Source organism: Kitasatospora sp. NPDC056731, from assembly GCF_040687675.1.
Taxonomy (GTDB): domain Bacteria; phylum Actinomycetota; class Actinomycetes; order Streptomycetales; family Streptomycetaceae; genus Kitasatospora.
Genome location: NZ_JBFBNR010000015.1, coordinates 115,344 through 170,402, shown reverse-complemented (window position 1 = coordinate 170,402; position 55,059 = coordinate 115,344). Strand labels below are relative to the sequence as shown.

52 protein-coding genes, 2 pseudogenes and 1 riboswitch (2 of these 55 running past the window's edge) are annotated in these 55,059 nt (G+C 72.7%); of the genes and pseudogenes, 23 read left to right on the top strand and 31 right to left on the bottom strand.

Annotated features, from left to right (window positions below; genetic code table 11):
- A protein-coding gene (locus tag AB0R04_RS18330; RefSeq protein WP_363372337.1) for an NADPH-dependent FMN reductase crosses the window boundary here: on the top strand, positions 1-535 show its 3' portion. 11 nt of this gene lie to the left of the window's left edge; 535 of the gene's 546 nt are visible here — the last part of the coding sequence; its start codon lies beyond the left edge, outside the window; its stop codon occupies positions 533-535.
- A 76-nt stretch (positions 536-611) separates the two neighbouring features.
- On the opposite strand, the gene AB0R04_RS18325 is transcribed toward AB0R04_RS18330, so the two are convergent.
- Positions 612-1,244, bottom strand: coding sequence for a MarC family protein (locus tag AB0R04_RS18325; protein WP_363372335.1), 633 nt, complete (start codon positions 1,242-1,244; stop codon positions 612-614).
- A gap of 200 nt (positions 1,245-1,444) precedes the next feature.
- Here AB0R04_RS18325 and AB0R04_RS18320 point away from each other — a divergent pair, with 200 nt between their 5' ends.
- The 3 genes from AB0R04_RS18320 to AB0R04_RS18310 all read left to right on the top strand — a co-directional run bounded on the left by AB0R04_RS18320 (position 1,445) and on the right by AB0R04_RS18310 (position 4,983).
- Positions 1,445-2,005, top strand: a complete 561-nt coding sequence (locus AB0R04_RS18320) for a DoxX family membrane protein (protein WP_063347410.1) — start codon at positions 1,445-1,447, stop codon at positions 2,003-2,005.
- A gap of 164 nt (positions 2,006-2,169) precedes the next feature.
- Complete coding sequence (locus AB0R04_RS18315; RefSeq protein WP_363372332.1) at positions 2,170-2,805, top strand: hypothetical protein; 636 nt, start codon at positions 2,170-2,172, stop codon at positions 2,803-2,805.
- 348 nt (positions 2,806-3,153) lie between these two features.
- Positions 3,154-4,983 (top strand): glycosyl hydrolase family 18 protein, encoded by a 1,830-nt coding sequence (locus AB0R04_RS18310; RefSeq protein WP_079135560.1) that lies wholly within the window; start codon positions 3,154-3,156, stop codon positions 4,981-4,983.
- A 158-nt stretch (positions 4,984-5,141) separates the two neighbouring features.
- Here the strand turns inward: AB0R04_RS18310 and AB0R04_RS18305 are convergent, their stop codons facing one another.
- Positions 5,142-5,702 carry a MarR family transcriptional regulator gene (locus AB0R04_RS18305; RefSeq protein WP_363372330.1) on the bottom strand — a complete coding sequence of 187 codons (561 nt, stop codon included), beginning with the start codon at positions 5,700-5,702 and terminating at the stop codon, positions 5,142-5,144.
- A 148-nt stretch (positions 5,703-5,850) separates the two neighbouring features.
- Between AB0R04_RS18305 and AB0R04_RS18300 the strand changes: the two genes are divergently transcribed.
- From AB0R04_RS18300 to AB0R04_RS18285, 4 genes are all read left to right on the top strand, one after another.
- On the top strand, positions 5,851-7,155 hold the full coding sequence (locus tag AB0R04_RS18300) for an MFS transporter (RefSeq protein WP_363372327.1): 1,305 nt from the start codon (positions 5,851-5,853) through the stop codon (positions 7,153-7,155).
- 231 nt (positions 7,156-7,386) lie between these two features.
- Positions 7,387-9,003, top strand: a complete 1,617-nt coding sequence (locus AB0R04_RS18295) for a phospholipid carrier-dependent glycosyltransferase (RefSeq protein ID WP_363372324.1) — start codon at positions 7,387-7,389, stop codon at positions 9,001-9,003.
- Positions 9,004-9,053: 50 nt separating this feature from the next.
- Positions 9,054-9,770, top strand: coding sequence for an ABC transporter permease (locus tag AB0R04_RS18290; RefSeq protein ID WP_363372396.1), 717 nt, complete (start codon positions 9,054-9,056; stop codon positions 9,768-9,770).
- A gap of 286 nt (positions 9,771-10,056) precedes the next feature.
- The gene (locus AB0R04_RS18285; protein ID WP_063351072.1) at positions 10,057-10,647 is read left to right on the top strand and encodes a TMEM165/GDT1 family protein; all 591 of its coding nucleotides are present in this window, start codon (positions 10,057-10,059) and stop codon (positions 10,645-10,647) included.
- Positions 10,648-10,657: 10 nt separating this feature from the next.
- On the opposite strand, the gene AB0R04_RS18280 is transcribed toward AB0R04_RS18285, so the two are convergent.
- The gene (locus AB0R04_RS18280) at positions 10,658-11,797 is read right to left on the bottom strand and encodes a peptidoglycan-binding protein (protein ID WP_363372321.1); all 1,140 of its coding nucleotides are present in this window, start codon (positions 11,795-11,797) and stop codon (positions 10,658-10,660) included.
- Positions 11,798-12,176: 379 nt separating this feature from the next.
- On the opposite strand from AB0R04_RS18280, the gene AB0R04_RS18275 reads away from it, so the two are divergent.
- Positions 12,177-14,249, top strand: a complete 2,073-nt coding sequence (locus AB0R04_RS18275; RefSeq protein ID WP_363372319.1) for an MFS transporter — start codon at positions 12,177-12,179, stop codon at positions 14,247-14,249.
- A gap of 160 nt (positions 14,250-14,409) precedes the next feature.
- Here AB0R04_RS18275 and AB0R04_RS18270 read toward each other — a convergent pair whose 3' ends face one another.
- Together AB0R04_RS18270 and AB0R04_RS18265 are read right to left on the bottom strand one after the other, a co-directional pair.
- Positions 14,410-15,396 carry a S41 family peptidase gene (locus tag AB0R04_RS18270; protein WP_363372317.1) on the bottom strand — a complete coding sequence of 329 codons (987 nt, stop codon included), beginning with the start codon at positions 15,394-15,396 and terminating at the stop codon, positions 14,410-14,412.
- A gap of 40 nt (positions 15,397-15,436) precedes the next feature.
- Complete coding sequence (locus tag AB0R04_RS18265) at positions 15,437-15,973, bottom strand: MarR family winged helix-turn-helix transcriptional regulator (RefSeq protein ID WP_363372314.1); 537 nt, start codon at positions 15,971-15,973, stop codon at positions 15,437-15,439.
- A 63-nt stretch (positions 15,974-16,036) separates the two neighbouring features.
- Between AB0R04_RS18265 and AB0R04_RS18260 the strand changes: the two genes are divergently transcribed.
- Positions 16,037-16,447, top strand: a complete 411-nt coding sequence (locus AB0R04_RS18260) for a cupin (RefSeq protein WP_363372313.1) — start codon at positions 16,037-16,039, stop codon at positions 16,445-16,447.
- Between the two features lie 74 nt (positions 16,448-16,521).
- Here AB0R04_RS18260 and AB0R04_RS18255 read toward each other — a convergent pair whose 3' ends face one another.
- Positions 16,522-16,710 (bottom strand): hypothetical protein, encoded by a 189-nt coding sequence (locus AB0R04_RS18255; protein WP_363372311.1) that lies wholly within the window; start codon positions 16,708-16,710, stop codon positions 16,522-16,524.
- 378 nt (positions 16,711-17,088) lie between these two features.
- Positions 17,089-17,433: pseudogene (locus tag AB0R04_RS18250) on the bottom strand (DUF397 domain-containing protein); the annotation flags it as partial.
- Between the two features lie 241 nt (positions 17,434-17,674).
- On the opposite strand from AB0R04_RS18250, the gene AB0R04_RS18245 reads away from it, so the two are divergent.
- Complete coding sequence (locus tag AB0R04_RS18245) at positions 17,675-18,163, top strand: hypothetical protein (protein WP_363372308.1); 489 nt, start codon at positions 17,675-17,677, stop codon at positions 18,161-18,163.
- A 135-nt stretch (positions 18,164-18,298) separates the two neighbouring features.
- Here AB0R04_RS18245 and AB0R04_RS18240 read toward each other — a convergent pair whose 3' ends face one another.
- Positions 18,299-18,787 (bottom strand): recombinase family protein, encoded by a 489-nt coding sequence (locus tag AB0R04_RS18240; RefSeq protein ID WP_363372306.1) that lies wholly within the window; start codon positions 18,785-18,787, stop codon positions 18,299-18,301.
- A gap of 197 nt (positions 18,788-18,984) precedes the next feature.
- Complete coding sequence (locus AB0R04_RS18235) at positions 18,985-19,803, bottom strand: recombinase family protein (RefSeq protein ID WP_363372304.1); 819 nt, start codon at positions 19,801-19,803, stop codon at positions 18,985-18,987.
- A gap of 51 nt (positions 19,804-19,854) precedes the next feature.
- Here AB0R04_RS18235 and AB0R04_RS18230 point away from each other — a divergent pair, with 51 nt between their 5' ends.
- Positions 19,855-20,184, top strand: a complete 330-nt coding sequence (locus AB0R04_RS18230; RefSeq protein WP_363372301.1) for an antibiotic biosynthesis monooxygenase — start codon at positions 19,855-19,857, stop codon at positions 20,182-20,184.
- Positions 20,185-20,261: 77 nt separating this feature from the next.
- Here AB0R04_RS18230 and AB0R04_RS18225 read toward each other — a convergent pair whose 3' ends face one another.
- Entirely contained in the window at positions 20,262-20,975 is a 714-nt protein-coding gene (locus tag AB0R04_RS18225) for a creatininase family protein (protein WP_363372298.1), read from the bottom strand.
- Between the two features lie 17 nt (positions 20,976-20,992).
- Positions 20,993-21,955 carry a hypothetical protein gene (locus AB0R04_RS18220; RefSeq protein WP_363372295.1) on the bottom strand — a complete coding sequence of 321 codons (963 nt, stop codon included), beginning with the start codon at positions 21,953-21,955 and terminating at the stop codon, positions 20,993-20,995.
- A 75-nt stretch (positions 21,956-22,030) separates the two neighbouring features.
- Here AB0R04_RS18220 and AB0R04_RS18215 point away from each other — a divergent pair, with 75 nt between their 5' ends.
- The 4 genes from AB0R04_RS18215 to AB0R04_RS18200 all read left to right on the top strand — a co-directional run bounded on the left by AB0R04_RS18215 (position 22,031) and on the right by AB0R04_RS18200 (position 25,559).
- Positions 22,031-22,240 carry a hypothetical protein gene (locus AB0R04_RS18215; RefSeq protein WP_363372294.1) on the top strand — a complete coding sequence of 70 codons (210 nt, stop codon included), beginning with the start codon at positions 22,031-22,033 and terminating at the stop codon, positions 22,238-22,240.
- Positions 22,241-22,435: 195 nt separating this feature from the next.
- Complete coding sequence (locus AB0R04_RS18210; RefSeq protein WP_363372291.1) at positions 22,436-22,909, top strand: ATP-binding protein; 474 nt, start codon at positions 22,436-22,438, stop codon at positions 22,907-22,909.
- Positions 22,910-23,208: 299 nt separating this feature from the next.
- Entirely contained in the window at positions 23,209-23,397 is a 189-nt protein-coding gene (locus AB0R04_RS18205) for a hypothetical protein (RefSeq protein WP_363372288.1), read from the top strand.
- A gap of 1,199 nt (positions 23,398-24,596) precedes the next feature.
- Positions 24,597-25,559 carry a hypothetical protein gene (locus AB0R04_RS18200; RefSeq protein ID WP_363372286.1) on the top strand — a complete coding sequence of 321 codons (963 nt, stop codon included), beginning with the start codon at positions 24,597-24,599 and terminating at the stop codon, positions 25,557-25,559.
- Between the two features lie 650 nt (positions 25,560-26,209).
- Here AB0R04_RS18200 and AB0R04_RS18195 read toward each other — a convergent pair.
- The gene (locus AB0R04_RS18195; RefSeq protein WP_363372283.1) at positions 26,210-26,857 is read right to left on the bottom strand and encodes a M15 family metallopeptidase; all 648 of its coding nucleotides are present in this window, start codon (positions 26,855-26,857) and stop codon (positions 26,210-26,212) included.
- Positions 26,858-26,956: 99 nt separating this feature from the next.
- A complete protein-coding gene (locus AB0R04_RS18190) occupies positions 26,957-28,132 on the bottom strand; it encodes a macrolide family glycosyltransferase (RefSeq protein ID WP_363372282.1) in 1,176 nt (391 codons plus the stop codon).
- 369 nt (positions 28,133-28,501) lie between these two features.
- On the opposite strand from AB0R04_RS18190, the gene AB0R04_RS18185 reads away from it, so the two are divergent.
- Positions 28,502-28,831 carry a hypothetical protein gene (locus tag AB0R04_RS18185; protein WP_363372280.1) on the top strand — a complete coding sequence of 110 codons (330 nt, stop codon included), beginning with the start codon at positions 28,502-28,504 and terminating at the stop codon, positions 28,829-28,831.
- Positions 28,832-28,961: 130 nt separating this feature from the next.
- Here the strand turns inward: AB0R04_RS18185 and AB0R04_RS18180 are convergent, their stop codons facing one another.
- A complete protein-coding gene (locus AB0R04_RS18180) occupies positions 28,962-29,447 on the bottom strand; it encodes an NUDIX hydrolase (protein ID WP_363372277.1) in 486 nt (161 codons plus the stop codon).
- Positions 29,448-29,556: 109 nt separating this feature from the next.
- On the opposite strand from AB0R04_RS18180, the gene AB0R04_RS18175 reads away from it, so the two are divergent.
- Entirely contained in the window at positions 29,557-30,771 is a 1,215-nt protein-coding gene (locus tag AB0R04_RS18175) for a helix-turn-helix transcriptional regulator (RefSeq protein ID WP_363372275.1), read from the top strand.
- A 205-nt stretch (positions 30,772-30,976) separates the two neighbouring features.
- Here the strand turns inward: AB0R04_RS18175 and AB0R04_RS18170 are convergent, their stop codons facing one another.
- Positions 30,977-31,594, bottom strand: a complete 618-nt coding sequence (locus AB0R04_RS18170) for a flavoprotein (RefSeq protein ID WP_363372273.1) — start codon at positions 31,592-31,594, stop codon at positions 30,977-30,979.
- Positions 31,591-31,851, bottom strand: a pseudogene (locus AB0R04_RS18165) (transcriptional regulator); the annotation flags it as partial. The gene AB0R04_RS18170 and the pseudogene AB0R04_RS18165, both read right to left, overlap by 4 nt.
- 544 nt (positions 31,852-32,395) lie before the next feature.
- On the opposite strand from AB0R04_RS18165, the gene AB0R04_RS18160 reads away from it, so the two are divergent.
- On the top strand, positions 32,396-33,223 hold the full coding sequence (locus AB0R04_RS18160; RefSeq protein ID WP_363372270.1) for a helix-turn-helix domain-containing protein: 828 nt from the start codon (positions 32,396-32,398) through the stop codon (positions 33,221-33,223).
- Positions 33,224-33,250: 27 nt separating this feature from the next.
- Here the strand turns inward: AB0R04_RS18160 and AB0R04_RS18155 are convergent, their stop codons facing one another.
- The 6 genes from AB0R04_RS18155 to AB0R04_RS18130 all read right to left on the bottom strand — a co-directional run bounded on the left by AB0R04_RS18155 (position 33,251) and on the right by AB0R04_RS18130 (position 39,644).
- Positions 33,251-34,084 carry an ECF transporter S component gene (locus tag AB0R04_RS18155; RefSeq protein WP_363372267.1) on the bottom strand — a complete coding sequence of 278 codons (834 nt, stop codon included), beginning with the start codon at positions 34,082-34,084 and terminating at the stop codon, positions 33,251-33,253.
- The gene (locus AB0R04_RS18150; RefSeq protein ID WP_363372265.1) at positions 34,081-35,691 is read right to left on the bottom strand and encodes an ATP-binding cassette domain-containing protein; all 1,611 of its coding nucleotides are present in this window, start codon (positions 35,689-35,691) and stop codon (positions 34,081-34,083) included. Before AB0R04_RS18150 ends, AB0R04_RS18155 begins: the two co-directional genes overlap by 4 nt.
- On the bottom strand, positions 35,688-36,791 hold the full coding sequence (locus tag AB0R04_RS18145; RefSeq protein ID WP_363372263.1) for a CbiQ family ECF transporter T component: 1,104 nt from the start codon (positions 36,789-36,791) through the stop codon (positions 35,688-35,690). The genes AB0R04_RS18150 and AB0R04_RS18145 overlap by 4 nt, the downstream gene beginning before the upstream one ends.
- A 53-nt stretch (positions 36,792-36,844) precedes the next feature.
- On the bottom strand, positions 36,845-37,543 hold the full coding sequence (locus AB0R04_RS18140) for an SCO2322 family protein (RefSeq protein ID WP_363372260.1): 699 nt from the start codon (positions 37,541-37,543) through the stop codon (positions 36,845-36,847).
- A complete protein-coding gene (locus tag AB0R04_RS18135) occupies positions 37,540-38,784 on the bottom strand; it encodes a prenyltransferase/squalene oxidase repeat-containing protein (RefSeq protein WP_363372257.1) in 1,245 nt (414 codons plus the stop codon). The genes AB0R04_RS18140 and AB0R04_RS18135 overlap by 4 nt, the downstream gene beginning before the upstream one ends.
- 117 nt (positions 38,785-38,901) lie before the next feature.
- A riboswitch (cobalamin riboswitch) is annotated at positions 38,902-38,977 on the bottom strand.
- Positions 38,978-39,080: 103 nt separating this feature from the next.
- Complete coding sequence (locus tag AB0R04_RS18130; RefSeq protein ID WP_244293606.1) at positions 39,081-39,644, bottom strand: TetR family transcriptional regulator; 564 nt, start codon at positions 39,642-39,644, stop codon at positions 39,081-39,083.
- 320 nt (positions 39,645-39,964) lie between these two features.
- On the opposite strand from AB0R04_RS18130, the gene AB0R04_RS18125 reads away from it, so the two are divergent.
- The 3 genes from AB0R04_RS18125 to AB0R04_RS18115 all read left to right on the top strand — a co-directional run bounded on the left by AB0R04_RS18125 (position 39,965) and on the right by AB0R04_RS18115 (position 43,206).
- Complete coding sequence (locus AB0R04_RS18125; RefSeq protein ID WP_363372255.1) at positions 39,965-41,275, top strand: glycosyltransferase family 4 protein; 1,311 nt, start codon at positions 39,965-39,967, stop codon at positions 41,273-41,275.
- A 123-nt stretch (positions 41,276-41,398) separates the two neighbouring features.
- The gene (locus AB0R04_RS18120; protein ID WP_363372252.1) at positions 41,399-42,148 is read left to right on the top strand and encodes a methyltransferase domain-containing protein; all 750 of its coding nucleotides are present in this window, start codon (positions 41,399-41,401) and stop codon (positions 42,146-42,148) included.
- Positions 42,145-43,206, top strand: a complete 1,062-nt coding sequence (locus AB0R04_RS18115) for a prenyltransferase (RefSeq protein ID WP_363372249.1) — start codon at positions 42,145-42,147, stop codon at positions 43,204-43,206. Before AB0R04_RS18120 ends, AB0R04_RS18115 begins: the two co-directional genes overlap by 4 nt.
- Positions 43,207-43,336: 130 nt before the next feature.
- Here the strand turns inward: AB0R04_RS18115 and AB0R04_RS18110 are convergent, their stop codons facing one another.
- The 4 genes from AB0R04_RS18110 to AB0R04_RS18095 all read right to left on the bottom strand — a co-directional run bounded on the left by AB0R04_RS18110 (position 43,337) and on the right by AB0R04_RS18095 (position 47,425).
- On the bottom strand, positions 43,337-44,257 hold the full coding sequence (locus tag AB0R04_RS18110) for a hypothetical protein (protein ID WP_363372247.1): 921 nt from the start codon (positions 44,255-44,257) through the stop codon (positions 43,337-43,339).
- A gap of 195 nt (positions 44,258-44,452) precedes the next feature.
- The gene (locus AB0R04_RS18105) at positions 44,453-45,430 is read right to left on the bottom strand and encodes an N-acetylmuramoyl-L-alanine amidase (RefSeq protein ID WP_363372245.1); all 978 of its coding nucleotides are present in this window, start codon (positions 45,428-45,430) and stop codon (positions 44,453-44,455) included.
- A gap of 7 nt (positions 45,431-45,437) precedes the next feature.
- Positions 45,438-46,583 (bottom strand): hypothetical protein, encoded by a 1,146-nt coding sequence (locus tag AB0R04_RS18100; RefSeq protein WP_363372243.1) that lies wholly within the window; start codon positions 46,581-46,583, stop codon positions 45,438-45,440.
- Between the two features lie 185 nt (positions 46,584-46,768).
- Positions 46,769-47,425: a class I SAM-dependent methyltransferase gene (locus tag AB0R04_RS18095; protein WP_363372242.1), complete on the bottom strand. Its 657-nt coding sequence runs from the start codon at positions 47,423-47,425 to the stop codon at positions 46,769-46,771.
- Between the two features lie 176 nt (positions 47,426-47,601).
- On the opposite strand from AB0R04_RS18095, the gene AB0R04_RS18090 reads away from it, so the two are divergent.
- On the top strand, positions 47,602-48,693 hold the full coding sequence (locus AB0R04_RS18090; RefSeq protein ID WP_363372240.1) for an alcohol dehydrogenase catalytic domain-containing protein: 1,092 nt from the start codon (positions 47,602-47,604) through the stop codon (positions 48,691-48,693).
- A gap of 135 nt (positions 48,694-48,828) precedes the next feature.
- Here AB0R04_RS18090 and AB0R04_RS18085 read toward each other — a convergent pair whose 3' ends face one another.
- The 5 genes from AB0R04_RS18085 to AB0R04_RS18065 all read right to left on the bottom strand — a co-directional run.
- On the bottom strand, positions 48,829-49,002 hold the full coding sequence (locus AB0R04_RS18085) for a hypothetical protein (protein WP_363372238.1): 174 nt from the start codon (positions 49,000-49,002) through the stop codon (positions 48,829-48,831).
- A 167-nt stretch (positions 49,003-49,169) separates the two neighbouring features.
- Entirely contained in the window at positions 49,170-50,996 is a 1,827-nt protein-coding gene (locus AB0R04_RS18080; RefSeq protein WP_363372236.1) for an ABC transporter ATP-binding protein, read from the bottom strand.
- Between the two features lie 59 nt (positions 50,997-51,055).
- The gene (locus tag AB0R04_RS18075; protein WP_363372233.1) at positions 51,056-52,711 is read right to left on the bottom strand and encodes an ABC transporter ATP-binding protein; all 1,656 of its coding nucleotides are present in this window, start codon (positions 52,709-52,711) and stop codon (positions 51,056-51,058) included.
- A 123-nt stretch (positions 52,712-52,834) separates the two neighbouring features.
- A complete protein-coding gene (locus AB0R04_RS18070; protein ID WP_159398410.1) occupies positions 52,835-52,978 on the bottom strand; it encodes a VenA family class IV lanthipeptide in 144 nt (47 codons plus the stop codon).
- 261 nt (positions 52,979-53,239) lie between these two features.
- Positions 53,240-55,059, bottom strand: the 3' portion of a protein-coding gene (locus tag AB0R04_RS18065) for an alpha/beta fold hydrolase (protein WP_363372230.1). The gene runs 178 nt beyond the window's last position; only the last 1,820 of its 1,998 coding nucleotides appear in the window; its start codon lies off the right edge, out of view — the gene reads right to left on this strand; it ends in the stop codon at positions 53,240-53,242.

The window sequence follows — 55,059 nt, the reverse complement described above, 5'->3', positions numbered from 1 at the left end:
GCGTCACATCCTGCTGCTGCCCGGGAGCCTGCGGGCCGGTTCCACCAACGAGACCGTGCTGCGCACCGCCGCCGCCGTGGCCGCCGCCACCCCGGGCCTGCGGGCCACCTACTACGCGGGGCTGGCTGGCCTGCCGCACTTCAACCCGGACCACGACACCGACCCGCTGCCCGAGCCGGTGGCCGCCCTGCGCGCCGCCGTCGAGGCCGCCGACGCGCTGCTGGTCTGCACCCCCGAGTACGCCGGGACGCTGCCCGGCTCCTTCAAGAACCTGCTGGACTGGACGGTCGGCGGGACGGAGGTCTCGGACAAGCCCGCCGGATGGATCAACGCGGCCGGCCCGGGCCGGGGTCAGGGCGCGGAGGCCACCCTGCGCACCGTCCTCGGCTACACCGGCGCGGCCGTGGTGGACGGGGCCTGCGTCCGCATCCCGCTGGACCGCGGGGCGGTCGGCCCGGACGGGCTGGTCGCCGATCCGCTGGTGCGGGAGCGGATCGGCGAGGTGCTGGCCCGGCTGGCGGCCGCCGCGGTCTGACCGGCCGCGGTCTGACCGGCCGCGGTCTGACCGGCCGCGGCCTGGCGGGCGGCGGCCTGGCGGGCGGTGGCCGGGCTCAGTGCCCTTCGGGCAGGTGCACCCCGAGCCCGGCCAGGCCGGTCAGGAACAGCTCCACGCCGACCGCCGCGAGCAGCAGCCCGAGCAGCCGGGAGAGCACCTCCAGCGAGGTGCGGTGGGTGCGCTGCATCAGCGGCGCGAGCAGGGCCACGCAGACGTAGTTGATCACCACGACCGCGAGGTAGGCCCCGCCGATGGTGGCCTTCCAGCCCCAGTCGTTGCGGGCGAGCGAGGCGACCAGCACGGCGGTGACCGCGAGCGGGCTGGCGATGTACGGCAGCAGCAGTTCGCGGATGCCGTCCACCATCGGGTTCGGCAGGTGGTCGCCGTCCTCGCTCTCGCCGCCGAGGTGGACGCCGAAGACCAGCGCGACCGCGTAGATGAAGAAGATCGCCCCGCCGGCGAGCTGCAGCGACTGGTCGCTGATGTGGAAGAGCGTGGTGACCTCGTCCGCGGTGAAGCCGAGCACCAGGCCGATCACCGCCGAGATGATCGTGCTCCACGCCGCCAGCCGCCGCAGTTCCCGGGTGCTCCGGGTGGAGGCCAGCCGGGCGAAGGCCAGCAGGACCTTGGGCGGGCCGACCACGGCGAAGAAGGTGATGAAGGCGCTGCTCAGATTGAAGACGAACATGCGCCAAGCATGACCGCGGCGGCTGGTGCGGCCGCTCCGCCACGCCACGCCCCGCGGTCGGGCGTGGCGTGAATCTCGTCGGGGGGCGGTTCATTCCCGGTCGCCGACGAATTCGCCCGGATGGCCGTCCCGGCTCGAACGGGTGCGCGCTCTCGGCTCCCATGGAAGTCGGATCACCTGCCCGGGAGCGAGGATGCGACATGTGTCTGAACCGTAAGGACCTGGGCCTGCTGGCCCTGCGCGGCGCGGTCGGCGGGGTGCTGATCGCGCACGGCACCCAGAAGCTGTTCGGCTGGTTCGGCGGCGGCGGCCTGGAGGGCACCGCCCAGGCGATGGAGCACATGGGCTTCCACCCCGGCCGGCAGAGCGCCATCGCGGCGGGCGCCGGTGAGGCGGGCGGCGGCGTGCTGCTGGTCGCCGGGCTGGCCACCGGGGCGGCCGGCGCGGTGGTGGCCGGGACGATGGCCGGCGCGGTGGCGGTGCACGCCCCCGGGGGCTTCTTCGCGACCTCCGGCGGCTACGAGTACCCGGCCTTCCTCGGCGCGGCCGGGCTGGCGCTCGGCCTGGCCGGTCCGGGGCGGTACTCGCTGGACCACCTGACCTGCCACGTCCTCGACCGGCCGTGGATGGGCCTGGCGGCCTTCGCGGGGTCCGTCGCCGGGGCGTACGGCGTGGTGGCGCGGCGCCGGCACGTGGTGCGGCTGCGCGAGGAGCGGGCCGCGATGGAGGCGGACGCGCAGGAGGGTTCGGGGCTGTCCTGACGCGCCGGCGGCCCCAGGTCCTGTCCGGGGGCGGCCCGCGCCAGCCTTGCTCGGCCGGGTCACCCGGAGGCACCAGTCCTGCTGGCGGCCCCCGGGCGGCCCTCGGAGGGTGGGCGGGGAGGCGTGCCGGGCAGCCCGGCGCCGAGGCAGAAACGAGGGACCGCATGGACCGCCTGGACCGCATGGACCGCCAGCCGCTCACCCGGATCGGTTCGAGGCCGCGGGTCACCGCACAGCACCTGGACGCGCCGCCGGTGCGCCGCCAACGCCGGGCGGTGGCCGGGGTGTTGGCCGCCACCATGGTCGCCGCGGTGGCGCTGGCGGGCTGCTCCTCCGGAAAGAGCGCGAGCAGCGTGGCCACCTCGGCCTCCGCCGCGATCGAGCGGGGCGCCTCGGCCGCCGCGTCCGCCGCCTCGGCGCTGGCCTCGGTGGCGGGCGGGGCGGGGGCGGTGATCGCCTCGGCGGAGGCGCGGGCCTCGGCGGCGGTGTCGGCGGCCTCCTCGGCGGTCGCCGGGATCAAGGGCGGGCTGGACGCCAAGGGGGACGTGGCCGTCGGGGCGGTGAGCACCGGCTCGGACGGCAGGGCGCAGGTGGAGCTGACCGTCACCAACCACGGGCAGCAGTCGTACCGGTACGTGATCCAGGTCGACTTCACCGACGACTCCGGCTCGGTGCAGGACGCGACCGCGGTGACGGTCCAGGACGTGGCGGCCGGCCGGAGCGCCCAGGCCACCGCGCGCAGCAACCGGGACCTCTCGGGCAGCCTGAAGGCCGTGGTGGCGAACGCGCTGCGCTACTGACTTCCCGCTACTGGCTCCCCGCTACTGGCCCGCAGGTCAGCGAGGGTATCGGGCGGGGGCCGAACCTTAAGCGCGGCTCAAGGCCCAACGGGACCCCTTGACGGGGGAGTTGGTCTAGTCCATTTTTATTGCCCAGGTGCAGGGAGCCCCTGAACCGGCGTCAACGGCCTCGTGCCGCGGGCGCCGGTTCGGCACATCCCGGTGTCCGTCCAGGCCCGATCCCGCTGATCCCGCTCGATTCCCCGCACGATTCCCCGCACTGAGCTGTCATGTCCCGGTCGCCCGACCCCACCTCGGGCGCATCCCCACGGGACGACGCAAACCCCCACAACCAGGAGTCACGCACCCATGCTGCGTTCACGCATTGAAAGGGCCGGGACCCCGGCTCCGACGGGCGGCCGTCGACGCCGCCCGAAGAGCCTGGCCGCCGTCGCGGCCGGCACCGCGGCCTCCGTGCTGCTCGGCGCGGGCCTCGCGCTGACCGGCGGCGCCGCGGCCAATGCCGCGACCACCAACACCACCGGCGCGGCCGCCACCAGCGGCGGCATCAAGGTCGCCTACTACGACCAGTGGTCGGTCTACGCCAACGCGTACTACCCGAAGACGATCCAGGACACCGGCGTGGCCGGGAAGCTCGACTACCTGATCTACGACTTCGGGAACATCCACCCGACCGACCTGGGCTGTTTCGAGGCGACCAAGGCCGCCGACACGAACGACAACAACCCCAACGCGGGTGACGGCGCGGCCGACGCGTTCGCCGACTACCAGAAGAGCTTCGGCGCGGACATCTCGGTCGACGGCGTCGGCGACGTCTGGAACCAGCCGATCGCGGGCAACTTCAACCAGCTGAAGAAGCTGAAGGCGAAGAACCCCAACCTCAAGATCCTGCTCTCGCTGGGTGGTTGGACCTACTCCAAGTACTTCTCGCCGGCGGCCGCCACGGACGCCTCGCGCAAGCACCTGGTCTCGTCCTGCCTCGACATGTTCATCAAGGGCAACCTCCCGAGCGACGCCGGCTACGGCGGCCCGGGCACCGGCGCCGGTGTCTTCGACGGCATCGACATCGACTGGGAGTACCCGGGCGGCGGCGGCCACACCGGCAACATCTCCAGCCCGGCCGACAAGCAGAACTTCACGGCGCTGCTGAAGGAGTTCCGCACCCAGCTGGACGCCCAGGGCAAGGCCGACAACAAGACCTACGCCCTGTCGGCGGCGGTCGGCGCCGGCCAGGACAAGATCATGAACGTCGAGACCGACAAGATCGGTCAGTACCTCACCTTCCTCGACGTCATGACCTACGACATGCACGGCGGCTGGGACGCCCAGGGGCCGACCAACCACCAGGCCGCGCTCTACGCGGGCCCGAACGACCCGTCGACCCCGGTCAAGCCGGGCCACGGCAAGTACTCGATCGACAACGCCATCAAGGCGTGGACGGTCGGCGACGCGGACTACGGGATCCCCGGCGGCTTCCCCGCGAACAAGATCAACATGGGTGTGCCGTTCTACTACCGCGGCTGGACCGGCGTCCAGAACAACGGCAAGAACGGCCTGTTCCAGCCCGCCGCCAGCCCGGCGACCGGCGCGGCGATGTCCGGCAACGTCCCCGGTATCCAGATGTACAAGGAGCTCGCGGGCTTCGTCGACAACCCGTCCAAGACCTTCTGGGACGACGACGCCAAGGCCACGTACTTCTACGACGGCAACACCTTCTGGAGCGGTGAGGACACCCGGTCGATCCAGGCCAAGCTCGACTACGCGCACTGCAACGGCCTCGGCGGCTCCTTCGCCTTCTCGCTGTACGACCTGGGCACCAAGACCGGCCTGTTCGACACGATGGTGAACGCCACCAACGGCTCCGCCGCCGGTTGCCCGGCCCCGCCGACCGGCACCCCGAGCAGCACGGCGACCCCGACCCAGACCCCGACCGGCACGCCCACGGGCACGCCGACCGGCACCCCCACGGGTACCCCGACCGGTACCCCCACCGGCACCCCGACCTCGCCGGCCGGCTGCCCGGCCGCCCCGAGCTGGGACGCCAACACCACCTACGCGGCCGGCGGCACCAAGGTCTCGTGGAAGGGCCACTACTACACCAACAAGTGGTGGACCAAGGGCGACGACCCGAGCCAGGGCGGCCAGTGGGGCGTCTGGACCGACAACGGCGCCTGCTGACCCCTCGGGCGGCATGAGCTGAGGGCCTGACGGACCCTCGCAGCACCTGAACCAAGCAGTCCGGCCCGCCGGGGGAGCACCCCCGGCGGGCCGGACTCGTTGCGTTTCGGGGGCGCGATCCGGGCGTGCAATCCGGGAGTGCAACCCTGGCGCGCGGCTCAGGCCGGGTCGGCGGTGCGCCCGAGCGCGTCCGGCCGGCTCTCCTCGATCCGCCGCAGCATCCGCGCCAGGATCGCGGACAGCACGGTCCGCTCCTCGCCCGTGACGTCCTGGAGCAGTTCCTCCTCGAACACCGCCGCCATCCGCATCGACTCCAGCCACTTGTCGCGGCCGTTGTCGGTGAGTTCGATGATCACCCGGACCCGGTTGGTCTCGTCGCGCTCCCGGGTGACGAGGTCCTCGGCCACCATCCGGTCGATCCGGTGCGTCATCGCGGCCGGGGTGAGCCCGAGCCGCTTGGCCAGCTCGCCCGGTCCGAGCTGGTACGGGCTGCCGGAGACCACCAGCGCCTTGAGTACCTCCCACTCGGCGGCCGTGATTCCCAGCACAGTCAGCTGCCGGTCGTAGGCCACGCCCATCCGTCGGGCGACCCGGGACAGGGTCTGCACGATGGTCTCCACCTGGGGGTCCACGGTGGGGAATTCCCGCTGGTAGACGGCCACCTGCTCGGCGATGCCCAGCTCCCTGGCGGTGGCAGGCGCGGGCTTGTCCGTAGTCATGCGGACCAGTGTCGCACGGAGGCGTGCATCCCCTTAAGCCTTTGACTCGACACTCTTCCGGTGCTAAGACTTTATCTTGTCAAACTTTAGCTCTGAAATCTTCTGGACCTTAAGAGTATCCAGTTGAATCCAGGAAGGGATGTGCACGGTGACCGGCACGGTGAAGCAGCAGAGGCGGCAGCGACGCGGGGCGGGCGGCCCGCTGCGCCGCGTCCAGATCGGCAACGCGCTCAGCGCGTTCGGCAGCGGCTTCACGATGCCGTACATGTTCGTGTACGTGGACCAGGTGCGCGGGCTGGGTTCGCTGGCGGCCGGGATGGTGTTCACCGTCTTCGCGCTGGCGGCGCTCGCCGTCCTCCCGTTCACCGGTCGCGGCATCGACAGGTACGGGCCCCGCCCGGTCCTGCTGGCCGGCACGGCGCTCGCCGCCACCGGCGCGTTCGCCTTCGGCCACGCCACCGGCACCCCGGCCCTGCTGGTCTCCTCCTTCCTGTTCGGCGCGGGTGTCACCACCTGTCAGCCGGCGCTCGCCACGATGATCGTCCGCTGCTCGACGGCCGCGACCCGCTCGCACGCCTTCGCGCTCCAGTTCACCCTGGTCAACCTGGGCATGGGCATCGGCGCCCTGGTCGGCGGCCAGATCGTGAACGTCGCCGACCCGGCCAGCCTCACCCGGCTGTTCACCATCGAGGCGGCGACCTTCCTCGGCCTGGCCCTGGTCACCGGCACCGCCCGGATGCCGGCCAACCCGCTGATCCCCCTCCAGGAGAAGAGCGACGGCCCGACCGGCCTGCGCGCGCTGGTCGCCGACAAGGCGATGCTGCGGCTCTGCGCGCTCGCCGGGCTGATCTTCTTCACCTGCTACGGCCAGTTCGAGTCCGGCGTCGCGGCCTTCGCCACCGACACCGTCGGCACGCCGCCCTCCACCCTGGGCTTCGCGATCGGCGCCAACGCGCTGACCATCGTCGTCCTGCAGATGTTCATGGTGCGGATCACCGCGCGCCGCCGCCGCACCACCGCGATGGCCGCGGCCGGCGTGGTCTGGCTCGGCGCCTGGGCGATGGCCCTGGTGGCCGGCCTGATCCGGACCGAGACCATGGCCGCCACGGTCGCGATCGTCTCGATCTACGCCCTGTTCGGCGTCGGCGAGTCGCTGCTCGCGCCCACCATGGGCCCGATCGTCGCCGACCTCGCCCCGGCCCGGCTGCTGGGCACCTACAACTCCGGGTACGCCCTGGTGAAGCAGATCGCCATCGCGGTCGGCCCGGCCGTCGGCGTGCTGCTGGTCGGCTCCGGCACCTGGCCGCTCTACCTCGCGGCCATGGCGGGCTCCACGCTGCTGGTCGTCGTCCTGGCGCTGCGGCTGCGCCCGTACCTCACGCCGGAGCAGGACAACGCGGCCCCGGCCGTGGTCCGCACCACGGTCGTCCGGGAGCTGCAGACGGCGGCGTGACCGCCGACGGGGGCTGTGGGCGGCCGCGTGACCGCCGACAAGGAGTTGCGGACGGCGGCGCGACCGCCGATCGAACAGGCGTGCCGACGGGCGCCGACCGGGTCACCTGGTCGGCGCCCGTCGCGCTTGGCTTCGCGACCACCGCCACATAGTGTCAGTGGCTGTTGGCCGCCCGGCCCGGTCGGTACAGGAGACCCGGCCGGCACAGGAGACAGGCGAATCGGCGAGGCAATGACGCAAGCGGCGCTCACGCACCCCCCGGCGGTCCAGGCCCCGGCCCCCGCCGCCCCGGCACCGGTCCGGGGCCGGCTGCTCCGCCTGTCGGCCGACTGGTCCGGCTGGCTCGGGCCGATCGGCGTCGCGCTCTTCGCCGGCCTGCTGCGGTTCTGGAACCTCGGCTACCCCAACGCCTTCGTCTTCGACGAGACGTACTACCCCAAGGACGCCTGGTCGCTGCTGCGGCAGGGTTACGAGGGCAGCTGGCCGGACCACGCCAACACCGACGTCCTGGCCGTCCCGCAGCACATCCCGCTCACCTCCGCGCCCGAGTTCATCGCCCACCCGCCGCTCGGCAAATGGGTGATGGCGATCGGCGAGCAGCTGTTCGGCCTGCACCCCTTCGGCTGGCGGTTCATGACCGCCCTGCTCGGCACCGTCACCGTGCTGATGCTCGCCCGGATCGGCCGCCGGCTCTTCGGCTCCACCCTGATCGGCTGCACCGCGGCCCTGCTGATGGCCGTCGACGGCCTCCAACTGGTGATGAGCCGGGTCGGGCTGCTCGACGGCATCCAGATGTTCTTCGTGCTCGCCGCCTTCGGCAGCCTCCTGATCGACCGCGACCACGTCCGCGCCCGGCTGGCCGGCGTCACCGACGGCGACCGCGCCCGGCTCGGCCTGCGCCCCTGGCGGATCGCCGCCGGGGTGCTCCTCGGCGCCGCCTGCGCCGTCAAGTGGAACGGCGCGATGATCCTCGCGGCCTTCGGCCTGCTGACCGTCCTGTGGGACCAGTCCGGCCGCCGCGGGGCCGGCGCCCGCCGCCCCTGGCGCTCGATGCTGCGCCGCGACGCCGTCCCCGCCTTCCTCGCCATGGTCGGCTCCGCCTTGGTGGTGTACGTCGGCGCCTGGGCCGGCTGGCTCGCCAGCGGCGGCAACGGCGAGGGCGGGTACGACCGGCACTGGGCCGACGGCCGCCCCGGCCTGTCCCTGGACGCCTTCCTCGGCGTCCCGCTGCCGCAGGTGTCGATGAGCTGGGTGCCCGCGCCGCTGCGCAGCCTGTGGCACTACCACTCGCAGATGTACGACTTCAACACCGGGCTGAGCACCCCGCACACCTACCAGTCCAACCCCTTCAGCTGGCTGGTCGTCGGCCGCCCCGTCTCCATGTACTGGGAGCAGGTCCCGAACGGGCAGCACGGCTGCACCGCCACCGGCGGCTGCGCGTCCCAGATCCTCGGCCTCGGCACCCCGCTGCTCTGGTGGACGGCCTGCTTCGCCCTGGTCTACCTGCTGTGGCGCTGGTTCTTCCGCCGGGACTGGCGCTCGGGCGCCGTGCTGTGCGCCGTCGCCGGGATCTACCTGCCCTGGTTCCAGTACCAGGAGCGGACCGTCTTCTCCTTCTACATGGTCGTCCTGGTGCCGTTCCTGTGCCTGGCCGTCGCGCAGATGCTCGGGGCGATCCTCGGCCCGGCCGGGTGCAGCCCCGAACGCCGCCGGATCGGCGCGGCCGGCGCCGGGCTGATCGTGCTCGCCATCGTCGCCTGCTTCGCCTTCTTCTACCCGCTGTACACGGCGGAGGTGATCCCGATGACGTCCTGGCAGGACCGGATGTGGTTCACCAGCTGGATCTGACGCCGGTGCGCCTGTCCGCCGCGGGCGGTCAGCTGCTGCCCGTCACCCCGATGCTCGGGGTGGTCACCGCCGTCCTGCTGCTGGCCGCCGTCGCGGTGGCTGGCCGGGGCCTGCTCGGCCACGGGCACGCGGTGCTGCGGGCCGGACTGCGCGCGGTGGTGCAACTGGCCGCCGTCGCCGCGGTGATCAGCTGGGTGGTCGGCTCGCTCTGGTGGTCGGCGCTGTTCGTGCTGCTGATGTTCACCGTCGCGGTGCGCACCGCCGGGCGGCGGATGACCCCCGGCCCCGACTGGGTCTGGGCGGCCGCGCCGATCGGCGCCGGCGTGCTGCCGGTGCTCGCCCTGCTGCTGGCCGTCGGACTGCTGCCGGCCAAGGGCCTGTCCGTCATCCCCGTCGCCGGCATCCTGATCGGCGGCGCGCTCACCGCCACCTCGCTGGCCGGGCGGCGCGCCCTCGACGAACTGCGGCAGCGCCGCGGCGAGGTGGAGGCGGCCCTGGCGCTCGGCTTCGAGGACCGCGACGCCCGGCTGGAGATCTGCCGCACCGCCGCCGCGACCTCGCTGGTGCCCGCCCTCGACCAGACCCGGACGGTCGGCCTGGTCACCCTCCCCGGCGCCTTCGTCGGCATGCTGCTCGGCGGCGCCTCGCCCGTCCAGGCGGGGGCGGTGCAGTTGTTCGTGCTGGTCGGGCTGCTGGCGGTGGAGTCGGTGGCGATCGTGGTGGTGCTGGAGCTGGTCGGCCGGGGGCTGGTGAGCGCGGGCTGGTGAGCGCGGGGGCGTCGGATCGGGTCGGGTGCCGGACGGGGGCGGGTACTGGGCCGCCTTGGGTACTGGACGCGGTCGGGTACCCTTGAGCACGTTGAAGGGGAGTAGCCCTCCACCGGACCGTCGACATACTGGCCCTCACGGGCCCGGCGCCCGGGGCACCCGATCCTCCGGGGTCGGTGCCGGCGAGACCTTCGGCCGCAGTGCTGTGACCATGACCAGTGCTGTCGGGCCGAAGCGTCCCCTGACGGACCTGCGGAGGCCGGGCAGCCCGACCGAGGGACCCTTTCTGATGAGTTTGACCGTGGCCGCGCTGACGTTCGGCATCATCTTCCTGGCCGAACTGCCGGACAAGACCGCGCTGGCCAGCCTCGTACTCGGCACCAAGTACCGTGCCAGCTACGTCTTCGCGGGTGTCGCCGCGGCGATGGGCGTTCAGGTCGTCCTCGCCCTCGCCGCCGGGCACCTGCTCTCGCTGCTGCCGCACCGCTGGGTCGAGGGCGTCACCGGCGTGCTGTTCCTGGCCGGTGCGGCCATGCTGCTCTTCCACGGCGGGGGCGACGACGAGGAGGGGCACGCCGCCAAGGAGCCGTCCTCGAACAGCTTCTGGAAGGTGGCCGGGGCCAGCTTCTTGGTCGTCGCGGTCGCCGAGTTCGGCGACCTGACCCAGATCATGACCGCCAACCTGGCCGCCAAGTACGCCGATCCGCTGGCCGTCGGCCTCGGCGCCTGGCTGGCGCTGTGCGCGGTGGGCGGGCTCGCCATCGTGGGCGGGCAGAAGCTGCTCAAGTACGTGCCGATGAAGCTGATCATCAGGGTCGCGGCGGCGATCATGGTGGTGCTGGCGGGCATCAGCATCTTCGGGGCGATCACCGGCTGACCTCGCTCGGTCAGCAGGTGGTGCGCTTGTCCAGGGCGGCGCGGGTGTTGGGGCCGTAGACGCCCTTCTTGTCGCCCTGGACTCCCTGAATGCGCTGGAAGTAGCTGACGTAGCTCGCGGTTTCGCCGTCGTAGCTGCCAGTCACCGGGACGTCCATCCAGCACAGGGCGACGCTCAGCTTCGACTGCATGGTGGAGACCTCGGGGCCGGACATCCCGATCTGCAGGACTTGGGAGGTCGGCGTCGCCGTCGCGGACGGGGTCGGCGTCGGGGTCGGCGTGGGCGTCGCGGTGGTCGGGGTGGGCGTGGGTGTCGGGGGCGGGGTCGGGACGGAAGCCGGGGCCGGGGGAGCGGCGACCGGGGCCTGGGTGGTCGGGGTCGGCGCCGGGGTGGCCGTCTTCGTCGGGCTCGGCTTGCGGGTGGGGGACGACGTCGGGCTCGGCGCCTCGCTGGTCGGCGGCGGCGTGGCCGGGTCCGTCGGCGCCGGGGCGGTCGGCTCCACCGGCGCGGGCGCCAGGGTGGTGGGCAGCGGCTGCGCCTGCCGGGTCGTCGGGGCGGGCGAGGGCGTCACCGCGTACGCGATGCCGATGGTGAGCGCGACCAGGCCGGCGCCCACCCCGGCCAGCAGCAGCTTGTGCCGGGCCAGCGGGTTCTGCGCGGCCTGCTCGGCGGCTCTACGCGCGGCCCGGCCGCCGACGGGCTCCGGCTCGGGCCCGGGCGCCGCGTGGTCGAAGGGGAAGACCCCGAGGTCGCCGCCGGGCACGGCCTGCGGGGCCGTCGCCGCCGCGTACGCGCCCGGCCCGGAGGCGGGCACCGGCGGCAGCACGGTGGTGGCGTAGGCGTCGGCGTCCGGCCCCAGCGGGGGAACGACGGGCGGGGGAGCGAGGGGTGAGGGCGCGGCCGGGTGGACGGGGGCCGGCTGCCCCGGGGCGACCGGCGGCAGGACGGTGGTCGCGAACGGGTCGACGGCGGGGACGTCCGCCACGGGCTCCTCGGCGACCTGGCCGACCGCCTGCGGCACGTACGGGCGGACCAGTGGCGGGCCTTCGAGGTGCGGGAGGACGGCCGTCTCGGTGAGGCTCGGGTCCGGGACGCAGCCGCACCCGGTGGAGCGTGCGGTGCCGCACGTCGGGCAGTGCTGGTCCGGCATCGGCCGGTCCTCCTCGGTTCTCGGGCGGTCTGCGTGCCCCGGGGCGGTTCCCGGCTCACGATCGCGCCTGATTATGCAGGACGTCCCGGAGGGGGGACAGGGGCGTCCGGACCCGGGCGGGGGTGTTGTGCCGGTTGGTGGCGGTTGTTTCCCGAGGAACGGTCGGGGAGCGGCGGATGTCCCCGGTGCCGGCGGTCGGGTCGGTGCGGTGGGTGTGGTCGGGTCGGTGCGGTGCGTCCTGGGTCAGCGGGCCCGGAGGCTACGTTCGGCTCAACCCGAGGGAGCAAACCGGGGCATTTCTGACAGCATGGTGAGCTGGGAGTGATCATCCGCACGGGCCCGCCGTCTCGGCCGGGGCCCGCGACCCTACGGAGCCGCCATGACGGACTCGCGCGCCGCGTCCGACCGCAGCCCGGCGTACGAGCCCGGCCCGCCGGAGGTCACCGTCCCCAACCTCTGGGTGCCGATCGGCGCCCTGCTGCTGGCGATGCTGCTCGCCGCCCTCGACCAGACCATCGTCTCCACCGCGCTGCCCACCATCGTCAGCGACCTCGGCGGCCTGGACCACATCTCCTGGGTGGTCACCGCCTACCTGCTGGCCTCCACCGCCGCCACCCCGCTCTGGGGCAAGCTCGGCGACATGTACGGCCGGAAGCGCTTCTTCCAGGCCTCCATCGTGATCTTCCTGCTCGGCTCCGTACTCTGCGGCATCGCCCAGAACATGGGCGAACTCATCGCCTTCCGCGCCCTGCAGGGCCTGGGCGGCGGCGGGCTGATCGTGCTCACCCAGGCCATCGTCGGCGACCTCGTCTCCCCCCGGGACCGCGGCAAGTACCAGGGCCTATTCGGCGCCGTCTTCGGCGTGACCAGTGTCCTCGGGCCGCTGCTCGGCGGACTGTTCGTCGACAACCTCAGCTGGCGCTGGGTCTTCTACATCAACCTGCCGATCGGCATCGTCGCCCTGGTGGTGATCGCCGCCGTCCTGCCCGGGCAGGAGACCAGGCGCCAGCACCGGATCGACTACCTCGGCACCGTGCTGATCGCCGCCGTCGCCACCTGCCTGGTGCTGATGACCTCCCTCGGCGGCACCACCTGGGGCTGGACCTCCTGGCAGATCGTCGGGCTCGGCGTGCTCGGCCTGGTGCTGCTGCTCGCCTTCGTCCTGGTCGAGCGGACGGCCAGCGAACCGGTGCTGCCGCTGCGGCTGTTCCGCTCCCGGACGTTCAGCCTGGTCGCGGTGATCTCCTTCGTGGTCGGCTTCGCGATGTTCGGCGCCCTCACCTACCTGCCGACCTTCCTCCAGGTCGTCAAGCAGGTCTCGCCCACCCTGTCCGGCATCCACATGCTGCCGATGGTGCTCGGCATGCTGCTCACCTCGATCGGCTCCGGCCAGATCGTCGCCCGCACCGGCCACTACCGGATCTTCCCGATCGCCGGGACGGCCGTCACCACCGTCGGCCTGCTGCTGCTCTCCCGGCTCGACGAGCACAGCAGCACCACCGAGATGAGCCTCTACTTCCTGGTCTTCGGCCTCGGGCTGGGCCTGGTCATGCAGGTACTGGTGCTGATCGTGCAGAACTCCGTCGGCTACCAGGACCTCGGCGTCGCCACCGCCGGCGCCACCTTCTTCCGCTCCATCGGCGCCTCCTTCGGCGTCTCCATCTTCGGCAGCCTGTTCGCCAGCGGGCTGCGCGACCGGCTCGCCGACGCCCTCACCGGCCTGCCGCTGCCGCCCGGCTTCCACCCCGAGGCCGTCACCTCCGACCCGCGGGTGATCACCCGGCTGCCCGCCGTCGTCCAGGAAGCCGTCTACCACGCGTACGCCGAGTCGATCACCCGGGTGTTCCTGTATGCGGTGCCCGTCGCGGTGGTCGCCTTCGTGCTGTCGCTGTTCCTGCACGAACAGAAGCTGCGCTCCACCGTCACCGCACCCGACCTGAGCGAATCCATCGGCCTCAACCCCGTCCAACGCTCGTCGCTGGACGAGATCGCCCGCGCGCTCTCGGTGCTGAGCACCCGCGAGGCCCGGCGCGACCTCTTCCGGCGGATCACCGAGGGGGCCGGGCTGGACCTCCAACCCGCCTCCAGCTGGCTGCTGTTGCAGATGCACCACCACGGCTCGGTCGAGCCGGCCGAACTCGCCGAGCGGCGGATCATCCCGATCGCCGTCATCGAGAGCGCCGTCCGGGAAGTCGAGGGCCGCGGCCTTGCCGCCCGCAGCGGCGGGCTGCCGCTACGGCTCACCGAACCGGGGGCGGAGGCGGCCGTCAAGCTGGTCGCCGCCCGGCGCTCGCAACTCGCCGACCTGCTCGGCGACTGGGACGAGCAGCAGTACGCCGACCTCGCCGACCTGCTCACCCGCCTCAGCTCCACCCTCTGCGCCGACCGGCGCGACCGCCCCGACCGAGCGGCCCACGAGCCGCCGTACCGGGGGGAGGGGCGGTCGTTCTAGGGCGTGTTTCATCATTCGCGTCGGATCAGCGCGCGGTGTTGGGCGCCCGGCTGGGCGTGCCGGCGAAGCGTCCTCGTACTGGGCGTACTTGGACGTTTCGCCGGTGCGGTCAGGCGGGATGCCCGGCGTCGCGCGCCCGGCGGGAATGATGAAACACGCCCTAGCCCGCCTTGCAGGGGGTCTGGTTGGAGAGCCAGGCGACGGCGGCGGCGAGCGCGGGGTCGTCGTCCTTGCGGGGGTCGGCTGTTTCGACCGGCTCGTCCGGCTCGATCGGGCCCTCGTGGACCCGGCCGGTGCGGTCGGCCTCGGCGGCGCCGGTGAGCAGCAGGACGGCGCCGTCCGACAGCCGGTGGGCGGCGTTGCCGGTGGGCACCCCGTAGGTGGGCTGGCCGAAGCTGCGGGTGGCCGGGCGGCCGATGAAGGCGATGGCGACCGCCTCGCCCGCGCTGCCGGTCGCGCGGCCGGTGAGGACGGCGACGGGCGTATCGGGCGTCTTGTCGTCGTGGGTGGCGGGGGAAGCCTGCGGGGCGTCGTCCAGGTACGGCACGCCGTCGCGGACCGACCAGGTGCTGCGGGTGCCGTCCGCGGTGACGAAGGCGCCCAGCGGGCCGTCGCCGAGGATCGGCGCCGCGACGGCCAGTGGGGCCCACATCCCGCCCCCGGTCTCGCCCCGCAGGTCCACCACCCAGCCGCAGGCGCTCACTTCGGCGACGGCGGCGCGGCCGCGGGTGACGTACCCGGCGTAGGTGTGCTCCGATCCGTTCACCGCCGGGAGGGTCAACTGGGCGATGCGGCCGGTGAGTTGCCGGGTGGTCGGGGCGTTCACGGCCTCCGGGTCGGCGTCGACCTTCGCCGCCTGGTCGGGCGGGTAGAAACGGCTGTGGTGGTCGTCGAGGGCGGTGACGGCGGCCCTGATCGCGGTGTGGGTGTCGGCCGGGGTGCGGGCCGTGGCCGCCTGGGCGAAGGCCTGGGTGCGGAGCTTCGGCCAGTCCACCTTCGCGGTGTTGAGGGACTTCTGCTGGATGAGGTCCAGGGCCTCCGAGAGGTAGCCGCGGGCCTCGGGGGACATGTGCTCGGGGGCTGGTGAGGAGCACGCCGCGAGCACCAGTACGGCTACCGCGGCGACCACCCGTCCCAGTTGTCTCATCCGCCGTCCCCTCATGACTCGTACCACTCCTGATTCTTCCTCACGGACCGCCGAACCAGCGAGGGGTGTCGAGGCGGAACGGGTCGCCGGGGGCGAGCAGGCGCAGGGCCGTCTCCACCTCGCGCAGGCGCTCCTCGCCCAGGGTGGCGGACCACTCGGCGCGCAGCTCGTCGAAGATCCGGGCCGACCGGACCAGGCAGTCCACCCCGCGGGCGGTCAGTCGGACGACCTTGCGGCGGGCGTCGGCCGGGTCGCCGCCGCGTTCGACGTAGCCGAGCTGCTCCAGGTTCTCGATGGTCTTGCCGGCGGCCTGCTTGGAGACGCCGAGCCGGCGGCCGAGTTCGACGGCGGTGGTGCCGTGCGGTCCGATCGCCTGGAAGACGAAGCCGTGCATGGGGCGCAGGTCGGGGTGACCCTCGCGGGCGATGCGCTCGTGCAGCTCGTCGATGATCGTCCGGAAGGCGAGCAGCAGGCGCAGTGGCAACTCGAAGCCGGGCGGGGCGGGTTCGCTTGTGGGGGTGCCGGTGGGGGTGCCGGTGGGGGTGCTGGTGGGTGTGCTCGCGGGCTCGCTTGACATCAGTAGACAACCTCATTGACCATATAGACAACGCCATTGACCATCTTAGGGGGTTCCCTCGCCATGCCCGTGATCCGCCACGCCGACGCCCGCCGCACCGAGACGCCGAACGCCGTCATGACCACCTACGCCTCACCCACCCAGGGCTCAACCGCCCTCGCCCTGTGGCAGGTTGACATGACGGCCGGCAAGAGCGGCCCGCTCCACGCCATGGACGTCGAACAGATCTGGACGCTGCTCACCGGCACCGCCACCGTCACCCTCCCCGACGGCCCGGTTCCCCTCACCGCCGGCGACACCCTCGTCCTCCCCGCCGACCTCGCCCGCCAGATCACCACCGCCGACGGCTTCACCGCCATCGTCGCCAGCCCGTCCCCCGCCCACGCCTACAACCCCGACGCCGTCACCCCCGAAGGCGCCTGCGGCCTCGCCCCCCGCGACGCCGAGCGCCTCCTCCCGCCGTGGATCGCCTGACCCGCGAAGCGGTCCGGGCATGGGTGCGGGGACGGTCGAGGATTTGCCTCGGCCGTCCCCGCCCGGCTTCGCCGCTACTGCCGGTCGTCGGTGTCGTCATGCAGGTCGTCCAGGCTCTGCTGGCCCTGCTGTTGGCCCTGTTGCTGGGTCTGGGCGGCCTTCTGCTGGGCGTCGTCCCCCTTCGGGGGCTTGTTGCCGAGGCGAGACTTCGCCTCCTCCTCCAACTGCTCGGCCTTGTCCCGGAACTTGTCGCCGATACCCATGGCTGTGCCCCATTCGGTTGGATTTCGGGTTCTCCAACCAGGCTTGCACGCCCCCTCTCCGCCTGCACTTCGGGCCAGTTGCCACGGAGCGTCACGATCGACAGACCCCGGATCGCCCGACCCGCGCGGTGTGAGGAGTAGGAGACTGCTGACCGCAGACAGTCACCGGACCGGCAGCCGCACCCGCGGCCCCGGCGGAGCAGAAGGAGCGGCATGTCCGTCGTCAAGATCAACGGATGTGTCAAGCCACTCACATGAGCGCTGACCGGCCGTCGCGGGAAGTACCGCAGGACGGCGAAGCCCCGTCCATGCGCCACGGGCGACGACTTGTGGACGGGGCCGTTTCGGGGTCATGCGGGCGTGGACTGCCCGCCGTTGCTACCCGGGTGGTCGTTCGGACCGTGCCTCCTCGGCCGGTAGGGCCGATTCTTGGGCGTGTACCGGTACGGGTCCGGTTGATCCGGGTAGACGGTCGCCCACTGGTCGCACCGGAAGCAGAAGCCTTGGCCTGTCTCCGGGTCGAACGCGATGGGCTGACCACACAGCGGACAGTCCACAGCTCTCCTGCGCGCTCAGGTCGAACTCCCCGCACTTGATGGCGCCGGTGAAGTCCGTCCATGCCTCCGGGGTCATGGTGACCACCTCGCCGGGCCGCTCGCTGTCGCGCAAGGCGACGACGCCGGGGATGTTGGTGGCCACCTGCGGGCAAGGGTGCCTTTGCTTGGCATACCTGGATCGAACTTTCCTAGTCCGAAGCCCAGTTGGCGGATCTGGGGCCTGGAAACGGCGTCACACCCAGCGCGCGTGCGCGATGCTGGGGCCGGGATCGCCGAGTGGCCAGGCCGGGAACTTTCAGAGCGCCCCGCCAGTCAGGCGATCCCTCCAGAGGGTGATGGTTTGGTAACCCTAAGTCATGGGAAGGTCCACCGCGCGTCGGCATCGAGCCGGCCAGTGAGGAGACGCCATGTCCGAGACCACGCCCAACGCCAAGGGCCCCGCCAAGGTGCAGCTGTCGCCCGAGCAGATGGCAAACCTCGGGCTGACTTCCACCCCCGAGACGGTGGCGCCCAAGGAACCGACGCTGATCCCGGCATCCGAGGTCAAGCCCGAGGATGCCGCGACCCTGTCGATCGAGTACCGCGACGGTCGGCCCGTGATCGTCGTGAGCGATGGGAAGTACGTCCCGTCCGAGCTTCCCATCGTGAACAGTTCTGGCGCGGTATACACGGCCCGATTCGCCTGGGTGGACGGCCATGCGGTCCTCCACACGCCCGACCCGAGCCCCGCCCCGGTGTCAGCCCCGGCGCCCAATCGGCTCCAAGAGCCTCAGTGGGTCGCGCTAGGCGATAGTTACACGGCGGGTGTGTTCGTGGGCAACCCGACTTCATCGCACGGGGCGCCGGACTTCCTCGCCGTCGACAGGTACGAAGCAGACGACTTCACTCAGCGCTGACAGTTGCCCGCCGCCCCGGTACGGACCTCTCACAGCCCGTGCCGGGGCGTCGTGCTGTCTGGAACGGCGGACGCTGGAGACCGCAAAGAGCCGCCCGCCCGCAGCGGGCAGACGGCTCTTCGGTAGGCGCAGCGGCTACGATTCGGCGTTCTCAAGGTGGCGGTACAGCGTCGCCCGGCTGATCCCGAGGGCCTTCGCGATGCTGCTCACGCTCTCCTCCTTCGCCCGGCGAGCAAGGGCAATGGTCAGCTTGTCCTCACTGATCACGGACGGCCGCCCACCGGTCCGCCCCTGAGCCTTGGCCGCCTCCAGCCCGGCGCGGGTCTGGTCCTTGATCGGTGACCGCTCGAACTCGGCCATCGTGCCGACGACCTGGAGCCTGAGCCGCCCGTCCGGGGTGTTCGGGTCGATGCTGGCCGCGGGACTGTGATGCAGGCCATATGAGGGAAGGCCCGGAATTGGGATCGGTTTGGACACCGTGTCCAGGACCGACCCGGCATGCTGCGGGTTTGCGCCGCTACGTCGCTGTACGCCTTCGAATCGCTGGCCCACTATGGCCGCATGCCAACAACGCAGCGAGAAGGCAAACGTCCACAGTTCGAACTCCGTTGGGGTGGAGTGCACTTGACCATCCAGCGCATCCCGGCGTGGCTCATCACGATGACTACCGCAGGTGGCAGCCTCGCGGCCCTGTGGATGCGGAAGTAGCAGGTCGGGGACCACTGCGGGCTGTCAGCTCAGGGCATCCCGGCATGCCGCACGGGGGCGGGGCCTGGGCGGCATAGGGCACATCTTTCGCGCCAAGCTGCTTTAGGAGCCGTTTAGTTGGATCGGCGGGAACTGAAGGCAGAGAGGCGGCCTGATCCGCCCCGCCATTCGGCGTACTCGCGGGCGTGCGTGTTTGTGTAATCGGCGGTTTGTCGCTCCAATGGAGTAGCCGACGGCCCCTTGAGAACTGCACACACCGTGCGGAATCCTGGACTGGAGTAGCCATGCCCGAGCGCACACCCCGACCCGCCGTAGAACTTCGGGTCGGTGGCTTTCACTTGACCATTCAGCGCATCCCCGGATGGCTGCTCAGCGTCACTACTGCCGGTAGTGGCGTCCTCGCCGCATTGCTCAGCAGGCGCTGAAGTTTCGTTCGGTCTTCCTTCGGTGGCACTCGCGGCACTCGCGGCACAACGGCCACACGGTGCCGCCCGTGTCCTCGCCGCCGAGGGCGAGCGGCTGCCGCTGGTCGAAGTCGACCAGCCTGCGGCGATCAGGCCGAAGATGGCAACGCCCATCGGTGTGGAGGTGTCGAGGTAGGGCTCCTCGACCGAGACCAGGCGCACGCCGTACCGGGACAGCTCTCCGTTGATCTTCATGGGCTCCAGGGCGCCCTGCCTTGTGAGGCGGGAGAGGGAGTACACGATGACCGCGTCAACCTGACCAGCACGGACGACTGCCATCATTTCTTCGAACCCGGGCCGAGTGACGTTGGGGTCCCAACCCGACTTGCCGACGTCTTCGAAGTGGCCGTTGTTCTCCCAGCCCTTCGCGACGATCAGGGCTTCGGTCCTCGTTCGCTGGGCAGCCGACGAAGCCTGAGAACCGTCCTCACGCTTCTTTGACTGTCGCATGTAGGAGACTGCTCGCACGTGGTCAAGGTTAGGTGCCCAGGTAGAGGGCCTAGTGATGAGAGGTGTCATGTGAGTAGCGTCGTCAAGATCAACGTACTGACGGTTCCCGCCGAGCAGCGGGAGGTCCTGGAGCAGCGCTTCGCCTCCCGCGCCGGCGCGGTGGAGAACTCGGACGGCTTCGAGTGGTTCGAGCTCCTCCGCCCCGTCGAGGGCACCGACCAGTACCTCGTCTACACCCGCTGGCGCAGCGAGGAGGACTTCAAGGCGTGGATGGAGGGCCCCATGCAGGCCGCCCACCGCCCCGCCGCCCCGGAGGGCGAGGCCCCCAAGCGCCCCGCCGCCTCCGGCTCAACCCTCTGGTCCTTCGAGGTCGTCCAGTCCGCCGGCCCCAAGGCCTGACGCCCAGGTCACTTCGCGGCTTTTCCCTCTTTTCCTTCGGGCCCTTCCCCAGTTTGGGGAAGGGCCCGAAGTGCCTCTCAGCCGCCCGTGAGGATCGAGAGATGCGCGGCGGCAGACCGGGACAGGCTGTCGAGGAGGGCTCGGCCCTTCGCCGCCGTTCCGAGGGAGGGTTGCCCGATGATGCCGTTCTTCGTGTACCCGGCCATGCCGAGCGTGAGCAGGTGTGGGCGCTCGGGGGCGGAGTGGTCGTCCTGCTTGACGCCGTCGCGGATGAGCTCCGGGGCACCGTGGAGGAGGAGCGACACCTCCAACTCGCCACCGTGCATGTCCTCGGCGCCGCTGCTCACCAGGCCCGCTGCCTCGCGGGCCTGGTGCCAGTCCGCGTGGACCGGAAAGAGGGCGACGCGCGGGCCGGAGGTGTTGGCCTCCTGAACGACGTTCGAGAGGACGTAGTTGCCCCCGTGGGCGTTCACGATGAGCAGGCCGGGAACGCCGGACGCCTGGAGCGACTTCCAGATGTCGTTGACGACGGCATAGAGCGTGGCGGCGCTGATGCTGACGGTTCCGGGCATGTGGGCGTGCTCATGCGAGCAGGACACCGTGATGGGCGGCAGGAGGAACAGACCGTAGTCGGCGGCGATCCGCTGGGCGATCAGGCCGGCGACGACGGTGTCGGTGGTGAGCGGCAGATGGTCGCCGTGCTGCTCGAAGCTGCCGACCGGCAGTACGGCGATCTTGGCGCCGCGCCGGCGTTCGTCTGCGGAGGTGGCGGCCGTGATCAGTGCGTCCATGGCCCCACCCTCTCTCATCAGCCCGTCGCAGGTCGAGAGGGCGCCGTGCTGCTCATCAGCTTCAATCGGCCGGTGAAGGTGGCGACTTCGGCCACGGTGCTCCACCGTCGGAGGGCCTTGTCTGCGGCGGACAGCTCCGCGATCGCCCGCGCGGACTCGGTGTCGATGGCGATCGACAGCGCGCGGTCCGCCGCGACGGCAGCCTGCTCCGGCTCGCCGGAGACTGCGTAGGCGCGGGCCAGCCGGGAGAGGTACACGCCTTGGTCGTTGCGGTACACCGGAGGGAGCGCCCGGAGCTCGGACTCGAACATGGCCACCGCCGTGAGCGGGTCGCCCAGTTCGAGTAGGCAGTTCGCGCGCTGCATCTCGATGTACGTCGGCGTGCAGTAGGCCATGTCGAGGGCATCGTCGCGGTGCTCGTCGTCAGGTGACGCGGCCAGCTCGTGGGCCTCGTCGAACTTGACCTGGGCGAAGCGCTGGTTGCCCATGAGCGCGTGCCCCTGGGCCTCCTGCTGCGCGGCCAGGGCTCGGATGCGCGGGGTTGCCCCGGGTGAACGCTGGGCGGCCCGTGCCAGTCCGACGGCCTGCTGCGCGTTGCGGCGGGCCGTCGCCTGGTTGCTCTTCCTGAACAGGAGATAGGCGGCCATGACGTCATCGCCGGACTCCTGCGCCCACTCCATGGCGCGGTCCGACCAGTACATGGCCTGGTCGAAGTCGCCCAGGTCCTGGTTCAGCCAGCCCAGGAACTCGGCGGTGCGGGCGCCGATGCCGAGGATCTCGTCCCTGGGGCTCCCGTCGGCGGATTGCTGGAGACGGTCGAGTACTTGGACGTGCCGGGTGACCGGGTCGAGCGCGTGGCGGGAGCCCAGAAGGTTGGCGGTCCTGTAGTGGCCGGGCATCACCTCGCGGAGGTGGCTGACGAAGAACTCGGGGTTGACGGGCGGGCTGGGTCTTGCGGCGGCGAGATGGGGCTCGACCACACAGCGCCTTGCCTGGGGCGGCGCAGCTGCTTGCTCCCAATCCCGGGTGGCCAAGCCCACCATGTGACCCGGGATGTGGAGGCCGTCCGCGATGCGTTCGACGAGATCGATCTTCTCGATCCGCCGCTTCCCAGCCATTACCTCGCCGACACGGCTCGGGGTCAGGTCACAGGCTCGCGCGATGAGCGATGGGTAGACGCCGGCCAGCTTGAGCAGCCGGAATACGGCGGCGAAGTCCCGCTGTCGGCACGCGGCGATCATCTCAGGATTGGCGAGCAGACCTGATGGAAGCCGGTCCGGAAGGCGAGCTTCGGTCACCATTGCCTCCGCTGTCGATCAGCGCTCCCTGAGCGGAAGTTGATTGACCGTGAGTTTATCCACATGGGGTATTCAGCCTGGGTACGTCGACCGCATCGCCTCCCGGCAACCTGGAGTCGCGGGCCGGAAGACCCGCTCCGGCCGCTGTCGAGCATCGGGAGGGTGGTGCACGTGATCAGCTCGGGAGAACCCCGGGACGACGCTGAGTCCAATGAGTCGGGCGCCGGGATAACCACGTTCGGGGTGATGCTCACCCGGCACCGTAAGTCCGCCGGCATGGCCAGGGACCACCTCCGGAAGTTCCTCGCGAAGGTTCCCGACGGCGCGGCCCTCGCGATGGACGGGCAGCTCGTGCTCACCGAGCTGGTGTCCAACGCCGTGGTCCATGGGCGGGTTTCGCCGGGGCGGAAGATTGCTGTCCGGTTCGAGCTGACCTGCGGCCATCTTCGCATCGAGGTGCATGACGCGAGCAGCGAGAAGCCGATGATCCGGCGGTCGACCGTGTCCGACGAGCTGTCGGGGCGGGGACTGTTCCTGGTGGAGGCCCTGTCCGTGGAGTGGGGCTGCGCGCCCCGCCCCGAAGGTTTCGGAAAGATCGTCTGGGCCTTGATCGGCCCGGGAAGCAGTGCCAGATGAGGAACGGTCGGGCGTTCGGATCGGCGGCGACGCGATGCTTCTACTGTGGTGCAGGCCTGCGGAAGGCCGTGACGCGGAACATCGCGGTCAACGGACGGGTGGTGGGCGTCCACATGTGGCATCCGCGTCGTGCGGGGGAGGTGCCGACACGATGACGGCGCTTCGGGATGACGACGGGGCGGAGTCGGCTTCCTCTGGTGGCGAGGCGGGAGCGGCGGCGTGCCCGTTTCCGGTGGTGGTGGAGGTCTGCGGCGTGACGGAACCCGCACGCTTCTCCCGGCTCCCGGCTCCCGGACGCGTTGGCCGCGCTCCTGGGATCGCTCCGCGCCCTCCCGCTCAGCACGGATCAGCAGGACTACTTCACCGAGCTGTTCAGCCCGTCCGCCGTGCAGAGGATCGGGCACCGGCTGGCCACTATCGGCGAGGTGCGGACGCTGGCGTTCGTCGGCCTGAGCCCGCGCCTGGTCCGTCTCTACCTGGCCGAGTGATGACCGCAGGCGAACAGCTCAGGGTCGGGCTTGATCGGCTGCTGACCTGGTGGCCCCCTACCGGCCAGTTCTGCTGGCCGGTCCGGGCGTTCTCGCCGAGTCGGCCCGCCGCACACCATGAAGTCGCGGATCCCGCGTTCATCGACGCCGCGCGACTGCGGCTGATGCGGCGGATCTGGTTGGAGGGAGTAGACCTGCGGACCCGATGAGAGGCCTCCGTGAAACGGAACTTCGCCACCGGATCTTCGGTTGCGAGGCGTCAACGTGAGAGGACAGCCGCTGACGTGATCAAGGACAACTGAAGATGTGCCGGACCACCTTGCGACCCTTGGCGGGGAGAAGGGGTGGTCCGGTGGGCTGGAACCGGTGCCGATGGTGTCGGGTCCCCGGCATGGCTGTGTACAGATGGCCGGTTCGGTTGTTTATCGGGTGAGTTGAGAAGCAGTTGGACGGAGACGACGGCCTCAGTGCGTAGCTGGTTGCAAGTCTCGCCCCGGACTCATGGATATGGATACCGGGCGTGGACTACGCGGTCGGCTGGCGCGCCGCCCGCCGTGCGGCGGACGAGGTAAGCATGCTCCTGGCGGCATGCGGGGTGGACCGCTCCAAGCTGTGGGCGATTGCTGACATCGACGCCCGAGGCGGGGCCTTGGTCCGCCGAGAGGATGGATGAGCTTCAAAGAACTGCTCTGCCTTGCAGCCAGCGTGCGCGACGAGACGAGCGAAGTTGATGGGGCCGTGCAAGTATCCCGCGTGCGCTGGCTCTTCGCTGCGAATCGCGGCCAGCTGCCAGTAGGATCGAACGAGTGGCTGCGGGCCCCTGTTTTGTAAGGATTGATGTTCGACCCCTGTACTGACCTGCGGCCCGCCCGTCCCCCCGCTGCGGATGCCCGCGATTCGCTGCCACTTACCGCCCGATCTTGCGGGCCTGTGGCACGGCCTGGGCTTGGTATCGGTGCCAGCAGATCTACAGACCGCTGAGTGGGACGGCTCAAACCTGCTGCCGGATGACGATCCGCCACTCGTGGTCTGCCTCTGGCCCGGGGCCTTACCGGCGACCCGGCCGTACAGTGCCCTCCAAGGCAGACCCTCACGCTGCAACAAGTTGACACGTTCGGTAGCCAGCGCATCGGTATGCGGCCATACTACTGACCCATGCGCGACTAGAGGATCTAGCGCACGTCGCCAGGGGGTGTTCTATGGTCAATTCGGACCGCAAGAAGACGGTCGCTTTCTATGAGATTGTTCGCCCTAAAGAGGCTGGTGAAGTGCGGCGCATGTCTCACATTGACTGGCAGGCAGTACTCTCCAACCTTGGGGGAATTCCTCCGCAGCAACGCCTCTATCGCGACACATCCGAGGTGTATTTCGGGGAACCCGTGGTTGCCGAGAGCGCACACCATCTTGGCCTCGCCCGCCTGCGTGACGGCGATATCCAGCAGGTCGACTGGCAAAACGGTCACATTGACCATCTTCAGCTTGATGGCGATCGCAGCATTGTCGACACAACTGTAGTCTGTTTCCTCCCGTTCGGAAATGTAATTGGAGTCCTCAAGGGCTCAATGGCCGCTCCTCGGCCTACCGCAGTCCAGCGATGGCTTAACACGATGGATACTGGCCTCGACCGGGATATCGCTGTAATTCCGCTCATCAGCATGAGCGCATACGAAAAGCTGAAGAGGGCAGAGGAGGTCAACTTTTTCGAGATGAGAATGCGCCCCGGCCCTGATGTCTTGGAGTCTGAGATCGGCGGACTGGGCGATATGTCTCGGCGTATTCATAGGCAAAACCGCGACGCGCTTATCACCTTGAGTATGAAGATTCCTAAGCAAGGATTCTTTGGTCGAGGAACGCCGCGATCTCGTGGAGAGATGCAACTCCGCGAAGACGTTCAGACGTTCATCGCCCAGAACGCCCGCCTCCTCGGGCCGGACTGTGCTATTGATCGCGCTATCGCTCACGTGACCCTGGCGAACTCTGACGGCGAGCTGGTGGAGGAGAAAATCAACTTTATCTCTGATCACATCACCTCCCAAAAGACGGTGATCATGCGCAGGACGCAGGGTGGCGCACCGTGGCATGAGGCGGCGGTGCGTGCGATCTTGGGTGTGGCCAGCGAGCATGAGGCCGAGCTTCGCCGCGCTGTCAGTGCTGTGCCCTAGGCTCAGAGGAGCCTGAAGGGGGAGCGCAGTGGCCCGTTGGACGCGAATTGCACGATACATTCATAATTCCTGGAGCGAGCATCCGATGGGTGATTGGCTCCTAGCGGCAGCTGTCGCAGCAGCGCATGCCGGGCTGGCAGGAAAGCACGTGCTTGTCGGGCATTCCGCGGACCAGCGCATGAGCATTTATGCAACCGTTGCATCGGTAGCAGCCATTATCGGCGGTTTTGGCACAGCGGCCATTAGTCAGTACGCCTCTAGTTCCGGAAGTCGCATGACATTCCTTCGAGCTAGGTTCGGGCCAAGTCTTCGCCGAAATTGGGTAAGCATTCTAACCTCAATGTCAGCCGTTGCGATCGGCTGCCTTGGGGTAATGATTTACGACGCGCGCGAAACCATTGGATGGGGTGGCTGGCTGGTCGAGTTCCTCCTCCTGCTCGGCGCAGCGCGAACAGCTCGCCTCATCTGGCTTTTCCGCCTTCTAATTGACGTCTCAGACCACGATGGCACCAACATAGGCAACTATGAAGAGGTACGCGTGGCTGCCAGATCGCCATCTCAAGTCCAAGACCCAGACTGATGCGCCCGTCCTGTCGTTGGCGCGTCAGCGGGAGCTTGCGGCGGGTGTGGGAGGCCGAGTCGCGCGGGGGTTATCGGTGTTGGGGGCCGTAGAGGGCGGCGGGTGCGCCGGTTGTGAGGGCCCAGTAGCGGTCGCCGTAGGACCAGTGCCACCACTCGGTGGGGTAGTTGACGAGGCCGGCGCGGGTGAGGGTGCGGCTGAGGAGTTGCCGGTTGGTGCGGGCTTCGGGGGAGAGGTTGGCGGCGTCGGTGTAGCAGGCGCCGGCGCTCTCTTCCGGGGTGGCGTCGACCTGGGTGCCGAGGTCGAGTTCGTGGCCGTCGGCGTCGGTCAGGGTGAGGTCGACGGCGGCGCCGGCACTGTGTGGTGCGATCTCGGGCGGGGAGACGTAGCGGCTCGCGGCCGATCGGAGCTGGGCGGCTGGCCAGTCGGGGTGTGCGGTGCGCAACTCGGCGGTGTACTCGTCGAAGTAGCGGCTCTGGAGGGCCGGCGGGCGATAGCCCTCGACGAAGAGCAGCCGCAGGCCGTCCGGGAGGTGCGACTGGGCGTCGAGGAGCCGGTCGAGCACGCCGGACCGCAGGTGGGCGAACGCTCCGGCGTCGTCGCGATTGCGGCTGTCCAGCAGGAGTTCGTGCTCGCGTACGTCCAGGAGGCGGTCGCCGCAGTCCTGGATGGGGACGGCGGCCACCTGCGGGTCGGACATGAGGATGATCTCGGTCAACAGGTCTCCTGGGGGAGGGGGGAACGGCGGTGCGCGCCGCGATGGCCGGCGCGGTGTCCGCCACCGCCCCGGGTGGTGGGGCGGTGGCGGACGGGTGGTTCAGACGAGGGCGGCCTCGACCAGGTCGGCGGCCCTGGCCGCGCTGCCGCCCGCGCGGACCTCGCGGCTGAGCTCGGCCAGCCGGGACGCCACCGCCGGGTCGCCGGTCAGTTCCAGTACGGCGGAGCGCAGCGCCTCCGGGGTGGCCTGCGCGGTGTCCAGCCGGCGGGCGACGCCGAGTTCGACGAGCCGGTCCGCGTTGTCGAACTGGTCGGCGGCCTGCGGCACCGCGACCATCGGCAGCCCGCAGTACAGGCCCTCGCTGCACCCGCCCATTCCGGCGTGGGTCACGAACGCGTCGGCCTGCTGGAGTACGGCGAACTGCGGCACCCACTGGTGCACTTCGATGTTGGCCGGGATCGTACCCAGTTCGGCCGGGTCGGTTGCCTGGCCGACCTGGAGCACGACGTGCCAGCCGGGCAGGTCGCCGAAGGCCTCCAGGCACGCGCGGTAGAAGTCGGGCTGGTGGGTGAAGGTGGAGCCGAGCGAGACCAGCAGCACCTTCTGCGCCCCCTCCGGACGGGTCCAACCGCCCTGGTGCTCGCGGGCGCCGAGGCAGGGCCCGGCGAAGGAGAAGACCTGGGGATCGACCAGCTCGATCTCGGGCTGGAGCACCCGGGGGATGAGCGCGATCCCGCGATCCGGGCGCAGCATGTACCCGAACGGTTCGCCCGCCGGCACGCCGTTGTCGGCGAGCCACTGCGCGAACCGCTCCGGGATCTTCTCCGCCTCCAAGGCCTCCCGCGCCATCTCGAAACGCGCCAGGTGGGAGTCCTCCCGGATGATCATGGACGGCGAGATCAGCATGGACGGCACGCCCCAGCCGTCGGCCAGCGCCCGGCCCGCGTACGCCATGAAGTCGTACAGGACGAGGTCGGGCCGGTCGTCGTCGAAGGCCTCGCGCAGTCGCGGCAGCATCGCCTGCGCCTCCTCGAAGATCATGGTGTGCACCCCGGCCCCGATGTTGGGGTCGACCCCGCCCTTGACGATCGACAGGGTCGTGTCGTGGGGCACGAGTTGGGCGCCGGTGGACTCGATCTGCTCGGCGAACGACGGGTCGTTGACATAGCTGACCCGGTGGCCGCGGGCGACCAACTCCCGCATCACCTCCAGGCTGGGGTTGACGTGGCCGTGCGCCGGGATGTTCACCATGGCGATGTGTGCTGGTCGGGACATGTCGGGCCCTCTCCTCGTATGTCGCTAGGCGTCCTGCGATCGACGGGCTGACTTATCGTCAACTCGCCTTTCAGAACAGTACGTAACGTTGGCAATCGCTGCGGTGACGGGGGGTGGGGTTCGGCCGAAGATCGGCCGGTGCGGAGGATCACATGGAGGGTCGCTGGACGGGTCGGTCGGGGTGAGGTGGCTGGCCGGAGGTGAGGCCGCCCTCATGGCGCACGTCCACGGCCGAGCAGGCGCTGCGCGACCTCGCGGACGGTGCGTGACGGCGCGGCGTGGAGTCGCCGCCTCGCGGGCCTGGCTGGATCTCGGGATCCAGGGCCCGAGGCGAAAGTGTGGGCCGGCGCTGGTTGTTAGGGTCCGGGCATGGCGCGTTTGAAGATCGAGATATCTGTCCCGGAGAGTCATGTCGAGAAGGTGATCGATGCCCTCCAAGCGGCCGGCGCGGGGCGGGTCGGCGACTATGCCCGGTGCGCCAGCACCTGGCGGGTCACGGGAACATGGAGGCCCTTGCCTGGTTCTCGGCCCTACGACGGTGAAGTGGGCGAAGTGCAGCAGGGCGAGGAGAACAGGGTCGAGTCTGTCTGCGATGCCGAGCAGGCCGCGGCTGTGCTGCGAGCAGTGCGCGCGGCTCATCCGTACGAGGAACCGGTCATCCACTTCCTGCCCTTGTACGAGCCGGGCGTCGAACGATGACCAGCACGGTCGCTTCGTAGCGGACGGCGAGCTCGCCGTATCGAGTTGCGACGGCTCGGTGCCTCAGACCGGCGCGCACGACACTCCCGCTCGCATCCAGTGGTTGCAGGGGGAGAGAAGGTAGTGCCCGTCAGAGGATCCCTGGCTGCGCGTGCGGCGCGCCGTGTTCAAGGTAGGCAGTCTCGCCCTGTGTCCGGGCGGCGTATGCGGCGTGGACTCGGCGGGCGAGCCGGGGGATGAGGAGCGCGTCGAGTTGGTCGACGTGGTGAAAGGAGTGCTCGCCGATCTCGACCCGGTCGACGGCGATGCGGTCGAGTTCGGTGGTCGGGAGAACCCCTCCGTCGAAGATGAAGAGGAGCTTGTCGCCCTCGGCGGGGTGGGGTGCCCAGTCGGCGACGAGCAGGCGGCCGATCGGCGGTGTGATGCCGAGTTCTTCCCTGACTTCCCGGGCCGCGCCCTCGCTCGGGGTCTCGCCCTCATGCAGGTAGCCGCCGGGGATCTCCCAACCGGGCTTGTAGGTCGGTCTCACGAGGAGGATGCGGTTCTCCTCGTCGAAGAACAGCACACCGGCGGCGGTGCGCGGCCGGGCAGGGGTTTCGTGCGGGGAGTCGGTCACGGCGAGACTGTAGTCGCCGTGACGGACTCCCCTGGGCGGCTGGATCCGAGGCGCGCCCAATTCCGTTCTCCGGCTGCCTTGATCGACCCGGTGGCCCTACGCTGATGGCATGGCTGTGGATCCCGCTCTGCCCGTAGGCCGGCGCATCCAGTACTACCGGGAGCGCGCCGGGAAGTCTCGTCCGGTGTTGGCCGCGCTGCTGGGGCGGTCGCCGAGTTGGCTGAAGCAGGTGGAGAACGGGGCGTTGCTGCCGCCGCGCCTGCCGATGCTCGTGCGCATTGCCCAGCACTTGGGGGTCGATGATCTGTCGTTGCTGACGGGCGACGTCAGCATGCCCAGGGCGCTGTACTCGGGCGTGGAACACGCGGCACTGGACTCCGTTCGGCGGGCGGTTGACGGTGCGCAGCTCGGGTCGGCCGGTGGGCGGGTACCCAACCTCGACCACATCGAGGTTCAGCTGGCGAACGCCTGGCGGACCAGGATGACCAGAGGCGACCACCGGACCGCCTTGGCGGAGCTCCTGCCGGCGCTCGTGTCGGCGGCCTCCCGGGCAGTTGCGCATCAGGACTGTGCTGATCGGCGTCGGGCGGAGGTGATGTACGCCAGCGCACTGAACCTGACGCAGATGTATGCGGCCTTCCAAGGGGACGGCAACCTGGTCTGGCGGGTCGCCGAACGGGCGCTGGCGACCGCGCGGGCATCGGACGACCGACGGGCGATCGCGCAGGCGTGCTGGTTCCTGGTGGAGGCGTTCCGGAAGTCCGGTCAGTGGGACAGCGCCCAGTCACTGACCGAGGAAGCTCTTCGCCTGCTGGATCCCGTCCGCGGGGATTCGCCGGAACTGGCCTCGGCATGGGCGGACATGGCATTCCACGCCGCCATCACGCATGCGGTCGCCGGTGAGGCCGGTGAGGCTTGGGGCTGGATCGACCGTGCGGCAGCCGTTGCCGAGCGCCTTCCCGCAGGCTTCTGGAGCGCCCCGACTTCGGGCTCCCGTCAGGCGGTTGGGCTGCACTCGGTCACTGTGGCGGTCGAGCTTCGCCAGACCGGTACCGCACTTCGGTGGGCCCGGCGGTTGCCGGTGGCCGAGGTCACGGCGATTCCGCGCCGTGGCCGCCATCTGATCGAGGTCGCGCGGGCACACGCCCTTCGCGGGGAATCGGCGTCCGTGGTGGAACTGCTCACGGACGCCGTTGCGGTCGCGCCAGAGACGGCCCGGTGGAACGAGGAGACGCGGGCCATGGTTCGAGGGTTGATTGATGGCCGTTCGCCGGTCCAGGAGGCCGGGCGTCGACTCGCCGAGTCCATCGGGATGGCCGCATAGCGGGCTGCCGGAATTGACCGATGACGCACGAGTCACCGCGCGGCCGTCGTCAACTTCGGTTCCCTGCATGAGCGATGGCGCTCGCCGGAGTTGTTTTGCTACGGGCGCTCTGCTGCGCGGGCCCGCGAGGACGGGGCTCGCTCTCGAAGGGAGGCCGGGCGTACTCCGGGGAGCTCGGGACCGGCCGGGGCGGGTGTCGCGCGCTTCAGCTGTCCCAGCTCTGGCAGCTCTGGCCTGTGCGCCCCGGGCCTTGGTCCCGGGGTGCACGCTGTGAGTTCTGGTCTGTGATCGAGGTCAGTACGGGGCGAAGCAGGTCGAGGACGTGGGTCCAGTTGTACTTGTCGCGGCCTCCGTCGGACTTCGGCTTGTGGGGGGTGTAGTCGCCGATCAGGACGCCCATCGAGCGGAGTCGTTCCAGGCTCTCGCCGTACGCAGGGTGGGCTGCTTGGGCCGAGTTGACGTAGGGCTGAACGGCAGTGGGGATGCCGAGCCCGTACGCCTCGCAGAGAATGCCGAGCGCGAGGGTGTCGGATATCCCGGCGGCCCACTTGTTGACGGTGTTGAACGTGGCGGGCGCCACGGCGATGGCGTCCGCCGGGGGAAGCGGTTGGGGGATTGCGGGGGTGCGCCAAGCCGAGCGGATCGGGTAGCCGGTCTGGCGCTCGACGGCTTCCGGGTCGATGAACCCGAGCCCCTGGGGGGTGGCGATGACGCCGACCTTCCAGCCTTCGGTGTGGGCGGCGCTGATCAAGGTGCCGACGTCGTCCGCGATGCCCGAGGCGCAGACGACGACGTAGAGGAACGGCTCGCGTTGGTCGGTCAACCCTGGACTCCCAATTCCTGGCAGAAGCGGCGAAGTTCCGGGACAGTGCCGTGACGGTCGTGGGCGGCCATGTCGCCAGCCAACTCCAGCGCGCTGGGGCGCCGACGGATGTTTTTCGGCGCACAGCTCGCCGCGATTCTGAGCGCTTTGTATCCCTCGGCCAGTCTGCCTTGTTGGCTGTACGCCCGCGCGGACTCCACCCAGAGTGCGGCCCGCCGCTCGGGAACGGGGATGTGTCGGCGCATCAGGGGCCGGGCAGCATGCAGTGCCGCTCTGGCATCATGCCGGAGACGATTGCCGAGTCGAGGGCGGCCAGGCTGTCGCGGCAGGCGGTGCGGGAGTTGGATCCGGCCGCGACACACGGGTACGGCATCCGCTGGGACCCGGCGGCGCGGCGTGAGCACCTGGAAGCCCGTGTGAGTGGGGCGAATTGGGTGTCCCGGTGGAACTGATGGGGGCGGGGCGCGACACCGCTTCGGGCCCGGTCGGCGACTGTGGGCAATGCGCCGACACCGTCGCAGGTGAGTACTGGGTGTGGCTGGATGGCCCGGGCTGTGTGATCGGCTGACGGCAGGGGCTGGGAAGTGCGCCCCGGGCTTGTGAGGTTGGGGTGCGCTGGGGGGTGCGCGTTTGCGCCGCCCGTTTGGGTGATGTGGTGGGGAGTTTGACGCTTGGTTAGCGCATTACGGTGATCATTGTGTCGGCGCGGGCGTTCGGAGGGACGGCCTGTGCGCGGCAAAAGTGAGCCCCGGCGGTGCAGGAACACCCCGGGGAATGGCACTAGGAGTTAGGGACTCCCGAATGCACATTCATCGTATCCCGAAGCACTCGCCCGGGTACACGATCCTCGACAACGGCCACGTCGTCCGGAAGCACTCGCTGAGTTGGACGGCGCGTGGGCTGCTCAGCTACCTGCTCAGCCTGCCGGACGGTGCGCGGGAGGACATCCGGACGTTGGCGGCGAAGAGCGTCGAGGGGCGGGCGGCGGTGGCGCGGGCTCTCCGTGAGCTGGAAGCGGCCGGGCATTACGTGCGGTGGACGCATCGGGATCCGGTGACGGGGCAGGTGCGGACGATCGTCTCGGTGCACGAAGTGCCGGTGACGGGCAAGGCGGTTCATACCCTGCCGCCGCTTCCCGTGTCCCCGGCCGCCGGTGGGCCTGGAGCTGGGGTGGCGGACACCGGGAAGGCGGGAAGCCCTTCCGGAAAGGTGAGGGTGAAGGAAGCGGAAGTTCCTTCCGTCCCTCCGTCCGAGAAGTTGACGGCGGGCATGGCGCTGCTGCTCGAACTCGGGCGCAGGGAGCCCAGGATGGCGTTGGCGGGCAAGCCGCTGTGCGATCAGGCCGCGCGGGTGGAGGGGTTGCTCGCGGGCGGGTGGAGCGGGGAGGCGCTGGCGGGGATTCTGGCCGCGCCCTTGCCGGAGAGGGTCACGCGCAGCGTGGGGGCGGTGCTGGCGGGGAGGTTGGCGAAGGTGCCGCCCGTTCCGTTGACTCCGAACGGCGGCGGCGGGTCGGGGCCGCGCCGGCATGAGTGTCCCGGGCGGGACGGCTTGTGCGGGCGGCCCGTCGCCGGGGTCGGGCAGGTGTGCGGGGAGTGCCGGGCTCCGAGGGTGTTGCGGACCTTGATGTAGTCGACCCCCGGGGCGGGGACGCGGAGTTCACCCGCCCGGCGGACGGAACGCCACCGGTGCGTCGAAGGCGGCCCGGCGGGTGGCGCGGCGCAGGGCGCGCAGGACGGCGGTGCCGAGGGTGAGGCAGAGGACGACGGTGAGGGCGGCGCGGGGGAGGTCCCAGCCCAGCGATGTGGTGAGGCAGTAGGCGGCGAAGCGGACCAGGTTGGCGGGCAGCGGGTCGCCGGGGACGAAGGAGATGGAGCCGGAGAGCCCGGCGATGTACGGCCAGCCCTGGAGGTTCATGATCGTGCCGTAGAGGACGGAGGCCAGCGCGCCGTAGCCCGCGAGCAGCCAGAGTTCGCGCCGGCCGCGCAGGCGGGCGGCGCCCGGGAGGAGACCGGCGCCGAGGCAGACCCACCCCATGGCGAGCATCTGGAACGGCAGCCAGGGCCCGACGCCGCCGGTGAGCAGCGCGGACGCGAACATCGACAGCGAACCGAGGACGAAGCCGAAGCCCGGCCCGAGTACCCGGCCGGACAGCACCATGAGGAAGAACATGGGCTCCAGCCCCGCCGTGCCCGCGCCGAGCGGCCGCAGTGCCGCGCCCGCCGCCGCGAGCACCCCGAGCAGGGCCACGGACTTGGCGTCCAGGCCGGGCGCGCCGCCGCCCGCCGTGCGGCCTTCGGAGATCTGGGCGATGACGACGGCGAGGAGCAGCGGCAGCAGCAGGGCGAACAGCCAGGGGGCGTCGTTGGCGTGGCCGACCAGGGCGGACTTGGTGGAGGCGAGCAGCGGCCAGCCGAAGGCGGCCACCCCGACGAGGGAGGTCAGGAGCAGGGCCGTCAGCGAGCGGCGGCCGAGCGGAACAGGGCGGCTCATGCGCTCAGTGCCTCCGCGACCTGGCGGACGGTGAGCCACGGGCCGGGTGCCAGCACCTTGGCGACCTGCGGGGCGAACGCGGGGGAGGAGACGACGACGTCGGCCGTCGGGCCGTCGGCGACGATCTCGCCCTCGGCCAGGATCACGGTGCGGTGGGCGAGTTCGGCGGCGAGTTCGACGTCGTGGGTGGCCAGCAGGACGGCGTGGCCTTCCGTCGCGAGGTCGCGCAGGATCTCCACCAGCCGGGCCTTGGCGGCGTAGTCGAGGCCGCGGGTCGGCTCGTCGAGCAGCAGCAGCGGGGGCCGGGCGGTGAGCACGACGGCGAGCGCGAGGGTGAGCCGCTGGCCTTCGGAGAGGTCGCGCGGGTGGGCGGTGTCGGCGATGCCGGGCAGCAGCCGTTCGACCAGGGCGCGGCAGGTGCCGGGGGTGGCGCCCGCGTCGGTGTCGGCGGCGGTGCATTCGGCGGTGACGCTCTCGCCGTAGAGGAGGTCGCGCGGGTCCTGCGGGACGAGGCCGACCTGGCGGATCAGTTCGGCCGGGCGGGTGCGGTGCGGGGTGCGGCCGCCGACCGTCACCCGGCCGGAGGCGGGGGTGTGCAGGCCGACCAGGCTGCCCAGCAGGGTGGACTTGCCGGCGCCGTTGCGGCCCATCAGGGCGGTGATCTCGCCGGGGTGCAGCGCCAGGTCGACGCCGCGCAGGGCCTGGACGGGGCCGCGTCGGACGGCGAGGCGCTCGGCGGCGGCGGTCGGGGCGGCGGTCGCAGCGCTTGGAACAGGGGCCGCGCTCGGGTGCAGACCGTCCAACCGGGAGCGCAGCCCGGCGGCCTTGCGGCGGGCGTCGCGGACGGACAGCGGCAGCGGCCGCCAGCCGGCGAGCCGTCCGAGGCCGACCACCGGCGGGTGCACCGGCGAGTGCGCCATCACCTCGGCGGGCTCGCCGAGGACGGGCGGGGCGCCCGGGGTGAGCAGCAGCACCTGGTCGGCGTACTGGACGACGCGCTCCAGCCGGTGTTCGGCCATCAGCACGGTGGTGCCGAGGTCGTGCACGAGCCGCTGGAGGACGGCCAGCACCTCCTCGGCGGCGCCCGGGTCCAGCGCCGAGGTGGGCTCGTCGAGGACCAGGACGCGCGGGTGCACGGTGAGCACCGAGCCGATCGCGACGCGCTGCTGCTGGCCGCCGGAGAGGGAGGTGAGGGCGCGGTCGCGCAGGTCGGCGAGGCCGAGCAGGTCGAGGGTTTCCTCGACCCGGCGCCGCATCACGTCGGCGGGCAGGCCCAGGGACTCCATGCCGTAGGCGAGTTCGTCCTCGACGGTGTCGGTGACGAAGTGCGCCAGCGGGTCCTGGCCCACCGTGCCGACCAGGTCGGCGAGTTCGCGCGGCCGGTGTTCGCGGGTGTCCCGGCCGCCGACCGTGACCCGGCCGTGCAGGGTGCCGCCGGTGAAGTGCGGGACGAGCCCGCTGACCGCGCCCAGCAGGGTGGACTTGCCGGAGCCCGACGGGCCCACCAGCAGGCAGAGTTCGCCTTCGGGGACGGTCAGGTCGACGTCCGCGACGGCGGGGGCGGCGGCGTCCGCGTACCGGACGGAGACCTGCTCGAAGGTGATCACGAAGCCCTCCGGGGCGGGGTCGGGGCGGCGAACGCCGGTACCAGGCCGAGCAGTACGGCCAGCACGGCGGCCAGCGGCAGTGCGGGGACGGTCGGCGGGACGACGGTGGGCGCGAAGGCGGCCGGGTCACGTGTGGACAGGTAGATGGTCAACCCGGCGACGGCGGCTCCCGAACCGGCGGTCAGCCACTCGGGCAGTGCCCAAGGGTCGGGCCGGTAGCGGGTTCTGACGGATCGTCGGCTGCCGAGCAGCAGTCCGGCGAAGGCGGCGGCCAGGCCCAGCAGCAGCACCGGTGGCGCCCAGCCCGCGCCGCCGGCGGTCAGCAGCCCGTACGCGGCCAGGCAGATTCCGAGCAGGCCGGCCAGGGTGAGCGCGGCCGTCGCGCGGGCGAGCCGGCGCGGGACGTCCGCGGTGCGGCCGAAGCCGCGGGTGTCCATCGCCGCAGCCAGCGCCACCGAACGCTCCAACGCGCCCTCCAGGACCGGGAGTCCGACGCTCAGTACGGCGGCGATCCCCCGGTCGGTGCGGCCGCGCAGGCGGCGGGCCGCCCGCAGCCGGCGGACGTCCGCGACCAGGTTCGGCGCGAAGGTCATCGCCACCACCACCGCCACGCCCGCCTCGTACAGCGCGCCGGGCAGGGCGCGCAGCAGGCGGGCCGGGCTGGCCAGCGCGTTCGCGGCGCCCACGCAGACCAGCAGGGTGGCCAGGCGCAGCCCGTCGTACAGCGCCGCGAGCAGGCCCTCCACGGTCACCCGGCCGCCGATCCGCACTCCCTGCGCCCAGGTGGGAAGCGGCACTTCGGGCAGCGTGAACAGCACGTGCGTGCCCGGGACGGGCGAGCCGAGCAGCACCGCGAACACCAGCCGGATGCCCAGCACCAGCAGGCCCAGCCGCAGGAACGCGCCGTACGAACGCGACCAGGGCGCGTCGCCGCGCCGGGCCGCGACCACGTACCCGGCGACGGCGGCGAGCAGCAGCAGGATCACCGGATTGGTGGTGCGGGTCGCCGCCGCGCCCAGCCCGAGTGCCCACAACCACCAGGCCCCGGGGTGCAGTTGCCGGGGTCCGGTGGGCGGGCGGGTGGTGCGGGCGGTGCTCATGGGTCAGTCCAGGTGGAGGGGTCCGGAGGGGTATGGGACGGGGGAAGGCGGCGTCAGGAGGTGCGGCGGCGGCGCGCCTGCCAGACGGCACCGCCGGCCAGCACGGCGATCAGCGCGCCACCGGCGATCAGGCCGACGTCCGGGCCGGAGTCCGAGCCGCCGTCGCCCGCCGGGCCGGCCGGCTTGGCCGCCGACCCGAGCTGGTCGGCGCACCCGGCCTTCGGGAAGCCCGCGATGGCGCAGAGCAGGCCGTTGGCGTCGTAGCGCAGCGGCGGGGCGACGGCGGCCAGCACCTCAGCCGAGGTGGCGTTCGAGACGACGCTGACGCACGCGCTCCGCTGCTCGGGCGGCGCCTCGGCGGAGCCGGAACCGGAACCCGAGCCCGAACCGGAACCCGAGCCGGAGTCGGCGGCGGTGCCGAAGTCCAGCACGACGGCGACCCGCTTGCGGCCCGCCTGCGCGGGCGTGTCCGCGCAGAGGGCGGCGAAGTCGCCCGCCGCCCGGGGCTGCGCGGCCTGCTGCCCGCCGTCCGGACTCACCGCGAACCGCCAGCCGTCGACGGCCCCGTTCGGCGGCACGGCGACGGCCGGCCCCTGCTGCTGGTACAGCCACCCGGCGTCGGCCCCGCGCCAGAACGACCAGTACCGGTACCCCGTCGCCGCCTCCGCCGGTGCCCCCGCGACCAGCAGGAGCACCGCACCGAACAGCGGGACGAGGACGCGGCGGCCCAGGCGGACCGGGCGAGGTGTCACAGCCTCTGGCCGCGCTTGCGCTGGAGGCTGAGGAGGAGGCCGCCGCCGAGGCCGATGAGGAGGCCGACGATGATCGGCCAGTACTGGCCGATGCCGTCGTCCTTCTTGGACGCCGCCGTCGTCGGTGCGGGGCCGGCGGTGGCCTTGGGTGCCGGGCCGAGGGCGGTGAGCTCGGCGGTCAGCGGGGCGGTGTCACGCTGGGCGGCCTGGGTGACGAGCAGGAGGCTGGCGGTGGCGGCGGCGTCGGTGCCGCCCTTGGTCCAGCCGGCGCCTTCCTTGGCGAGCCAGTCGACGGCGCCGGCGGCCTGCTGGGGGTGGCCGCTCTGGATGAGGCCGAGGGCGGCCCAGGCGGTGGCGTTGTAGTCGGGGGTGGGGGCGGCGCCGGGGGTGGTGAGGGTGAGGTGGTTGCCGCCCGCGGCGAGCTGGGCGGTGAGGTACGCCCCGGCGGCCTCGCCGGAGTCGGCGTGCGCGACCGGAGCAGCCGCGGCGGAGGCGGCGGAGTCGCAGCCGAGGGCCTTGGGCGCGGCGTCGGTGCGGGCGGTGGTGGCGACCGGGAGGTGGCCGCCGGCGGCGGCGAGCGAGGCCTGGGCGCTGGCGAGGGCGTTGGGGGCGAGCGCACCGGAGGACGGGTCGGGCTGGTAGGCGAAGGCGCCGCGCTGGTCGGCGGGGGCGGCGCAGCCGAGCTGGAAGAGGGCGAGCCCGTCGAAGGCGTTCTTGCCCGCCTTGGCGACGCCGGCCGGGTCGGTCCTGGCGGCGAAGAGGGCGTTCACGGCGAGGCCGGTGGAGTTGGCGTCGCCGGGGCTGCCGGGGTTGTAGGGCCAGCTGCCGTCGGCGTTCTGGGTGGCCTTGAGCCACTGGACGCCCTTGTCGACGGCTTCCTGGTGCCCGCCGAGGGCGACGAGGGCCTGGACGGCGACGGCGGTGGCGTTGCTGTCCTCGGTCTTGGGGTCGCAGGCGGCGCCGGCGGCCCGGAAGGAGGGCCAGCCGCCGTCCTCGCACTGCTGTCCGGTGAGCCAGCCGACGGCGGAGTCGGCCGGGGTGGTTTTGGCCGCCGCGAGCGCGGTGAGCGCGAGGGACTGCCGCCAGACGCCGTCGTACGTCGGGTCGCCCTTGCCGTAGAGGCCGTCGGGGACGGCGGCGGGGGTGGGCGCGGGGCTGTCGGCGAGGGCCGGTCCGGCGGTGGCGCCGGCGAGGAGTGCGGCGGTCAGGGCGGCGGCGCCCAGGCGGGCGGCGGTGAGCATGGTGGAGGTGTGCCTTTCGGTGAGCGGTGGTGGCCCGGCGGGGCCGTTCCGTAGTCCTCGACGGTGCCGGGCGGTGCGCGTGGCGGGCCCGGGCTGGCCGCTCGCCCCTCCACGGGCGGTCCGACTCGCCCGGGCCGTCACGGGGGCCGGGCTCACGGTTGCGGGGTCAGCGCCGGATTCGCACCGGCTTCCCCCGGGGGAGGGACGGGATGAAGTTGTGCTGTCCGTCGACTTTAACCGCCGGGCGCGGCCGGCCCCTCCTGCCCGGGCAGGAACAGGTTCCAGTCAGGGCAGGGTCAGGGCAGGGTGAGCAGCCGGGCCGCGGTGTGCAGGTCGGCCCGGACCTCGGCGATCGAGGCGCGGCCGGAGAGCCAGGCGACCAGGGCGGAGTGCCAGGTGTGCTCGATCACCCGGACGGCCGCGCGCTGGCTCTCACTGGGTGGCCCGGACTGGCCGATGGCGTCCAGGATGAGCTGGCCGGTGGCGGTGCTGACCTGGTCCACCTCGGCGCCGACGGAGCGGTCCGCGAAGGACAGCGCCCGGACCATCGCCTCGGCGAGCAGCGGTTCGCGCTGGAGCGCGTGGAAGGCGCGGGTGAGCGTGTCGGCGACGCGCGGGGCCGGTTCGGGGTCGGTCGGCGGGTGGCGCCGGATGTGCTCCTGGAGGCCCTGCAACTGCTCCAGCATGACCGCGACCAGCAGGTGCACCTTGGACGGGAAGTACCGGTAGAGCGTGCCGAGGGCGACCTGCGCGGTCTCCGCGACCTCCCGCATCTGCACCGCCTCGTACCCGCCGCGGGCGGCCAGGGCGGTGGCGGCCCGCAGGATCCGGCGCCGGCGTTCGGCCTGGCGGGCGGTCAGCGGCGGCTCGCCCGGCTGTGCGGGGGGAGGGGTGGTGGGGCTCGTGGAGGTGGTCGGCGGCGGCAAGGAGTGCTCCCGGGGCGCGTGGGTGGCGGCGTGCTCCACAAGGTCGGCAGGGTCGGCGTGGCGGGAATCACCAGCCCTGGCTCCTGAGGGAAAGCTACGGGCCGGTATCTTCGAGGTCTCTCATTGTTCACATGGTCGATGACGAGTTCCACAGCCACTGAAACCTGATCTACTTTAGCGACCGGCGGCAGCGCCGTCGCCAACGTAGAGACAGCAGCAGCACAGGAATAGCAGCTAGAGATGAGGGCCCGAGGATGACCGCGCAGCCGCTGCGGATTGCCCTGCTGTCGTACCGCGGGGACCCCTTCTGCGGCGGTCAGGGCGTGTACGTGCGCCACCTCTCCCGTGAGCTGGCCAGGCTCGGCCACCACGTGGACGTGATCGGTGCCCAGCCGTACCCGGTGCTGGACGAGGTCGACGGCCCCGGTTCGGTGCGCCTGGTCGAGCTGCCCAGCCTGGACCTCTACCGCGCCGAGGACCCGTTCCGCACGCCCGCCCGCGGCGAGTTCCGCAGCCCGGTGGACGTGCTGGAGTTCGCCACCATGCGCACCGGCGGCTTCCCCGAGCCGCTGACCTTCTCGCTGCGCGCCCGCCAGTACCTGGCCCGGCACAAGGGCCGCTACGACGTGGTGCACGACAACCAGACGCTCGGCTACGGCCTGCTCGGCCTGGCCCGGCACGGCTTCCCGCTGGTCACCACGATCCATCACCCGATCACCGTGGACCGGCAGTTGGAGCTGGACGCGGCCACCACCCGGGTCAAGCGGCTGTCGCTGCGCCGCTGGTACGCCTTCACCCGGATGCAGCGCCGGGTCGCCGCCCGGCTGGACCACGTGATCACCGTCTCCGGCACCTCGCAGCGCGAGATCGCCGAGCACCTGGGCGCCGCGCCGGGCGCGATCTCGGTGGTGCCGATCGGCGCCGACACCCGGCTCTGGTCGCCCTCCGAGGAGATCGCCCGCGTCCCCGGACGGATCGTCACCACCTCCAGCGCGGACGTCCCGCTCAAGGGCCTGGTGTTCCTGGTCGAGGCGCTGGCGAAGGTGCGCACCGAGCGCCCCGCGCACCTGGTGGTGGTCGGCAAGCCGCAGAAGGAGGACGGCCCGGTGGCGGAGGCGGTGCGCCGCTTCGGACTGGCGGAGCACATCGAGTTCCGCAGCGGCCTGACCGACCAGGAGCTGGTCGACCTCTACCGCTCGGCCGAGGTGGCCTGCGTGCCGTCGCTGTACGAGGGCTTCTCGCTGCCCGCCGCCGAGGCGATGGCCACCGGCACCCCGCTGGTCGCCACCACCGGCGGCGCGATCCCCGAGGTGGCCGGGCCGGACGGGGAGACCTGCCTGGCCGTGCCGCCGGGGGAGCCGGACCGGCTGGCGGCGGCGCTCGGCCGGCTGCTGGACGACCCGCGGCTGCGCGCCCGGCTCGGCGCGGCCGGCCGGGAGCGGGTGCTGGCCCGGTTCACCTGGGCGCGGGCCGCCGAGCTGACCGCCGACGCCTACCGGGCGGCGATCGCCACCGGGGCCGGCGCCCGGGCCCGCTCCGGGCCGGGCTGGCGGTACGTGCCCTGAGTCGCTCCGGCCGCCCTGCGCGGCGCCCGCCCGGCGGCCCCGGCCGCCCGGTGTGGAGCGGTAGCGGATCGAACTGACGCGGCGTCAAGTCCGCTTGGTAGCAAAAGGAATGGGAGCCCTGCAGTGCTGACCGTCGATTTCTCGCGCTTCCCGCTCGCCCCCGGCGACCGGGTGCTCGACCTGGGCTGCGGCGGGGGCCGGCACGCGTTCGAGTGCTACCGCCGCGGCGCCAACGTGATCGCCCTCGACCAGAACGCCGAGGAGATCGCCGAGGTCCAGAAGTGGTTCGCCGCGATGGAGCAGGCCGGTGAGGCCCCGGAGGGCGCGTCGGCGGTCGCGATGGAGGGCAACGCGTTGGCGCTGCCGTTCGAGGACGACTACTTCGACAAGATCATCATCTCCGAGGTGATGGAGCACATACCCGACGACAAGGGCGTGCTCAACGAGATGTTCCGCGTGCTCAAGCCGGGCGGGCTGCTCGCCGTCACCGTGCCGCGCTGGCTGCCCGAGAAGATCTGCTGGACGCTGTCCGACGAGTACCACGAGGTCGAGGGCGGCCACATCCGGATCTACCGGGGCGACGAACTGCTCGGCAAGCTCAAGGACGCCGGCCTGGAGCCCTACGGCACCCACCACGCGCACGCGCTGCACTCGCCGTACTGGTGGATCAAGTGCGCGGTCGGCGTGAACAACGACAAGGCGCTGCCGGTCAAGGCCTACCACCAGCTGCTGGTCTGGGACATCGTCGGCACCCCGGTGATCAGCACCCTCACCAAGGCCGCCGAACGGGCGCTCAACCCGGTCATCGGCAAGAGCTTCGTCGCCTATGCGTCCAAGCCGCGGCGGACCGAGCCCGGGCGCGTGGACGCATGACCGCCGCCGTCCCCGAGGCACTGCTGCTCGACGGGGTGCTCGACGCCGAGCAGGCCGCCGGCACCGTCCGCAGCATCCTGGCCGAACAGCTCCCCGACGGCGCCATACCCTGGTTCGCCGGCCACCACCTCGACCCGTGGGACCACACCGAGGCCGCCATGGCCCTCGACACCGCCGGCGAGCACGCCGCCGCCGAGGCCGCCTACCGCTGGCTCGCCGCCACCCAGAACCCGGACGGCTCCTGGTACGCCGCCTACACCGACGGCGCCGTCACCGACCGGGCCAAGGAGACCAACTTCTGCGCCTACGTGGCCGTCGGCGTCTGGCACCACCACCTCAGCGCCGGCGACGACGCCTTCCTGGACTGGATCTGGCCCGTCGTCCGGCGCGCCCTGGACTTCATCGTCGGCCAGCGGCTGCCCGGCGGCCCGATCGCCTGGCGCCTCGACGAGGACGGCACCGCCACCGACGAGGCGCTGCTCACCGGCTCGTCCAGCATGCTGCACGCGCTGCGCTGCGGGCTGGCCATCGCCGAGTACCTGGAGGAGCCGCAGCCCGACTGGGAGCTCGCCGCCGGCCGGCTGGGGCACGCCATCACCCACCACCCCGAGCGGTTCCTCGACAAGGGCCGCTACTCGATGGACTGGTACTACCCGGTGCTCGGCACCGGGTTGCGCGGCGACGCGGCGCTGGAACGGATCGACCGGGACTGGGACCGCTTCGTCGTCCCCGGCCTCGGCGTGCGCTGCGTCAGCGACCGCCCGTGGGTGACCGGCGGCGAGAGCGCCGAACTCGCCCTCGCGCTCTGGGCGATCGGCCGCTCCGACCGCGCCGTGGAGATCCTGCGCTGGATCCAGAAGCACCTGCGGCACGAGGACGGCTCCTACTGGACCGGGTACGTCTTCGAGGACGACGCCGTCTGGCCGGAGGAGCGCACCACCTGGACGGCCGGCGCGCTGCTGCTCGCGGTCGCCGCGCTCGGCGGCGACCCGGCGACGGTCGCGATCTTCGGCGGGGAGCAGCTGCCCGCCGGGCTGGTGGTCCAGGACTGCTGCTGAGGCCCGTAGCCGTGGCCGATGCCGGTACGGACGGCTGAGGCCCGTACGACGGCTGAGGCCCGTACGGGCAACGCGAAGGGGTGGGACCGGAGAGATCCGGTCCCACCCCTTCGTCGTACTGGCGGGGGCGTCAGCCGCGCTGGATGCCCGAGGTGTCGGCCAGCAGGCCGACGGTGCCGTCCTGCAACTGGGCGACCAGCGCGCTGCCGCGCTGCTCGACCGCCAGGTACCAGGTGCCGGGCACCAGCTCGCCGACGGGGGCGCCCGCCGGGTTGTCCTTCGACGCCAGCGAGCGCGGGGCCGGGACGGCGAACCAGAACGGTGCGAAGTCGGCCGCCGGGGCGGCCGGGGTCGGCTGCGGCTGCGCGGCCGGGACCGGCTGCGGTGCGGCGGCCGTGTCCTGCGGCTGACCGGCCTGCACCGGCTGCGGCTGGCCGGCCGCCGGGTAGCCGTAGCCACCGGGCTGGGCGCCGTACGCCGGGGCCTGGTTCGGGTCCTGGCCCGGGGCCGGGTAGCCGTACTGGCCGGGCTGCACCGGCTGGCCGGGCTGGCCGGGAGCCGGGTAGCCGCCCTGGTAGGGGACGGCCGCCGGACGGTCGGCGACCAGCGGGGCCTTCAGCGCGGGCACCAGCGGCGCGGCCGCGGCCGCACCGGCCAGCACGATCAGCGCGATCAGGCCGAGCCAGGCGCCGAAGCCGTGCCCGAAGCTGCCGCCGGCCGGGCCACCGGCCAGCGACCACAGCGCCGTCCACAGCGCGACGACGGCGAAGGCGATGCCCCACTGGTCCAGCCGCAGGCCGAGTACCTGGCGCCCGGCCGCGGCCTCGCCCTGGAAGCGGTGCAGCAGGATCAGCACCGCGGCGGCGATGCCGAGCAGGTAGATCGACGGCAGGATGGGGAACAACTGGGTGCTCCACGCGTTCTGCGACGTGTCGCCGCAGTACCGGCCGGTGCAGTCCACCGTCCAGTAGGGCAGGAAGGAGGCGATGAAGAGCAGGACGGCCGCGCCGGCGACGGCGGCGTCTCCCCTGGTGAGAGCGCGCAGATTCACTAACGTTCCCCTCGTTGACGTGTCGTGGACGGCGGTTCGTGCGGTCGGGCTGACCGGCCGAAACTCCCGAACGGACCAGAAGCCTAGGCCCAACCGCACCGCCGGTGCACGGCGGGACCGGGAATGGGGCGAAGTCGTTGCCAAAGGCGCGACCCGGGCGGCGCGCACGCCGTCCGCCGCCCCGGCCCAACTCCCTTACCGGGTGGTCAGATACGCCGTCAGCGCGTCGGCGATCCCCTGGGCCGCCCGCTGCCGCCACTGAGGATCCGTCATCCGTTTGGCGTCCACCGGGTTGCGCATGTTACCGCACTCGATGAACACCTTCGGCACCGTGGACAGGTTCAGGCCGCCCAGGTCGGAGCGGGTGTCCAGGCCGTCGCTCGCGGTGTAGTCCGCGTACGGCTCGCCCGTCGCGGCGCGGAAGTGCTCGCGCAGCAGCAGGCCGAGCCGGCGCGAGGGCTCGACGATCGCCGCGTTGTCCGCCTTCCCGGCCGCCACCTTCGCCGGGAGGATCACGTGGAACCCGCTGCCGCCCGCCGGACCGCCGTCCCCGTGCACCGACAGCGCCACGTCGGCGTGCGCGTCGGCGCCGGCCCGGGCGCGCTCGTCGATGCAGGGGCCCCACGGGCGGTCGCCGTCCTGCGCCAGCACCACCGTCGCGCCGCGGGCGGCCAGGATGGCGCGGGCCCGGTGGGAGACGTCCAGGGCGTACTCGGCCTCGGTGTAGCCGGAGTTGGTCTCGGTGCCGGTGGTGTCGCACTGCTTGCGGGAGTTGCCGATGTCGACCAGGCGGTTGATCTCGGCGGTGTGCGCGGAGTTGCCGGGGTTGTGGCCGGGGTCGAGCAGGATGGTGCGGCCGGTGAGCGCGGTGGGGGAGACCGGGGTGTCCGACGGGGTGGGCGTGTTCGGCGTCTGGGCTGGGGCGGGGGTTCCCGGCGTGGTGGTTCCCGGTGCGGTGGCTTCCGGGGTGGTGGCTTCCGGTGCGGTGGTGCCCGGCGTGGTGGTTCCGGTCGGGGAGGTGGCCGGCGCGGCGGTGCCGCCCACCGCGGCGGAGTGGCCGAGGGACTGCCAGCCCAGCCAGCCCGCCAGGCAGAGCGGAACGGCCGCGCCCACCGCCGTGGTGGCGCGCAGCAGGGTGGAGCGGCGGGGCGGGCGGGAGTTCGGGCCGGTCACGGGTGGATCAGATCCTGTCCTGGGTGCGCGGGGTGAGGCCGTACGTGTCGGCGATCGGCTTCCACTTGCCCGCGAAGTCCTTCTTCGCCTGGGTGGCCTGCGGGTTGAGCTCGTCGGCCCGCTTCTTGTCGGCGGTGTTCGGAGCCGAGCCCGAGCAGCCCTGGCCGGCGACCGTCCGCGCCCAGTTCGCGTACGCCCGGTCGATGTCGGCCGACAGCTGCCAGGCGGACTTCAGCGACGCCACCGCGTCCGCGCCGCCCGGCACGTCGGAGGCGCTCAGCCCGGCGAGCTTGCGCAGCAGTCCGTCGCGCTGCTTGGCGCCGTTGTCGAACACCTGCGCCGCGCTCTCGATGTCGGCCTTCGCCGGGCAGCTGCTCACCTTGGCGACCGCGCTGCCGATCGGGGCCTTCGCGCTCTCGCCCTCGGTGAGCAGGCCGTCCAGGGCCTGCGCCTGCGTCTTGGCGTTGGCGCCGGCACCGCTCGCGGTCGGGGACGGCGCCGCGGCGGACGAGGCCGGGTCGGTGGCGCCGTTCGGCGCGGCGTCCGTGCCGGTGGGCGCCGGGCCCGGCGGCGGGTTCCCGGTGGACGTCGCGGAGGCGGACGGCGGGGCGGGCGAGGCCTGGTCCTTCTTGTCGCCGCTGTTCCGGGCGGCCACCAGCAGGCCGCCGCCGACCGCCACCACCAGGAGCAGCGCGAAGCCGATCAGCAGCGGCGCCTTCCGGTTGCTCGGGCGGTCCTCGCCGTCTAGGTCCTCGTAGCCGGCGGGCTGGTCGGCGGGGTAACCGGAGGGGTAAGCGGAGGGGTAGTCGGGCTGTCCCTGGTACGGGACGTACGGGGGCTGCTGCGGGCCGGCGGGCGGCTGCGGCGGGTACACGTAGCCGGGGCCGGGGGCCTCGCCGGACACGTAGCCGGGGCCCGGGGTCTGCGCGGAGGCGTGGGAGGGGAACGGCGCCGGCGGCGGCACGGACGGCGGCTGCGGGGCGGCCAGGTAGGGGCGGGCGCCCAGCGGCGGGCCCTGGTCCCCGACGGCGCCGGCGGCGGGCTGCGCCGGGGTGGGCTCGGCGGGTCGCTGCGGGCCGCGCACCCAGCCGCCCGCGCCGCCGCGCGCGGTGGGGTCCCAGACTGCCGGAGCGGTGTTGTGCTGGTCCGTCATGTGCCGCTAGCCCCCACCGTTAGCCCCCACCGTCCGCCGATGCTCTGCCTGGTGCTGCGCGGACACCGTACCGTTCGAACCTCCGCCCGACAGCTCCGGCACGACGTTAGAGCATCCGTGCAGGGCTGTGGGGCCGCTCGGCGGATCGGCCGGCGGATCGGGCGGTGGGCGGCTAGGGCGGGCGGCTAGCGCGCGGCGGTCCGGCGCAGGACGCGCAGCGAGCCCGTCACCGAGACCTCCTCGAAGCCCTCGGCCAGCGCCCGCAGGTACACCCGGTACGGGGCCTGGCCGCCGTCCGCCGGGTCCGGGAACACGTCGTGCACCACCAGCAGCCCGTCCGGCGCCAGGTGCGGGGCCCAACCCTCGTAGTCGCCGGTCGCGTGCTCGTCGGTGTGCCCGCCGTCGATGAACACCAGGGCCAGCGGCCGCCCCCACAGCGCCGCGATCCGCGGCGAGCGGCCCACCAGGGCCACCACGTGCTCCTCCAGCCCGGCGGCGTGCAGCGTCCGGCGGAACCGCGGCAGGGTGTCCATCAGCCCCACCTCCGGGTCCACCAGCGTCGGGTCGTGGTACTCCCAGCCGGGCTGCTGCTCCTCCGAGCCGCGGTGGTGGTCCACCGTCAGCGCGGTCGTCCCGGCCTCCCGGGCGGCCGCCGCCAGCAGGACCGCCGAGCGGCCGCAGTAGGTGCCGATCTCCAGCAGCGGCAGCCCGGTGCGCCGCGCCGCCGTCACCGCCGCCGCGTACAGCGCCAGCCCCTCGTCCACCGGCATGAACCCGGTGGCCGCCTCGAACGCCGCCAGCACCTCGGCCGCCGGGCGGACACTCTCCAGCAGGTCGGACATGACGGTGCTCCTCGGGCTCGGGACGTGCGCGAACGCGTTCGCCCCGGACCCTACTCGACGGTAGAGGGGTGGACCATAGTGGCCCTGGAACGTGTTCTAGTCGGGTCGGGTCGCCCGTGCCAGAATCGGGCCCGACCGTGGAAACCGAGCACACGAGGCACACCGGGAGCAGCCCCATGCGCGCAGCCGTCCTGCACAAGACCGGCCAGGAGACCCTCGACGTCCGGGAGGACGTGACGGCCGTCGGCTTCGGGCCGGGCGCCGTACGGGTCCGGATGCGCGCCGCCAGCCTCTGCCACTCCGACCTCTCGGCGATGAGCGGCGTCCTGCCGCAGCCCGCGCCGTTCGTCCCCGGGCACGAGGGGGCCGGGGAGGTCGTGGAGGTCGGTGAGGGCGTGGCCGGCCTCGCCCCCGGCGACCGCGTGGTGCTCTGCTGGATGGCGCCCTGCGGCCGCTGCGCGCACTGCGAGCGAGGCCGCGGCCACCTGTGCATCGCCAGCCTGCGGCGGCTCGGCGCGCCCGGCTTCCGCTTCGAGGACGGCGGCGCGGCGGTCGAGGCCTCCGGGTTCTACGGCACCGGGGCGTTCGCCGAGGAGGTCGTGGTCGCCGCGGACGCCGTCATCAAGGTGCCCGCCGACCTGCCGTACGAGGTCGCCGCGCTGATCGGCTGCGGGGTGACCACGGGCGTCGGCGCCGCCGTCAACACCGCCCGGGTCGAACCCGGCGCCTCCGTCGCGGTGATCGGCGCGGGCGGGGTCGGGGTCGCCGCCGTGCAGGGCGCCCGGGTCTGCGGCGCCGCCCGGATCACCGTCGTCGACCCGGTCGTCTCGCGCCGCGAGCGGGCACTGGCCTTCGGCGCGACCGAGGCGATCGCCCCCGAGGACCTCAAGGCGACGGCGAAGGGCCTGCCCGGCGGCGGCTTCGACTACGTCTTCGAGGCCGTCGGCCGGTCCGCGACCGTCCGGGCCGGCTACGACGCGGCCCGGCGCGGCGGCGCGGTCGTGGTGATCGGCGCCGGCGCGCAGGACGACCTCGCGCAGTTCACCATGGGCGAGCTGTTCTTCAACGAGAAGCGCCTGCTGCCCTCGCTCTACGGCGGGGCGCCGGTGGCCCGCACCATCGCCCTGGTCGTCGACCTGTGGCGGGCCGGGCGGATCGACCTCGACGGCATGATCAGCCACCGCGTCGACCTGGCGGACGTCAACGAGGCGATCGCCCAGATGCGCAGCGGCGAGGCGCTGCGGACGGTCGTGACGCTGGGGCGCTGAGCCGCGCGCCCTCCTCGAACCCAGGACCCCGAACCCAGGACCCCGAACCCAGGACCCCGAACCCAGGACCCAGGACGCGACGAGGGCCCGCCGGGGGGGTGCTCCCCCCGACGGGCCCTCCCGGTGCGGGTGTGCTCAGCCCCGGTCCGCCGCGGCGCGGTGCCGGCCGTGCGGGTCGGCCTCGGGCTTGTCGTCGGCGGCGGACCGGCCCCGGTGCCGGCCGTGCGACGAGGCGTCCCAGGCGGTGCTCTCGTCGGCGTCGGTCCCGTTGGCCGTGGGTCCGGTGGTGTCGGTGAGGGTGTCGGACATCAGAAATCGTCTTTTCCGTGCGGAGGGTGCAGGTCATCGGCGCCCGGCCGGCGCTTGGCGGCGCGCGGTCGGGTCCCCGATCGGGCGCTCGGTACGCGCCACAGCCGGTGATCGCGGCCCGTGCCCCGGCCACCATAACGGCCGGAACGGACGAGATCCTATCGAGATCATGACGCGCGACCTGCCGTCGAACCCAGCCAGTGACCGACCAACTCGCGGTACAGCGGGGACAGCACCTGAAGATCGCCGTGCCGGGCGAGCACCCCCCGTCCGCCGTCCAGCAGCAGCACCCGGTCCGCGCGCAGGGCCGAGCTGATCCGGTGTGCGACCACGACGAGAGTCCCGGGCCGGGAGGCGAACGCCCGCTCGACCCGCTCCTCCGCACGAGGGTCCAGGTGGCAGGTCGCCTCGTCCAGCACCACGACCGGCGCCGGCGACAGATACGTCCGCACCAGCGCGAGCAGCTGCCGCTCCCCGCCCGACAACACGCCCGGATCGCGCAGGACGGCCTCCGGGCCGCCCAGCCGCGCGACCAGCCGATCGGCCCCCAGCAAGCGGACGGCACGGGCGAGTTGCTCCTCCGTGACCTCCGGGGAGAGCCAGGTCAGGTTGGACCGCACCGGCCCCGGAAACACGTACGCCTCCTGCGGCACCAGCGCCACCAGCCGCGCCCGCGCCGCCCCCGCCAGCCCGTCCGGCCGCACCCCGCCCACCGACACGGCCCCGCCCGTCGGCGCCAGCACCCCGGCCAGCAGGGCCGCCAGCGTCGACTTCCCCGCCCCGCTCACCCCCACCACGGCCACGTGCTCCCCGGGCCCGAACCCGAACTCCAGCCCCTCCAGCACCGGCGCCCCGGCCCCGCCGTGCCCGAACCCCAACCCGCTGACCCGCACCTCCGGCTCCTGCCCCGGGGCTGTCCCGGGCAGCGCGCTGGGGGCGGCGTCCGCCGGGGGGTCGCTCGTGGTGGCGGCCAGGCGGTCCAGGACGACGGCGAGGTTGAGCAGCCAGCCGCCGACCGTACCCGCCAACGTCCTGACCGCCGGGTCGAGTTGCTGCAGCAGATAGGTCGCGACGCCGAGCAGTTCGCCGGGGGTCAGGGCCTCGCGGGTGAGCAGCCACGGCGCGGCGGCGAGAACGGCCAGGACGGGCAGCCGACCGCCGAGGGCCACGACCAGCGCGCGCAGGGCCGAAGCCCGGCCCAGGGCGCGGGCGGCGGCGGCGCTCGCCCGGGCGGCCCCGGTCAGCGCCTCGGCGACCTGATCCCGGGTGCCCGTGGCCTGCACGTCGCGCAACCCGTGCAGCGCCCGCCCCGCCTCGGCGGCCAGCCGCTCCTCGGCGAGCACGACCGCGCGCCGCCGCGCCACCAGCGGGCGCAGCAGACGGAAGAAGAGGAACCCGGCGGCGAGCAGCGGCAGCAGGACCAGCGGCAGGACGGCGGGCGCCAGCAGCGCCAGGCCGGCCAGGGCGGCGACCAGGGTGACCCCGACGCCGCGCAGGGTGCGCAGCAGGGTGGCGGTCAACTGCCGTGCGGACTCGACCTGTTCGGTGAGCCGGGCGACCTCGGCCGGATCCGCCGACGGTCGGGTGAGCGCGCTGTGGACCACCCGCTCGACCAGGGCGTCCCGCAACGGCTCCACCACCCCCGCCAGATGCGGGAACCCGGCCCGCGCCGCGTACGCCCGGACGGCCATCGCGGCGCCGAACCCGGCCAGCCAGGCCACCCCGGCCCCCGGCCGCCCGGCCAGGAACCCCTGGTCGACGGCGGCCGAGACGAACAGCCCGGACAGCAGCGGCGGCAGCGCCTCCACCCCGGACCAGCCGAGCAGCCGGAGCAGCGGCCCGCGCGTGACGGCCAGGTGCCGGAACAGCAGCGCCCATCCGGGGGAGGCGGACGTGGAAAGTCGGCGCCGCCGACTTCCGGTGCCGGGCAGTCGGCCCGCGCCGGGCCGGCGCCGACGTCTCGGGCCGGGTGGCGCCGGGGCGGCTGGGTGCACAGGAAGTCGAGCGGGCCGACTTCCTGCGCCGCCGTCGGACGGGGCGCGGTGGCGGGCCATCAGGCGGAGGCCGTCTGGAGGGCGGTGTCCGACAGGGCGGCGCGGTAGTCGGGGTCGGCGAGGAGGGTGGTGTGCGGGGCGAGGGTGCGCAGGCGGCCGGCGTCGAGCCAGGCGACGAGGTCGGCGCGGGCGGCGACGCCGGCGCGGTGGGCGACCACCAGCCGGGTGCGGCCGAGGGTGGCGCGGTCGAGGGCCTCGCTGACCTGGTACTCGGTGGCGAGGTCCAGTCCCGAGGTGGCGTCGTCGAAGACGACGACCCGGGCGGGCCGGGCCAGGAGCCGGGCCAGGCCGAGGCGTTGCAGTTCGCCACCGGAGAGCCGGAGTTCGTCGAGCGGGGTGTCCCAGCCCCGGGGCAGTCGCTGGAGGAAGCCGTCCGCGCGGGCGGCCGCAGCCTCGGCGGGGCCGGCGCCGGCCAGCGCGTCGCGGACCGTACGGCCGACCAGGGCGGGGCGGGCGAAGGCGTAGCCGACCGCGTGCCGCAGTTCGGACGGGGCCAGCGCGTCCACCGGGACACCGTCGATCAGTACGGCGCCCTCGTCGGGGTCGCGCAGCCGCCCGGGTAGCGCGGCCAGCAGCGACTTGCCGGAGCCGGAGCGCCCCACCAGCGCGACCGTGCGGCCGCCGGGGATCGTCAGGTCGAGCGGGCCGAGCAGCACCCGGTCGCCGTCGCGCACCACCACGCCGCGCAGGACGACCTCCCCGTAGCCGCCGACGGGGAGGGCCGCCCGGCCGGGTTCGGCCGGGCGGACGGCCAGCAGTTCGTCGGCCCGGGCCTGCCCGGCGCGGGCGTGCGCCACCGCGACCAGCGCCTCGACCTGCTCGAAGAGCCCGGCGCCGAGGGCCGCCCAGCCGGCCGCGGCGGCGAGCGCCCCGGGGGCCAGGGTGCTGTCGGCGAGGAGCGCTCCGGCGGTGGCGAGCACCGCGACCTCGACCACCGCGATCAGCAGGGTGGCCTGCCAGGCGGTGCGCCGCTGCGCCGCCCAGAGCGCGTGCCCGGCGGCGGAAAGTTCCGGCAGTGGCGCCAACACCCGTGCGGCCTCGCGCTGTTCGGCACCGGCGGCGTGGATGCTGCGCAGTCCGGTGAGGGCGCCGCTGAGCCGGGCGGCAAGGTCGGCCTGGACCTCCTGGTACCGCGCGAACACCGGCCCGGCCTCGCGCAGGAAGAGTCGGATCAGCACCACGCCGGGGACGACGCCCGCGAAGAAGGCGAGCGCCAGCCACGGCGACAGCAGCCCGAGCCCGACGATCGCGCCCGCCGAGGTGAGCAGCGCCGTGGCCGCGCCGAGGACGGCGGGCAGCCGGCCGCCCGCGTCGCCGGCCGAGCCCAGCAGGCGGGCGGCGAGGTCGCCGGGCGGTGGTCCGTGGCGGAGCCGGCCGCCGGGTCCGAGGGCGAGCAGGTGGCGGACGAGGCGCCCGCGCAGGGCGGCGGTGGCCTCGGCGGAGCAGGCCGGGCCGGCCGCGGCGGCAGTGGCATTGGCCGCGGCGGCCACGCCCAGGACGAGGGCGAGCCGCACGAAGGCGCCGGGCCCGGGCCGGTGGCCGAGGGCGGCGTCGACGGCCGCGGCGAGGACGGCGGGCAGGGCGAGCGTGGTGGCGGCCTCGACCGGCAGGGCGATGCCGAGTGCGAGGGTCCAGCCGGTGGGGCGGCGGGGCAAGTCGGAGCTCCCGTCGGAACGTCGGGTCGGGGGGCGGGGGGTCGGGCACATGCAGGGAAACGGACGGTGCCGTCCCCGCCTGTCCGGACAGGCGGGGACGGCACCCACGGCTCACCGCCTGGATCAGCTGTTGGTGAAGATCAGGCAGGTGAGGATGAGACAGGTGTACTGGCAGCCGGCGCCGTGGCCGGTCAGCTCGACGGACTCGGTCTCCGGCAGGTCCTGCAGCGCCGCGAGGTCGGTCTCGAAGTCCACCATGTTCTCCATGATCGGGTTCCTCCCCTGGAACTACGCCCGCCGCGGTCTGCCTGCGGGCATCGGGTGTCGCCCCCGGCCGGCTCGGTCCGCCGCGCCGGGGTGGTGCCCCGGGCCGCGTCGGGCCCGGGAGTCTGTGTGGTGAGGTGTCGACGTTCTGAGATGTCGAGGTGTCGAGGTGCCGACGTCCTGAGATGTCGAGGTACCGACGTGTCGACGTCCTGAGGAGTCGAGGAGTCGAGGGGTCGACGTACCGAGGTGCCGGGGCTCCGGTCAGCCCGGTCGGCCGGTCCGCAGGAACGCGGCCAGCAGCTCGTGCAGCACGGCCGCGCCCTCCTCGGCGAGCACCTCGTGGCCCGATCCGGCCGCCTCGACGTACCGGAAGTCCGAGCCCTCGACCCGGCCGATCCGCAGCAACTCGTGCCGCAGCGAACGGGACTGGCTCACCGGCACGACCTCGTCCCGGTTGCCGTGCACCACCAGCAGCGGGGCGCTCAGCCGGTGCGCCAGCTGGAGGACGTCGCGCGGGCCGCGGGCGTCGGTGATCGGCTCGTCGCCGGCCAGCCGGGTGGTCAACGCCCTTACGGGGGCTGCCGCTTCGGCCAGCAGCCGGGCGCCGGACAGGAACGGCGCGACCACCGCGCAGCGGGACACCTGCTCGGCCGGCGCGTGCGCGGCCGCCAGCAGCGCCAGGAACGCGCCGTAGCTGACCCCGAACAGGGCCGGCGGCTCCAGCCCGAGCGCCGCGCGCTGGCCGGCGATGCCGTCCAGCAGGTACAGCACGTCGTCCAGGTCGGGCCCGCCCCAGGCGCCCCGGATGGCCATCGCGTGCGCCACCCCGTAGCCGGTGGAGCCGCGCTGGTTCGGTGCGATCACGGCCAGGCCCTCGGCGGCCATCCGCTGAAGGGCCGGGTCGAACTCCAGCCGCCAGGCGTCCGCCGGGCCCCCGTGCAGCGCCAGCACCAGGTGCGGGCTGCTCAGCCAGGTGTCCCCGCCGTACACCACGGCCTCCAACGGCCCGGCCGGACCGGCGAGTTCGAGGCTCTGTGCGGGCTGCCAGCGGCCGCCGTCCCCGGGTGCGGTGCTGCCGTCCACCCGCCAACCCGGCGGCTGGGTACGGGGGGTGCGCGGACCGCCGGGCTGCCAGGGCAGCACGGTGTCCCGCCACGGGCCGGGCAGGCCGGAGCCCAGCGGCGCCAGTTGCAGTGGCAGCGGCATCGGCATCGGGCCGGACCCGGGCTTCGCCGGGCCGTGCGCCAGCAGCGCGTCCACGTTCAGGGCGGCCAGCGCCGCCGGGTGGTCGGGCGAGGAGTAGGGGAGTCGCAGCGCCGCCCCGCCCCAGTGCCCGACCGCGCCGAGCCGGCCGGGCGGCACCGGCAGCTGGTCCAGCCGGCCGGCGGCGGCCCGCCACAGGGCGAGCGCGGAGCCGGCGCCGTGGTCGACCTGCACCGCCACCTGCGGGCCGTCCGCCGTCCGCCGCAGCGCGACCGGCCGCAGGAACATGCCCGCGACGTGCAGGCACTCCGGGAACCGCAGCGGTTCGCCGCCGCCCAGCACGCCCCAGCCGAGCCGGTCGGTGCCCGGCGCGTCGCTGCGCACCATCGCGAACCGGCTGTCCGGGTCGAACAGCACCAGCCGGTCGTTGCTGCGCTCGCCGATCTCCAGCAGCGGGGTGGTCGTGCCGCTGCGCAGGTCCAGCACCACGGTGCGGACGAGCCCCGCGTTCACCCGGTCCAGCGCCAGCAGCGCCCCGGCGTGGTCCAGCCAGGCGCCGCCGCCGTGCAACCCCGGGATCTCGGCGACCCGTTCGGGCTCGCTGCCGTCCGTCCGCACCAGCCAGGCGGTGGTCGCCGGGCGGGTGTCCGTCCCGAGGGCGAGCGCCACCGGCGTGCGCGGACCGGCCCCGGGGGGCGCCGGGACCGGCAGCAGCCGCAGCCCGGGCATCCGGATCGTGGCCACCTGCTGTTCCACGGCGCCGTTCTCGCCGTACGAGAGGCGGACCAGGTCGTGCCGCTCGCCGTCGTGCCGGCAGACCAGCACCGAGCCGTCCGGCAGCGCGACCAGTTGCGAACGCAGGCTCTCCGACCGGTTGC

What these genes read in the sequence shown, in the direction of transcription:
- AB0R04_RS18255 (WP_363372311.1), bottom strand. Translation starts at nt 16,710, where the DNA reads ATGGGTATCGGCGACAAGTTCCGGGACAAGGCCGAGCAGTTGGAGGAG.
- AB0R04_RS18125 (WP_363372255.1), top strand. Translation starts at nt 39,965, where the DNA reads ATGACCGCGCAGCCGCTGCGGATTGCCCTGCTGTCGTACCGCGGGGAC.
- AB0R04_RS18265 (WP_363372314.1), bottom strand. Translation starts at nt 15,973, where the DNA reads ATGTCAAGCGAGCCCGCGAGCACACCCACCAGCACCCCCACCGGCACC.
- AB0R04_RS18260 (WP_363372313.1), top strand. Translation starts at nt 16,037, where the DNA reads ATGCCCGTGATCCGCCACGCCGACGCCCGCCGCACCGAGACGCCGAAC.
- AB0R04_RS18200 (WP_363372286.1), top strand. Translation starts at nt 24,597, where the DNA reads ATGGTCAATTCGGACCGCAAGAAGACGGTCGCTTTCTATGAGATTGTT.
- AB0R04_RS18305 (WP_363372330.1), bottom strand. Translation starts at nt 5,702, where the DNA reads ATGACTACGGACAAGCCCGCGCCTGCCACCGCCAGGGAGCTGGGCATC.
- AB0R04_RS18290 (WP_363372396.1), top strand. Translation starts at nt 9,054, where the DNA reads ATGCTCGGGGTGGTCACCGCCGTCCTGCTGCTGGCCGCCGTCGCGGTG.
- AB0R04_RS18185 (WP_363372280.1), top strand. Translation starts at nt 28,502, where the DNA reads ATGGCGCGTTTGAAGATCGAGATATCTGTCCCGGAGAGTCATGTCGAG.
- AB0R04_RS18270 (WP_363372317.1), bottom strand. Translation starts at nt 15,396, where the DNA reads ATGAGACAACTGGGACGGGTGGTCGCCGCGGTAGCCGTACTGGTGCTC.
- AB0R04_RS18095 (WP_363372242.1), bottom strand. Translation starts at nt 47,425, where the DNA reads ATGTCCGACCTGCTGGAGAGTGTCCGCCCGGCGGCCGAGGTGCTGGCG.
- AB0R04_RS18275 (WP_363372319.1), top strand. Translation starts at nt 12,177, where the DNA reads ATGACGGACTCGCGCGCCGCGTCCGACCGCAGCCCGGCGTACGAGCCC.
- AB0R04_RS18315 (WP_363372332.1), top strand. Translation starts at nt 2,170, where the DNA reads ATGGACCGCCTGGACCGCATGGACCGCCAGCCGCTCACCCGGATCGGT.
- AB0R04_RS18280 (WP_363372321.1), bottom strand. Translation starts at nt 11,797, where the DNA reads ATGCCGGACCAGCACTGCCCGACGTGCGGCACCGCACGCTCCACCGGG.
- AB0R04_RS18145 (WP_363372263.1), bottom strand. Translation starts at nt 36,791, where the DNA reads ATGAGCACCGCCCGCACCACCCGCCCGCCCACCGGACCCCGGCAACTG.
- AB0R04_RS18225 (WP_363372298.1), bottom strand. Translation starts at nt 20,975, where the DNA reads ATGGACGCACTGATCACGGCCGCCACCTCCGCAGACGAACGCCGGCGC.
- AB0R04_RS18115 (WP_363372249.1), top strand. Translation starts at nt 42,145, where the DNA reads ATGACCGCCGCCGTCCCCGAGGCACTGCTGCTCGACGGGGTGCTCGAC.
- AB0R04_RS18160 (WP_363372270.1), top strand. Translation starts at nt 32,396, where the DNA reads ATGCACATTCATCGTATCCCGAAGCACTCGCCCGGGTACACGATCCTC.
- AB0R04_RS18295 (WP_363372324.1), top strand. Translation starts at nt 7,387, where the DNA reads ATGACGCAAGCGGCGCTCACGCACCCCCCGGCGGTCCAGGCCCCGGCC.
- AB0R04_RS18100 (WP_363372243.1), bottom strand. Translation starts at nt 46,583, where the DNA reads ATGACGGACCAGCACAACACCGCTCCGGCAGTCTGGGACCCCACCGCG.
- AB0R04_RS18135 (WP_363372257.1), bottom strand. Translation starts at nt 38,784, where the DNA reads ATGCTCACCGCCGCCCGCCTGGGCGCCGCCGCCCTGACCGCCGCACTC.
- AB0R04_RS18175 (WP_363372275.1), top strand. Translation starts at nt 29,557, where the DNA reads ATGGCTGTGGATCCCGCTCTGCCCGTAGGCCGGCGCATCCAGTACTAC.
- AB0R04_RS18070 (WP_159398410.1), bottom strand. Translation starts at nt 52,978, where the DNA reads ATGGAGAACATGGTGGACTTCGAGACCGACCTCGCGGCGCTGCAGGAC.
- AB0R04_RS18090 (WP_363372240.1), top strand. Translation starts at nt 47,602, where the DNA reads ATGCGCGCAGCCGTCCTGCACAAGACCGGCCAGGAGACCCTCGACGTC.
- AB0R04_RS18190 (WP_363372282.1), bottom strand. Translation starts at nt 28,132, where the DNA reads ATGTCCCGACCAGCACACATCGCCATGGTGAACATCCCGGCGCACGGC.
- AB0R04_RS18310 (WP_079135560.1), top strand. Translation starts at nt 3,154, where the DNA reads ATGCTGCGTTCACGCATTGAAAGGGCCGGGACCCCGGCTCCGACGGGC.
- AB0R04_RS18320 (WP_063347410.1), top strand. Translation starts at nt 1,445, where the DNA reads ATGTGTCTGAACCGTAAGGACCTGGGCCTGCTGGCCCTGCGCGGCGCG.
- AB0R04_RS18245 (WP_363372308.1), top strand. Translation starts at nt 17,675, where the DNA reads ATGTCCGAGACCACGCCCAACGCCAAGGGCCCCGCCAAGGTGCAGCTG.
- AB0R04_RS18085 (WP_363372238.1), bottom strand. Translation starts at nt 49,002, where the DNA reads ATGTCCGACACCCTCACCGACACCACCGGACCCACGGCCAACGGGACC.
- AB0R04_RS18325 (WP_363372335.1), bottom strand. Translation starts at nt 1,244, where the DNA reads ATGTTCGTCTTCAATCTGAGCAGCGCCTTCATCACCTTCTTCGCCGTG.
- AB0R04_RS18155 (WP_363372267.1), bottom strand. Translation starts at nt 34,084, where the DNA reads ATGAGCCGCCCTGTTCCGCTCGGCCGCCGCTCGCTGACGGCCCTGCTC.